This window comes from Vibrio sp. RC586 (genome assembly GCF_000176715.1).
Taxonomy (GTDB): Bacteria; Pseudomonadota; Gammaproteobacteria; order Enterobacterales; family Vibrionaceae; genus Vibrio.
On the sequence record NZ_ADBD01000003.1, the window covers coordinates 1 to 52,500 of the forward strand.

Genomic DNA, 52,500 nt, shown 5'->3' on the forward strand with positions numbered 1-52,500 from the left:
GGGGTGTTCGTAGTAAGTACCCCAACCATCGTAGATGATGTCGAATTTTTCGGCCAGATTGACCAGTTTTTCTACTTGTTCATCAATCAGTTTGGCATCCAAAGCCGATTGCATGGTCGCATCAAAGCACAGCAGCTTGTTACCATCTTCATCTTCAGTTTCTTCAGCTTCAAGCACTTCAAAACCCATTTTGAATGCTTCTACTGCGGCTTTTTCCAGCTTTTCGAATTCTTCTGCAAACAGATGGTGCTCGATCTCATACAAGGCATCTGGATCACTGCCATCTTCGAGCAGGGCTTGAATGATGTCGCGAGTCTCTTCCTTTTGGATCTCGATTAATTCTTCTACAGATAGATAATCATCTTGGTGAGACATAATGTGCTCCAGATAGTCAATAGGATCGGTAATTTGTGCGGCGCACTATCGCATGGATTGAAAGGAATTTCTAGCCACAAAACGATCTGAGAAGATCTTTCGCTTGGCTTCAGATCCATCCCTTACACCTTATTTTTAACATTTTTTTAGCAACTCACCAATTCAGCATAATCTGTGTTCAATAAGCCTGTGAAAACGGATCCCCAAATTGCCTGTTTATGGCGCGATAATGCATAGCTAAAAAATCGCCAAAATAGGAAAAAATTTCATCCTCAACTTCAATAACGCATAGATTGTGAATAAATAGTTAAAATTTAAACTTATAACGCATAAAAGCCCCCAGTTATGCTGCGCATAGCTAAGCAATTTAAGGAGGCATCCTCCCAACTCGCAAAATTAGAATAAAAAATTACAAAGAAAACAACTATCGATAAAATATATCGCAAATTTATTATAGACAGACTTTTACAACAAATGGGCGACTTGCAACTTAATAAAAAGCTGTTCATAACTATATCCAGCGGCTTGGGGTTACAGGTCAGCGGGATGCTTGCCTAGAAACGACAAGGTGAGCGTAAGCTAAACCTGCTGCCGCATGTGAAAGGAAGAGAGAGGAAGCTCAATGAACCGTTTGTACGTAGGATCTGAAGTGGGGCAACTGCGCCGTGTACTGTTAAATCGTCCCGAGCGAGCGTTGACTCATTTAACGCCTTCAAACTGCCATGAGCTTTTGTTTGATGATGTTCTAGCCGTGGAAGCGGCAGGCGTTGAGCACGATGCCTTTGCCAATACCTTGCGCACTCAAGATGTGGAAGTGTTACTACTGCATGATTTACTCGAAGAGACGCTCGCCATTCCCGAAGCCAGACAATGGCTACTGGAAACGCAAATTGGGGATTTTCGCTACGGCCCGACCTTTGCCCACGATCTACGCCATTATTTGAACGCATTGGACGATCACCACTTAGCCACCGTGTTATTGGGCGGATTGGCTTATTCTGAGCTACAAATAGAATCCGATTCCATGCTGCCGAAAATGCGTCAGCCTCTCGATTTTGTGATTGAGCCGCTGCCCAATCACCTATTCACTCGCGATACCTCCTGCTGGGTGTATGGGGGCGTGTCACTCAATCCAATGATGAAAGCCGCGCGTCAGCGTGAAACCAACCATTTGCGGGCCATTTACCGCTGGCACCCGACGTTTGCTCAGCAGCCCTTTATTCACTATTTTGGTCTGGATGATCTGCACTACGACAATGCCAACATTGAAGGTGGTGATGTGCTGGTGATTGGGAAAGGCGCGGTATTGATTGGAATGTCTGAACGCACCTCTCCCCAAGGCGTAGAAAATTTAGCGGCCGCCTTGTTCAAACATGGTGAAGCTCGCGAAGTGATTGCGGTCAGCCTGCCAAAACATCGATCCTGCATGCATTTGGATACGGTGATGACCCATATGGATGTCGATACTTTCTCCGTCTATCCCGAAGTAATGCGCAAAGATCTCGCGACTTGGCGACTGACGCCCAAAGGTGATGGCAGTGACATGCGCGTGGAGCAAGTACCCAGCTATATCCACGCGATTGAATCGGCGCTGGGGCTGGATTATCTCAAAATCATTACTACGGGCGGCAACAGCTATGAAGCGGAACGCGAACAATGGAATGATGCCAACAATGTCCTGACCGTCAAACCGGGCGTAGTAATTGGCTACGAGCGTAACATCTATACCAATGAAAAGTACGATAAAGCAGGCATTAAGGTACTGACCATTCCCGGTAATGAGTTAGGGCGTGGCCGCGGCGGCGCACGTTGTATGAGTTGTCCGATTGAGCGTGACGGTATTTAAAAGTCAGTTAGGCGTGCCAAGCACGCCTCAACGCTTCAGTTGAGTGCCAATTCCACATCCGATTCTGCCAACGTCGAGCAAGCCAACACATAGCCTTGCTCAATCTCCTCTTCACTCAGCGTTTCTTGGCTTAAACGACGGACACGACCATCCAACACACGGCATTTACATGAACCACAAATACCGCTGCGACAAGCCGCAATGATCGGCAGTTTTCCGGTTTCTAACGCTTCTAACAGCACTTTTTCACTCGGCGCATCCACCTCTACTCCAAAGGCAGGCACGCGAATTTTCACTTGCTGGCGAATAGCGGGATCGGAATATCCCTCGTTGAATGACGTCATTTCAGGAGAAAAGCTCTCTTGATGAAAATGCGCCATGTCAAAGCCAAGCGCTTGTAAATAACCACTCACATCCTGCATAAACCCTGCTGGCCCACACAGATACACGCTTCTTTCCAACAAATCCGGCACCTGTTCAATCAGGGTTTCCTGTGTTAAACGACCTTGTGCAAAGCCACTCTCACCCGCGTCTTTGAGTAACAGCTTCAACTGGAAATTCGAATGCCGCACCGCTAACTGCTGCAACTCTTGCCAGTAGATGGTTTGTTCTGGATTGCGTGCGATGTGCAGAAAATCGATCTCTCTTGCATCGTTCTGTTTATCGCTCTGTTCGGTTAACCAAGCTTTGGCCATCGCCATGACTGGCGTGATGCCACACCCCGCGCTGATCATTAATACACGGGATTTGGGCGCACAATCGGTGCTATTGAAGCGGCCTTGGGGTTTCATGGCCATCACGCTATCCCCCAACTGCAACTCATCCATCACATGTTGCGACACCAACCCCTGCGCGACTCGCTTGACCGTAAAACGTAAATACGGCTGCTGAGCCTGCGAGCAGATGGAGTAAGAGCGGTACACCGTCTGCCCATTAATGGAAAAACCTAAGTTCGCGAACTGCCCCGGCTTAAAATTGAATTGGCGCTCACGATGCGGATCCGCCAACTCAAAGCTCACACAATCTGGGGTTTCTTGCCATTTACGCACACAAACCAAGGTTTCATTGTCTTGTTCTACCCATGCAGACATGTTATTTCTCCTCATCGGCATCAGCCCCACATTGTGGGGCTGAGTGGCCACTTATGCCGCCAGAATGGTGCGCAGATCGTCTTCCGCCGTAGTAATACTGCGTAGATCAAACTGCTGTTGCAGGATCGCCATCAGATTTGGCGTGAGGAAAGCGGGCGCGGTAGGGCCGGTGTAGATGCCTTTTACCCCCAGCGCGAGCAAGGTCAGCAGGATCACGATCGCTTTTTGCTCGAACCACGAGAGCACCAGAGTCAGCGGCAGATCGTTCACTCCACACTCGAAGGTTTCCGCAAGCGCAAGCGCCAGTTGAATCGCTGAATAAGCATCATTGCACTGACCCACATCGAGCAAACGTGGAATACCGTTGATCGCGCCAAACTCATTTTTGTTGAAGCGGAACTTACCGCAAGCCAAGGTCAGAATCACGCTGTCTTCCGGCGCTTGTGCCGTAAAGTCTTGATAGTAGTTGCGCTCCGCTTTATCACCATCACAGCCGCCGACCAAGAAGAAGTGCTTGATGTTGCCTAATTTGACTTGCTCAACCACCGCAGGCGCTGCTGCCATTAAGGCATTACGTCCAAAACCAACGGTGATCAGATGCTCAATCTCATCATGCTTAAAACCTTCATGTGCCAGTGCGCATTCAATCACGGCTGAGAAATCGTCACCTTCGATATGCGCCACACCCGGCCAACCGACAATGCTACGAGTAAACAGGCGATCCGCATATTGCCCAACATTAGGGTTAAGCAAGCAGTTCGAGGTCATCACGATCGCGCCGGGGAAGTTAGCGAATTCTTTCTGCTGGTTTTGCCAAGCACTGCCGTAGTTACCTACCAAGTGCGGGTATTTTTTCAGTTCTGGGTAAGCATGCGCAGGCAGCATTTCACCATTGGTGTAGACGTTGATCCCCATGCCTTGAGTCTGTTGCAAGATTTTCTCTAAATCATGCAGATCATGGCCAGACACCAGAATACATTTGCCTTTGACGGGTTTGACGTTCACCGTCGTCGGCTCTGGATGACCAAAGGTTTCGGTTTCGCCTTTATCTAAAATTTCCATGATGCGGTAGTTCATCAGACCAATTTGCATCGCCGTATCCAATAGCGCACTCAACTCCACAGGATCGGTACCCAACCATGCCATGATTTGATGGTACTGCGCATACAGCTCAGCATCCGTTTGTCCTAACACACGCGCATGTTCCAGATAGGCCGCCGCTCCTTTCAAACCATACAAACAGAGCAGACGCAAACCAATCACATCTTCATGCAAACTCTCTTTGCCACGGTTTACCGCTGCTGCTGGCGCGAATGCCAAGATGGCGGCTTTATCCGTCGGTAGAGAAAATTGCGCCGCAGGTGACAACGTAGGAAGCTCAAAACCGGTTAATACCGCAGCCGCACGGACTTTTTGCTCTAACTGCTGTTTATAGCTTTCTGCTTGCAGCGCCAGTTCAACAATGCGTTCTGGATCAAAGTTAACGTTGGTGAGCGTGGCGAAAAAGGCTTTCGGTGCCCATTGGTCAATTTCAGGAATGGCCACACCACAAGCACGGCCTAGATTGGCCCAAAAAGAGACACCTTGCAGTGCGTAAACCAACACATCTTGTAAGTCCGACACCTCTGCGGTTTTACCGCACATCCCTTGGGCATAGGCACACCCTTTCGCGATTGGGGTTTGAATGGTTTGCTCACATTGAATACAGAACATTATGCTTCTCCAGTTTCATTGATAAGCTGTGATAGCTTAGATTTACTGAAGACATCGCATATTACGTGCCAAATTCTATTTATTTGTTTTTCAATGCATTTAACACAATAAATACAACTTTTTTTGTGTCAATTAGACCAAGCAATAAAAACAATATCACTCGATAAAGTCATATTGACACTTTCGATTATTCACGTTGAAAACCGTTTTTTATCGAGATAAAAGACGAGATAAAAAATGCCGCAGCGATGTCGGCTACGGCATACTTTTTCAGTGATGTTTATTGAAGCTGAATTACTCAGTGCCACCCACGGTCAGAGCATCCAACTTCAATGTAGGTTGGCCAACGCCAACAGGTACGCTTTGTCCCGCTTTACCACACACGCCAACACCACGATCCAGCGCCAGATCGTTACCGACCATAGAGACCTGCTGCATGGCTTCAATGCCAGAGCCAATCAGGGTGGCACCTTTGATTGGACGGGTGATTTTGCCATTTTCAATCAAGTAAGCTTCAGAGGCAGAGAACACAAACTTACCAGAGGTGATATCAACCTGACCGCCACCAAAGTTCGGGGCGTAGATACCTTTTTTCACCGAAGCGATGATCTCTTCTGGTGTGTGCTCACCCGGCAGCATGTAAGTATTGGTCATACGCGGCATCGGCAGATGAGCGTAAGATTCACGGCGTCCGTTACCCGTCGGTGCCACACCCATTAAACGGGCATTGAGTTTGTCTTGGATGTAGCCTTTCAAAATGCCTTTTTCGATCAGCACGTTGTATTGACCACTCACCCCTTCATCATCCACGTTGAGTGAGCCACGCAGATCTTTCAGCGTACCGTCATCCACAATCGTACACAGATCGGAAGTGACTTTTTTACCCACTTTACCCGCAAAAACAGACGAACCTTTACGGTTGAAGTCACCTTCCAGTCCATGACCGACCGCTTCATGCAGCAGCACGCCCGGCCAACCAGAGCCTAATACCACAGGCATAGTACCCGCTGGAGCCGCGACCGCTTCAAGATTAACGAGTGCTTGACGAATCGCTTCATCGGCGAAAGAAAACGCGATTTTCTGACCAGCTTCTTCTTGTAAAAAGTAATCATAGCCAAAGCGGCCACCACCACCGGCGCTACCACGCTCACGGCGATCGCCTTTTTGCGCTAGTACGCTAATCGAAAGGCGTACCAGAGGACGAACATCTCCGGCGTAAGTGCCATCGGTAGCCGCCACTAAAATCTGTTCATGCACACCACTGATGCTGACTGACACTTCGGTGATGAGTGGTTCTTTAGTACGAATGTACGCATCCAGTTGTTTCAGCAGTTCGGTTTTTTGCTGCTTCTCCCAACTTTCCAGTGGGTTATTCGCGCCATAAAACTGTGGATGTTGCGCACGCTTGAAAGCTTGAACGGTCAGGCTTTGACCTTGCTGAGCAATACCACGCGCCGCGATGGCACTTTGCTTTAAGCCTTCTAATTGAATTTGGTCGGAATAGGCAAAACCGGTTTTTTCACCACTGACTGCACGCACGCCCACGCCGCAATCGATATTGAATGAGCCATCTTTAATGATGCTGTCTTCCAGCACCAGAGATTCATGCCAACTGGACTGGAAATAAATATCCGCATAATCAATCTGGCGAGTCGCAATACTGGACAGGGTATCAGCAATATCTTGTTCGCTCAGTCCGGCAGGCGCTAGCAGTGCCGCTTCAATGTGGTTCATCGTCATCAGTGTGTGTTCTCTATTAATTGATGGGTAAAACGCGTGTGCTGTTCAATCGGCATCGCGCGTCTCACAGAATCGAGTGTGGTGAGATCAAACTCTACCACTTTACTTTGTACTGTTGGGCCTAAATTAGCGATCACCTCGCCCCACGGGCTAATCACCATCGAATGCCCCCAAGTTTCGCGTCCGCAAGGATGGCGTCCAGTCTGACCGACTGCAATCACCCAACATTGAGTTTCAATAGCTCGGGCGCGTAGTAGTACTTCCCAATGCGCTTGGCCAGTCACCGCGGTAAAGGCCGCTGGAACCAACAAAATCTGTGCGCCTTGGCGACGTAATTCTGCGTATAAGTGCGGGAAGCGCACATCGTAGCAAATCGACAAACCGAGTTGACCAAACGGCGTTTCCGCCACCACCACTTGTTGTCCTGGAGTAAAGGTTTCCGACTCACGATAACGCTGATGACCATCGGTGACATCCACATCGAACATGTGCAGTTTATCGTAAACCGCCACCAGCTCACCTTGTGCATTCCACAACAGGCTGCTGGTGGTTACGCCATTCGCGTGGCGGATCGGCATACTGCCGATGAGCAGGCACACACCATGCTGCTTGGCAAGATTCGACAACGCATACTGAACCGGCCCGTTATCCAAGGATTCCGCTTGCTGATGGTATTGTTCACGATTACCTAGCAGCAGTGCATTTTCCGGTGTCACAATCCATTGCGCTCCTTGCTGAGCGAGCAGCGCCACCTGCTCTTGCAAGTAAGCCAGATTGGCACTTACCTCTGACCCAGAGGTCATTTGGATCAGTCCAACTCGTTGCATTTTCTTCCCTATTCTGCCAATTTGCGCAGTTTTTCCGGCAACTTAAATTCACCTTTGCTACGCGAAAGCTCTTTCACCGTGGGCGAATCGAGCGGTCCTTTAACTTCATAGTTGACCTGAGTGAAAACTTCCACCACAGGAGCAATCACCGTTGTGATCGCCAATACATACAGCGCGGTTTGAGGCGTTACCGCAAAGGCGGTCAACACTGGGATTCCCGAAGTAATATCAGGGACGAAATTCACTTCGGCATCCACAGTACGGGTGTTGAGGTCGGCTAAACCTTTAATCGTCATATCACCGGCCACCGCATCCATTTTGATGTTGTTCGTGACGAAAACCCCTTGTGAAATTTCACCACTGCCTGTGATCGAGTTGAATGCCATCCCTTTATCAAACACATCGCTAAAATCGAGCTGCATTTTGCGAATGATCGAATCAAGGCTAAATAAACCTAGCAGCCTTGCCGCACCACTCACATCAGAAATCACCCCTTTACCAAGTTTAGTATTCACTTGGCCTTGTAACGTGTTGACCTGCATTGACCACGGAGCACCATCCCATTTGGTACTCGCTGTGAGCTCAAACGGTGCACGTTGAATACCAGAGCTGATTCCAAAACGCGCCATCAGGTCGCTGTTGTTATCCCCCTTCATATCCAAGTTCATTTCGGTGTAGCTCTGCTTATCCGTCAATGTCCATGCACCATTGACATGCAGTTGGCTACTACCACTAGTGAAGTCGATGCTTTTCCATAGCAACGTATCGCCTTGGCGCTGAAAATCGACATTCGCTTGACCAATTTTATAGCCCTGTAGCCAGAAATCTTTGATGGTCAGTGTCAGGTTAGGTATCCAGTGATGGAACTGGCGATCAAAATCAGAAATCAGCGGCAATTTCTGACGATCAATATCCACCAGCAGTGGTTTTTGGCTATCGGTCTCTAACTGCGGCAAAAAGAGGTGCAAGCGATCCAACGCGATGCTCAAATCATACGGTTCAATATAATTGGCTTGGCCTTTGATCTCTTGACTATCTAGAGTGAGTAGCCAACCTAAATCTTTGCGCCGAGCATTCATCTTCACGTCATGCCACTCGATGCCGCCGAGCATCAGATCTTTCACCACCACTTCAATTCGCTCTGGCATAGGAATCGCTGGGGTATTTAAACTGGCGAGCTTGGACTTGCTGGCTTTCACTGCTGGTTTCTCGCTGACGATATTCAACCACTCATCGAGATTAAAGGCTTGGCTGCGCAATTGCACATGATGCCCCACCACTGGGCTCATTTTAAAGCTGCCTTGCCCCAAAACGAGGTTAGTGGCCGCCAATACAGGGACTTTAGGCGTCAAATCAATTTCAGCTTGGTATTTCGCTTGCGGCAATTGCAGACGAGCCGAGACCATTTCTTGATTGCCTGATGCTTGCAGCAGCGCTTGCCCTTTCACCTTGAGCGCTTTTTTCAGTGGGAATGGGTATTGGCTTTCTAATGCTCTCAAATCCGCTTTACCATCCAATTGATAAGTAAAGCCGACATCGTTGAGCTGAATATCGATACTGGCTTGCCAAGGTGCATGGCCTTTAACACGCTTGAGCCAACGTTCGCCGACAAAAGGAATCAGTGGTTTGACTTCCCAATCGCCAATCATATCAATGCTGACCGCATAGCCTCGTTTGGCATCTTCACCTGTAAAATCAATCGAAACCGGTTGTTTGAGCAAACGAGCATCCAAGCCGGCCGCACTCACTCGATCATTATCAAATTCGATTTTTCCGGAAACGGATTTCAGGCTCATCGGCGGAGTATTAATATCCACCGCGTTATTATTCAGTTCAGCAAAACCCCAAGCACGTGGCTCTGCACCACTGTGAAACGGAATATTGAGCTGAAATTCGGAACGCACAGGGCCTTTGACTTGAATCGTGGTTAGCGCCGCACCAACCGAATCCACCAAAGGTGTTGCCATCATGTAGTTGCGGATCGCGTTACCTTGTTTGGCACTCGCCACTGCTTCAATTTCGATATGGCCTAGCTCGGCCAATTCAGGAATGCGACCGGTGATCCGCTCTGCAGTCACATCCATCAAGGTGGCTGAGTGCGAGTCCAGATACATGGCATCATTTTCAAACAGCAGGTCAAGCTGTAAATCAGTGATCGGTGGCCATGCCGTATCAAAAGCAAACTTGGCTTGTTTCAACCCCACCCAAGCTTGGAATACCCCGTTATGCATCCGATAAGGGAATTGATCTAACGCCCCATACCACACCAGCTTCGCGGTATTGACTTGCCCAGCTTGAATCGCAGTCGAAAGGTAATCGGTCAGTTCTTGTCCTAAAGCGAGAGCCGGCAAATAGCGCCATGTTTCACCCGCATTAAACAGATCCGCCTCGGTGTAAAAAGAGAGGAATGGGCTGGCATTGTCAGGAAAATCAAGACGGAATGCACCAAGCGCTTGCAGATCAGGCGTAGCAACCGTGACTTTATCCGCCCACAGTGACCAACCCTGCTCACCTTGCTGCCAAACCATATCCACCTCACCTTGGCGAATATTGAGCGGAGCTTGGAATACCTCTCCATAAGGCAGTACATCATCCACCAAAGTCGCATGGATACGTGCTTGGCGAAGAGAACCTTGAATTTGCGCTTGCAGTGCATTGACCTGTGGCAACAACGCCCACTGAGTAATCCCACCATCCACTAACGAGGCGGAGTAGCGTAACGATTCCAAGGACTTCCCCTTGATAATGCGCACATCCTCTAAGGTTCCTTTGGGTTGTAACGTGGTGAGCCAGTGATTTAGGGTTTGAGACTCGGGGATCAGCTTAGCTAACGGCAGCAAGCTCTCAATATTCAGTTGAGAAAGATTAAGCCGCCACTGTTCTGGCTGCCAATCCATTGCTACATCCATCAGCGGCCAAAGTGCATCATCACTGCGCAAACGCAGTGAGTGGGCATTCACTTGCCAGCCTTGCTTGGTCGGTTTTAACTCGACAATCCCCGACTCAAGCAGCAACTCATGAGTTTGTTCTGCATGTTGCCATACCAGCTCGGAAGGCTTGAGTTCAACATAACCATCGACTGGTTGATTGTGTTCGAGAGTCGCCCAAGCATTAAAGCTCAGTTGCCCTTTCTGAATACCGGTCTGATCTTTCAGATAACGGGTCAACCAAGGCAGTATGCGAACTTTATCGGCGCTGACGTAGAAATCACCGGAGACATCGCGCAGCGAGCCGTGATCGATAAAGTTGGCACTCACTAGCAAAGAGTTGATATTGGTTCCTGCGATACTGACCACCCCTTCAGTGAAGTGGCGCTGACCGCGGTTTTGCCAACGCAGCTTTTCGATATCGAGCTGACGCCGATCTCCGGCAAATGTTTGATAGAGAATGGCAGAATTTTTGAGGGTGAAATCATCCAATTGGCGAAGCAGCAAATCATCAAGCTGCTTCACCACTCGCCCTTGGCGAGATTGTCTTGGGTTAGGGTTTTGCTCTAGTGCCAACCAATCAATCGCTCTGAGATCCAACACCATGCCATTGATGATGAGGTCGGCAATCACAGGTTGCCGCTCCCAAAGCGATTGCAGCAGATCGAATTCAATCTCTATGCTAGCGGCATTGAGCTGAATGTCATTACTGTCCGGCCAATGGGCTTGCAGGGCTTGCAAAGACAGGGAGGGATGAGTGTTGCGCCAGTAACCTTGCACATCAGCAATCGCCAGTTGTACTGATGAGTTTTGGTTCAGCCAATCCTGAATTTCCGCCTGAAAACGGTTCATTTGTGGCAGCAAAATACGCAAGCCTGTGACTGCCAAAGCCAGCATAATCAACAGGCTGACTAGCAGCCACATAAGGATCCGCCCGAGGCGGGTTACTGTCGAAATCACCCGATGTCCTATTTACATCATGACTACATCAAACTGCTCTTGGTTATAAAGCGGCTCGGCTTGGATGCGCACTTCTTTACCAATAAACACTTCCAACTCCGCCAATGCGTGAGACTCATCACCACGCAAAGTGTCTGCCACAGCGGGAGAGGCGTAGACCACAAATTTATCTGCATCGTACGCACGATTGACGCGAGTGATTTCACGTAAGATTTCAAAACAGACAGACTCCACCGTTTTAACACTGCCGCGACCTTCACAGGTTGGACAAGTCGAACAGAGCACATGTTCAATGCTTTCTCGGGTTCTTTTACGCGTCATTTCCACCAAACCAAGCTGAGTAAAGCCATTGATATTGGTTTTCACCCGATCTTTCACCAGCGCCGCTTCTAAAGAAGTTAGCACTCGCTTACGGTGCTCATCTGAAGCCATATCGATAAAGTCGATGATAATGATGCCGCCAAGATTGCGCAGGCGCAGCTGGCGAGCAATCGCCTGAGTCGCTTCGATATTGGTGTTGAAAATGGTTTCTTCGAGATTACGGCGGCCAACAAACGCGCCCGTATTGATATCGATGGTGGTCATCGCTTCGGTTTGATCGATGATCAAATACCCACCCGACTTGAGTTCCACTTTACGCTCCAAAGATCGTTGGATTTCATTCTCCGTATCGTACATGTCGAAGATAGGTTTATCGCCGTGATACAGCTCTAACTTAGCCGTCAACTCTGGCACGTATTCGGAAGTAAACTCTTTGAGATTTTCGTACTCAAGTCGTGAGTCGATGAGAATCTTGGTCAGTTCGGTGCCAACAAAATCACGCAAAATACGCTGTGCTAAACCCAGTTCACCATACAGCATAGAGCGGTTTTTGTATTTGCCTCGGCGCTCGATCACTTTTGACCACAGGCGCTTAAGAAATGCCGCATCTTGGGTCAATTCTTTTTCGTTTGCCCCTTCGGCAGCCGTACGAATAATAAATCCGCCATGCTCATCGCAATAATGAGAAACGATTTTCTTTAGGCGCTCACGCTCAGCTTCGCTTTCTATGCGTTGTGATACGCCAACATGGCTCGCTCCTGGCATAAACACCAGATAACGAGAAGGTAGCGTAATATCGGTGGTTAAACGTGCGCCTTTGGTTCCAAGCGGGTCTTTCACCACTTGTACGACAATATCTTGCCCTTGGCGCACCAGCTCGGAGATGTCACGCACTTGGAATTGCTGCTTTTCACTTTCTGCAACACACTCCGTATGTGGAACAATGTCAGAGGCGTGCAGGAAAGCAGCCTTGTCGAGTCCGATATCCACAAACGCAGCCTGCATCCCCGGCAACACTCGACTGACTTTACCTTTGTAAATATTGCCAACAATGCCGCGTTTAGCTTCACGTTCTATATGGATTTCTTGAAGGATTCCCCCTTCAATCATCGCCACCCGAGTTTCACTCGGGGTGACGTTTAACAGCAACTCTGCACTCATGAGCGCACCTCAATGATTAAAATGATTAGAATTTGTGCAGAAGCTGGTCAGTCTCGTAGAGTGGCAATCCCACTACCGCGTGGTAGCTGCCTTCAATCCTCGTAACAAATTGTCCACCCAATCCCTGAATGCCGTAACTGCCAGCTTTATCGCAGGGCTCACCACTTTGCCAATACGCTTCTATTTCTTGTTCTGACAAAGTTTTAAACCACACCTCTGTAGTCACGACTACAGAGTGCGTAATGCCGCCTTGAGTCACGCTCACGGCGGTCATCACTTGATGTTGGTTGCCTGAAAGCTTAAGTAACATGCGTTTTGCATCCGCAAAATCGCGCGGCTTTTCCAACACCTCTTGATCTTTCACCACTATGGTATCCGAACCGATCACCACGGCATCCACATCCACCAGCGCCGCCCCCGCTAACGCTTTATCACGAGACAGACGCTCAACATATTGCACTGGCGATTCAGCCACTGCGCGCATTTCTTCAACATTCGGTACAACGACTTCAAACTGGTAGCCCATTTGTGCGAGCAATTCACTGCGTCTTGGTGAACCCGAAGCCAGAACTAATTTTGATATCGTCATTTCACATGCCAATGGCGTCGAACTCGGCGCAGTAATAAAAACATCCACGGCCAGAGTATACAGGCAATCACGCCACTCCAGAGTGACAACGGATTGAATGTCACATTCTGGATCAGGTATTCACCACAGAAAATCAGCACTTCTAGCCCCATCGACAGCAAGCCGATCACGATCGCTTGTTGCCATAGTGCCATGTTACGCAGCACCAAAAAGTTCATCGCGACCAGATAGATTACGATCGACATCATCATGCCGCGGATCCCTAGCGTAGAACCAAGCAGCAGATCCCACAACAGCCCCATCACTAAGGCGCTACCAACATTCACTCGGTGCGGCAATGCCAACACCCAGTAACAACATACCAGCAGCAACCAAGGTGGGCGGAACAGATCTAAGGTTCCCGGCCATGGAATAGTCTGCAAGATTAACGCCAACAGAAAGGAGGCAAAAATGACCATGCGGCCTTTGATATCACTGCTGATCATTGGCTTCTTCCTCTAATAACAACTGCGGATCGGCCTGCATCACTTTCTGTAAACGATCTTCGTTTGGCCAGATAAGGAGCAAATAGCGCAAGCGATCAAACTCCACCACAGGATCGGCCTTGATTGAGGCAAATTCGCGGCGGGTATCTTTATCCACTTGCGACACAATCGCCACAGGATAGCCTTCAGGGTAAACACCACCCAAGCCAGAGGTTACTAGCATGTCACCGACTTCAATATCGGTACTGGTCGGAATATGTTCCAGTTGGATTTGATCCGTCTGCCCATTTCCCGAGGCAATCACCCGAATATCATTACGCAGATTCTGCACAGGAATGGCGGTGTTGGGGTCAATCAGCAGTAGCACCCGACTATTGTGCGCAGCAACGAAAGTCACCTGCCCGACAATGCCTTTTTCATTGATGATCGGCTGACCTTCATACACACCATCGATCCGACCTTTATCAATCACCACTTGATGTCGATAAGGAGAAGTGTCCACCGCCATCACTTCCGTGACGACCTTTTTCTCGTCACGCAAAAACGAAGATCCAAGCAGCTTACGTAACCGTTGGTTTTCTTCTTTGTACTGTTCAAGCAGCAGCAAATTACTTTTCAGCGTCAAAGCTTCCTGTTTCAGCAGTTGGTTGTTTGCCCGTAGCTGCTGATGGGAACTGATGCTGTCATAAAAATCGTCAAACAGTACGCGCGGTAGATCCGCTGCGTACTGAATAGGCGCAACCAGACTATTGAGCAGAAAGCGTACATGTGAGAATGCACCTAAACGACTATCAGCCAGCATAAGGCTGGCTGATAGCATAACCGCAAAAAATAGCCGCAGCTGCAGAGAAGGTCCTCGACCAAAGATAGGTTTCATCCAATAGCCATCCTAGCGCTGAGCAAAGTGCCATGCATAGGGCACGACACGGCTTATTATTCTTCGCTAAACAGATCGCCACCGTGCATGTCGATCATTTCTAAGGCTTTACCACCACCACGAGCCACACAAGTCAGTGGATCATCGGCGATTACAACTGGAATACCGGTTTCTTCCATCAGCAGACGATCCAGATCTTTCAGCAGTGCACCACCGCCCGTCAGAACCATACCGTTTTCAGAGATGTCCGAAGCCAGTTCTGGCGGACACTGCTCTAGCGCAACCATAACTGCAGAGACGATACCCGTCAGCGGCTCTTGCAGCGCTTCAAGGATCTCATTGGAGTTCAGCGTGAAACTACGCGGCACACCTTCAGCAAGGTTACGACCACGTACTTCGATCTCTTGCACGTCATCACCAGGGTAAGCGGAGCCGATTTCGTGTTTGATCTTTTCTGCCGTTGCTTCACCAATTAAGCTACCGTAGTTACGGCGCACATAATTGATGATCGCTTCATCAAAACGGTCACCACCGATACGCACAGACGATGAGTAAACCACACCGTTGAGCGAGATCACCGCCACTTCCGTCGTACCACCACCGATATCAATCACCATTGAACCGGTTGGCTCAGAAACACGCAGACCTGCGCCGATTGCTGCCGCCATTGGCTCGTCAATCAAGTAAACTTCGCGCGCACCTGCACCCAATGCCGATTCACGGATGGCACGACGCTCAACTTGGGTTGAACCGCAAGGCACACACACCAGTACGCGTGGGCTTGGTTTTAACACGCTGTTGTCGTGTACTTGGCGAATAAAATGCTGCAGCATTTTTTCGGTCACGTAGAAGTCGGCGATCACACCATCTTTCATTGGGCGAATCGCAGAAATGTTACCTGGGGTTCTACCGAGCATCTGTTTTGCGGCATGGCCAACCGCTGCAACGGTTTTACCGCCACGGCCTTTGTCCTGACGAATAGCAACTACAGATGGTTCATCAAGAACAATGCCCTGTCCTTTGACATAAATAAGTGTATTGGCGGTACCTAAATCGATCGATAGGTCGTTAGAAAACATGCCACGAAGTTTTTTGAACATATTCTTCGTTCGTCCTGCAAGAAATGAGAAAAGGAAAATTGCACTAAATGTACCAATGCCTTGCCATCACAGCAAGGCGTTGATCCATAAACATGGACTGAAACACGCAATTTCTAACAGTTCTCTAACGGAATGAGAGAAATCTGGATCCATTGAGTGCTTAGTCATTAATTAGATTCGCGCCACCAGATCACTCGATCACTGCCGCGATACTGCCCAAATTGAACTCGACCTTGAGTGGAAGCTTTAAAATAATATTGCCAAGGCTGCCCTATTAATGTTTTTTCATCATCACGCTCAGCGAGCCACATCAAGTTATTGAGATCCAATACTGAATCAATCACCCCACGCGCCCCTGCGCCCGGTGCACTAAAACGAATGGTACTTTTTCCGTTGTTCAATTGAGCAGCCGGATGTTCAGCCAAGACTTGGGGAGGGACCGGTACCCCAGAAGTCAGCACCGTATAGTCGTTCGATGGCAGCGTAAAGTCCGAGATATCAGGTAATCTAGCGCAACTATCGTCTGTGGTGCGCACAAAACCATTACTGGTGTAATGCTCAACATAGATCGGTTGTTCCAGCGGTTGGGTTTCTGGCCCATACACATCTTGAATGACTAATTTGCCCCAATACAGTGGCATGGTTTGATCAATATTGCTAAAAACAAAACCTAGACAAGGAGAGGTGGCATCTAAGCGGTAGCAAACCCCATCCTGATCCGTTACGTTAGAGGCATTTAAGGTCAGATCAAACGCCGCCTTAAACACTTCCTTAAGCTGCACTGGTTTTTCATACCACACCCTTTCACCAGTTAAGACAATGCCACTGTTGTTTAATGCCTGTCTGCTGATGGGCGAAGTCTGCAGATTATCGAAACCAAGATTCACACCGTTTGCACTATCACTGTAAGTGCGACCATTCCATTGATTGTTATAACGCCACCAAGGGTCGATGAGATAGTTTTGCGTATCCGCATTATTGGCGGATTTAGGCTGTAAATAGAGTCCCGGACTATTGGAATACTCGAACGGCTGACCGAGATAACTAAAGGCATTACCGGTTTTACATGCCGCATCTAAGGTGACATTACTCATCGGAGATACCGAAAAGTAAGCGGGAATAAAGCGCCCAATCGATCCTGTTGACACAACCGCAATCGGTAGATTGGCGCTGGCTAAGTCAAGGCCAAGGTAATGGGTGGGGGCGACCAAAGAGAAATCAAACACCCCAACTTCACTCACTTTTTGCGCAATAGTCGTTGTACCCCCAAGTAGATGAGTGTATTCATTTACGCCTAACACACCCGACTGCCCTGCCGATGGCTGCACCAGAGTGTGTTGTAGCGCGATATTTTGTTGCTGGTAGTTATAAGCAGTTAAATTGTTTGTGAAATCATTATCTTCAATGGGCGCAGCAACAACGGCTCGAATATTCAGATCAAAGTTTTCATCGGCTCTCGCAAAAACATTACAACTGATATCTTCTGCAGAACATTGGCCATTTTGATGTGTCGGGTTATATGAATTATGAGCACTGAGTACCAATGCCCTAGGAACACGAATAAAGCTATCCTCTCCCTCCAAGAGCAGACCTTGCTCATCACCGCTGCCCGTGAAACGAGCATACAGAGCTAAACTACCCACTTCACGATAAGAGATCGGGAAACTCGCCTCACCATTTTGATTAAAGTTCAAACTTATCGAGGTCGCGTTATTTGCAGACTGACCAATTGGCGCTCCATTTACCCCCACAGTGACAGATTGGAATCCACTATTATTGGCCGTCGGATTGAGGTATTCACTCCAAAACGCCACTGTTTTTTTGACATTGCCAAAACTTGGTAAGCACTGCTGTGATGCATTATCTTTGCGTACCGCTTTAATGGTTCCCGTCACCGTCTGATTGGCATAAGAGTCTGGCACATCAACAATAAAGCCACTGTCGGCAAAGTTAACGGTGCAATTCGCCGTTGAATAGCGGTTGGGATTATTCGTATAGCTACACAGGTTGACCTGATACGGCTTACTCGTTGGCGTTGAACCAATGACATTTACCGTCACATTACCGGCAGTATTGCGTCGCAACTGAGTGGTGGCGATGCCATTAGTAAAGGTGACTTGCGAGCCACCAACCCATCCACCAGTCGCGTTTGGAAGTGAATCCGGTGACAAGGTTGCAGTGATAGGGCTTGTATAAAGTTGAGTACAATTTTCATCCGCACACGCTTTAATCGTCACATCAGAAGCATCGCAAGTGAGCCCTTGTTGAGGCAAAGTAAAACGGAAATGGTCAACTTGCGCCTCCACAGGTCTAGATTTCAACGCACACACTTTGAAGTTCTCAATTTCATGGTTATTGACCGATGCGCCTGTCGAGCCCGCGAGAGAAAGTAGAAAATCCGCAGGGGCAGCCCCTTGACTCGTATTACGTAGAACGTCATACCAATCGATCACGGTTTGCATACTACCGTTGACTGAACGATCAACGCGAACCCAAACCGCCCCGCTACTCCGAGAATCTATGGTAATGAAATAGCGATAACCAGGCCCTGCAACACTCGTATTTCGAACATCTAATTTAGGATAAATGTTTGCAGCGGTTCCCGTTAAATAACGATAACTTGCCGATTCCGAACCACGTAACGCAATGGCCTGAGAGCGAAAACCTGGCCCACCAGTACGACCTTCAATTGGGTTTGAAAAGTTGCCATATTCATCGAATCCCACGCCCAACCAACCACCGGCAAAACCTGGTTTTCTTGGGGAGGAATCCGTGCGTGGAGCGTAGCCCAATGAGCCACCAAAGCCCCCAGTTTTCGGGGTGATCGTTGCATCAGAGAAAATAACGGCAACACCATCAGCCCCTACACCGCTGAGGTTTGCCCAAGCGTAATAATCAAATTCGACGGTGACTATGTTGCCCGCTGCAGGAAATATTCTCTGGTAGGTTGCAGCTGTCGCTTGGTTATTCCGCGCCTCTGTCAGACGCATCCGGTTACTCACAATACTTGGCGTGAAATTCCCAGTACTGGTAAAAGGAACCCAATTTTGCCCAAGGGATGGGCGGTTAAAATCATCCTCAAAACAAGTTAAGCCTTGTTGCTGGTTTTGATTAATTTGAGTTTTACCTTCCATGAATAGCTCACGACTCGTAGTCCGGCCGTTGATGATGGAATCATCATTCAGTGTAAGTTTATTAGCCGTATAGATGTAGGCATTAACCTTAGTGGTGTTGTTTAGTGTTACGCTGCCGTAACTGATGATTGTCAAGTTTCCAGATCCAGAGACATTGATATCTGCACTATTCCAGTCTGAATAACCATAAACAAACAAACGAACATCGCCATCGACTTCAATCACACTCCTAGGGTTAAGCTGTAGGCTCTGTATCCAGTAATCGCCCGAAGAGAGTATGGCTTTTGCCCCCGACCCCATATCAAGAGCCCTGATTTTATATTCTGATTGGCCACTAAAGGTTAGCGTACAAGAGTCATATACTTGTATTTTACCGATATTAGTTTCGGTTAATGGTATATTTTGCCCACTAACGCACCAAGCAACCTGCATTCCATTATAACTTGATGTCTTAAAGCTATTTCCTCCATTCAAGTTCAATGAGGAAACGGTTGTGTTATCAACGCGACAAATACTGCCGTCACAGCCTCCACTTGGAGAGTAACTATTGATCGTGCAAAATTGTAAAGGCTTGCTCTGGGTTCCAGTAATCTTTGCTTCATTGTATTGTACAAATTGTGGATTCGGCGCGCTGCTACAGCTTCCGTGCCCTTGTGCAACGGCCGGAAAATAAATTGAGTTATCAATATCCTGAAATGCCAAGACATAAGCAGAGAGCAATCCCAAACCGCTCGCTAGCGTTTTGACTAACCACCTATTCACTCTTCACTCCTACTTCAATGATGCGCTGCAAGCTCCAATCTCCGACCTGACAATAGCCTGTAGCGGTTAGCTGATAAACTTCAAGCCCATTATCTAATGCCCCAAGATCGCGGCAAGTCACGGTTGCCTCACATTGCGCTAGCCCATCTCCAGTAAAATCGATAGTTTGGGGCGATGATAAGTAGCAACTGCCCGCACTCTTATTACTTTGATAAAAACGGCTCAATTCGATATTGAGTGCTGAACGTGCAGCCATTTCAGCTCGCGTCCCCAAAACCATAGACACCAATTGCTCACTATTACGTTCCTGATTGCGATTCGCGATAAGGGCCACAAACCCAACAACCACAATGATAAACACAACGAGGATCAAGGCACTGCCCTGCTGCTTACGGGGTGTTGTAGACCAAGGCATCATGATTAAACCTTACTTGCTCACCTTGTTCTGAAAACGTGAGCTCAATTTTCACTAAACCATTACGCTGCAACTGCGGTGCTAATACACTGAAATTCACCGCACTGAGCTGCTGCGCCATCAACACTCCATCGCCTAGATAAGTGGGAGATAATACGGGCCTGAACAAATCATAGTTAGCATAGCGATAAATGCGGTTGTCTTCATAACAATAGGCTACGGGCGTGGTATAGAAATAGACACGGCTAGCCGGTGACTGCAACACAAAGCGAGTACCCTGCTTCAATGACACATCAACCATGGTTTTATCTCGCGGTGGCGTAAAATCTACATTACTGAGCACCTCCGCCACTTGCCCAATAACGGGTAATACAGCAGCGCGTAACGCAAGCGGATCATTGGGGAAAACGACAAGTCGTTCGCCCGCATTCATGGCTTTCCCAATCGGTAATAAACGAAACTCACTAATGCTCGTGGTTGGGAAAGATTGGTAAATCGCGCTGTTCACAATCGGCAGAAATTCAATACAACCATTGGCAATCATGACACTATTGGGCACCGCTTCGCGCAGTTCTCGGCTTATGCGCTCAGTCACAAATCGACCTTGTTGGATTAAGGCTTCACGTGCGGTGGTATCGGCATAAATTCCCATCGCTTGCCCAGCAACATTGCCCAAAAACAAACCCACTATGCCAAGCAAAATAATGGTGATCACCATTTCAATCAGAGTGAAACCACGACTCATCAGTAGTTCCCCCGAATCGCCGTAAACGAATAAGGGTTACCTTGTGGATCATAAATCACGATCACAATACGTTTGTAGTGAGTGGCTGCGGTGGCGGGCACTGCCGAAAACTGCCCGTTGTTATCGGTTGCATAAAATACTTGTACCGAAACAGTAAAACGCGGGTATTCGCCGGAAATATCACTCCCCAGCACATCGGTAACAGAAATGGGCCGAGTCGTGATGTAGTCGTCCACATCATTAAATTCAGTGTTATTCATCTCTCCATCGTCACCAAGCTCAGACGGTGCAGTACAGTTTTTGCGATCTTGCATGGAGATGATGACACATTCAGGTAAGCCACCATTGGGGCCTGATTGCTGATCAAAATTGCGGCTTAAGATTTCATCTAACACTGCTCGCCCTAACTCGGCAGCCTTCACGGATAACACTTGTTCCGCAGTTTGCTGTGAGCGTGGATAAAGTGCTGTTGATACTCCAACCAAGGCTATACCTAGCACGACAATCACAATCACCATTTCAATTAAGGTGAAACCGCGCATGGCTCGGATGGCTTTAGCAGGCATAAATGTAGCCCTCGGTATTCACACAAACTTGGCGAGTTTCATTGCTAGAAATGCTGCTAATCTTCACCACACAACCTGAATGAGAACATTGAGCCGCACGTCCTAAACTATCGAAATCAAGAAAGGAGCTAGATCCTGAGCCAATTAAAGACAAGTTCACTCCATTCGCGGCGGCATCAACCAATGAGGGGTCAGAAGGATAACTAGGAAAAGTCGCCACACAATTACCTTGCGGCACTTGGGGAGAAACTTGCATCGCAGCTGCACTGGTGAGCAACCAGCGATTGCAATAACGCGTGCGCTGCATCGCGCGGTTTTGGGTTAAACGTAGCGAGGCCAAGACTTCACTTTGTGTAGCTACAACGGCAAATGAAGAAGGCCCTAGAAAACGGCTGGCAGCATAGGCAGAAAGTACCCCTAGTAGGATAATCACCACTACCAGTTCGATTAGGGTAAAACCTTGCGTTTTACCCTGACGTAATACAATCCTGCTTTGACGCATAGCGAATAATTCTTAACTCAAGCCGTTAGAGAACAAAGGCCAGACAAGCTGGCCTTTTTTAAATTAACAACCAGTAACAACAATAGTAGTTGTAGGTGCTGCACCCGAGTTAGCAGCCTGTTGATAATTGACATAGCAACCTGTTGTTGCAGTCCACCCAGTGGTAGTTTGTCCTTGGAATGTATATTGAATGCTATTATTACCAATCGCTGGCGAAACTTGCGACCAGTCTGTACTTAAGCCAACAACAGCCTCGCCAATACCATCTGCGGTTGCAGCTGGGTATCCAAACACAACGTCAATATTATCTACGTTACCTGTGTCAGCTGTTTCTATACCACTAATTGCAGCTCTTCCATAAACAATCCCCGCCGCACCATCAATTGCGCCTTTTAGGCCTTGCAGTGATGCCTCTCGCGCATCATTTTGCAGGTTTAAGAAACGTGGAGCTGCTGTCACGGCCAAAATACCGAGGATGACAATCACCACGACCAGTTCAATCAGGGTGAAACCGCCTTGTCTTTTCATTATTACTATCTCTCTCTAATGTGAATACGCAGAATTACTGCAAGGTTACGGTCACGCGACCAGTGTTAACTTCATAAACAAATTCATGTTGGCTGCCTTTTTCGTTCTGCACATAAGTACAGGTAGCAGCGCCCGCATCCGCTTTCGCCGAATACTTATAATTTGAGCTGTTGGCAGCCTCGGTTTCCGTGCCGACTTGTGGCGGGTTTTGCAGCAGATTTTTCATCAAATCAATACAAGACTCATCAGAAATCGTGGCGTAGTCTGTGTCATTCTTTTTAAGACCGATGGGATAACCATCGCGGAAGCCGCTGGTCGCCGAGGTCGTTAACCAAAAATCGACCCCATCATAATTCACATAGGGGTATTTGTTGGTCGTCAGAGTCGGTCTTGCTTGTGCTTCCCACTGTGCGCGGGCGGAAAGTACACCAGTAGCGAAACCACCCGCAACTCCTTCGATACTGGCTTTTTTTGCTTCATCGGTGACATCAAGAAAACGTGGCAAAGCCGCGACAGCCAGTAACCCGACCACCACAATAACGATCACCAATTCCACCAACGAGAAGCCTTGCTGCATTTTCTTCATACTTTTAACTCACTTACCTAACGTACGCCGTGCATTATACGCATAATTCCACACAATTCGGGGGAATAATGTCAGAATTTTCTCACAACAAAAAGTCGACATTGACCGCAAAGTGGCGACCTTTCAACTCAACACTGACCAAGGCTTCCTTTCCATATTGATATCGGCACTGGTAGCCATTTATTGAATTTGCACCATCAATAATCGGCAACAAATCCAACACTGTCACATCAGGGTAGAGTAACGTTAGCAATTTTTCACAATCAACATCTTGATCTTGCTTGGGAAATAACCAACCCGATGCTGACAGAGCTATCGTTTTGCCCTCAATTTGGATCTCAGATGGTTGCCCCTGTAAAAACCATTGCTGCTTATAAAGATTAGCACGATCGGTCATGCGCGTGCTGACCACTTCAAACGCGGTCGCAAACGTATTGCGTGACATTGTCTGCCACATGGAAAACAGCACACCGAGTAAGATAAACACTAACAGTGTCCATAAAATTAAGCGTGACCGTCCTAACCAATTCGCCATTATCGTCCTTTGATCGCATCCATCATGCCCCACATAGGCAGGAAAATTCCGAGCGCCAATACCAAAACCATAGCCGCAACAAACACCAACAGGATGGGTTCAATTCTCGCGGTCAGAGTTTTTAAATCGTAATCCACTTCGCGATCATAAAAATCCGAGACCTCAAGCAACAGCTCATCAATGCGTCCCGTCTCTTCCCCGACCGTGATCATTTGGATCACGAGCGGGGTAAAAATATTGACATTGATTGCCGTGACTGAGATCGAGACTCCGGATTCAATTTGGCTCTTCATCTCCAAAATTTTCTGTTCGAGATACTTGTTATCAATCGCCTCTGCGGAAAGTGCTAACGATTGGTTGAGCGGAACCCCAGCAGATAACATCAGCGAAAAAGTGCGTGAAAAACGCGACAGCTGGGCTCGATTCACTATCCCGCCCACAATCGGCATGCGCAGACGTAAATGATCCCATTTGATCCGCCCTTTACTGGTATTGAGCCATGCTCGAAAGGCAAACAGCCCCCCGACAATCAACCCAAGCAGTAATCCCCAGTAGTTCACAAAGAAATCGGAGGTCGCGATCAAAATGCGCGTAGGCAGTGGTAAATCAGCACCAAAACGGCTGAACATGCTGGTAAATTGCGGGATCACCTTTACGTTGAGGATAAACATCGCAATCACCACAAAGCTGATCACGAAGATCGGGTAGCGCATCGCGGTTTTGATCCGCTTACGTGTTTCAACTTCTTGTTCGTAGTAATTGGCAAGCTGCAGCAGCGCTTGATCCAAGCGGCCTGTGTTTTCGCCCACTTGGATCATGGATACAAATAACGGACTGAATACACCAGGATGCAACTGCATGGAAGCCGATAGGCTTCGCCCGTTAGTCAGCTCATTACATACCGCTTCAAGTGCTTCTTTCAGCTGCTTATTGTGGCAATTTTGCGTGAGTCCGCGCATCGAACGTAACAGTGGAACACCAGCTTTGGTGAGGCTAAACATCTGCCGACAAAAAATCACCAACACTTCCAGTGGTACTGCGGGTGTGAACAAAGCTTTCCAATCGACATCAAACAGACTTTTCGATGTGTCACCCAGGGTAATTGAGGTCGGTATGATGCCTTTATTAAACAGCATTTCTGCCGCGACCTCCTCTGTAGCCGCTTCCACAAACCCGGAAGCTTTACTGCCATCGGCATTGCGCCCCTGATAATTAAATGTTGCCATGTTTAACCCTACAGATAGATCGGCTCAACAACACCGGTGGCATCGCCTTCTCCAAGCGACATGACTTCATTAAGACTCACCACGCCTTGCAATGCCAATTCCATCGCCGAAGCCAGCAATGGCTTGTAGTTTGGATTACTGCGTGCAGCTTTCGAAAATGCCACTGCATCATTGGCTCGTAAACAATCCATCATAGGTTGATCGAGTTCGAGCATTTCAAAAACCCCAATCCGACCACGATAACCGGTCAAGTTGCAGTTTTGACAGCCTCGACCACGAACAAACGGAGCCTTAACTTGGTTAGGAAAGCGGGTAGCTAGCCATTGACATCGCGCTTCATCAACCTCGTCAGCCCCACTGCAATCTGGGCAAACTTTACGCACCAAGCGCTGTGCTACCACGGCACGTACCGCGCTCGCCACTAAGTAACCGGGTGCCCCCATATCAATCAAACGCAGTGCACTGTCCACGGCATCATTGGTGTGTAAGGTGCTTAACACTAAGTGGCCCGTTAACCCAGCACGCAGGCCGATTTCTACCGTCTCTTGATCGCGCATTTCCCCTACCAGAATGATGTCAGGATCTTGGCGTAAGAAGGTGCGCAGCAAAGTAGAAAAATCGAGGTTAATTTTCGAGTTAACTTGCACTTGGTTAACTCGGGAAATGCGATATTCGACAGGATCTTCCGCCGTAATGATTTTTTTACCTGAGGTATTGAGCTCACTCAAGGCGCCATACAAGGTGGTGGTTTTCCCCGAGCCAGTAGGTCCAGTAACCAAAATCATCCCATGCGGGCGCTTCAACTGATGGCGCAAACGCTGCAACAAATGAGGCGGAATGCCAGACTCTTCGAGTTTTCGCACTCCTGCCGATTGGTTTAATAGACGCATGACTACCGATTCACCATGCTGGATCGGCATGGTCGACATCCGGATATCCACGGATTGCCCCTTAACGCGGATATTAAATCGGCCATCTTGCGGTAAGCGTTTCTCGGAAATATCCAGATTCGCCATCAGTTTTAAACGCAGCACCAAGGCAGAAGCGATGTTGACTTCATGCAGTAAGGTTTCATGCAGCACCCCATCAATCCGCTGCCGTAAGCGCAGCACATTGGCATCTGGCTCGATATGTATATCCGAGGCGCCAACTTGAATCGCATCTTCAAACAGTGAATTGATCAGTTTAACTACCGTCACTTCATCACTGTCAGAATCGGTGATCTCAACATCAAAGGTATCGTTGGTTTGGTGCTCGGCATGTAACTGTTCGGCAAACGAAACAATTTCTTTGGTGCGGCGGTAATAGCGGTCAAACCCATCCACCAACTGCTTTTCAGGGGCGATGACAAACTCAAAACCGTACTCAGGCAACTGGTTCAGTAACGCTTCTTGAGCAAACAGATCCGCCGGATCGCTCATCGCAATACGCAAAGTGTCACCACTGCGCCCAATCACCAATGCCCGCAAGCGCCGAGCATGCACTTCTGGCAACAACGGAACCGCATCAATATCTACATTGGCACGGCTGAGATCAATCACAGGAAGGCCAAGTTGCTGCGCCAAAAAGTTCAGCAATTGGCTTTCAGTTAAGAAGCCAAGGGTAATTAAGCTGTCGCCTAAACGGCGACCGTTTTTTTTCTGTGCATCCAGCGCTTGTTCAAGCTGCGCCTCACTGACAATGCCTTCTTCAACTAACAGGTCTCCAAGGCGTTTTCGCAGTTTATTAATTGGCACCTTGTGTCTCCTGTAAGCGGGTCAGTAATTTCAATCGTTGTTGAATAAAGGCTTGAGATTGGTTTGATAGCCCCACTTTACTCAGCGCTTGCTGATAAGCATGTTGTGCTGCAGACCATTGCAAAGCGCGCTCCTGTTGGATAGCTAACCCAAGCCACCAACGGCCATTATTGGGATCTTGTTCAGTCAATTGCTGATAGCTTTGCAAAGCCATCTCATCTTGTTTGGTTTTCTGAGCTAAAGCCGCACGTAATGATAAATAGTCCACCGAAGGTTGAGGAGGCAGGTGAGCCAGTGGCACCAAGGCTGCGGCATCTTGCTTCTCTTTCACTAATAGTCGAGCTAAAGCTAAACGCAGCACTTCCCCATCAGGATTGCGCTCAATTCCTGCTTGCATCAAGTCAAAAGCTTTACGTCCATCCCCTTTACCGTAATAGAGTGCTGCCAGTTTTTGCCGAGTGCTTTCATCCTCTGGGGTATAACGCAGGGCTTCTCCATACGCTTTCACAGCAGCTTGAAAATCATTACTCTCCATTGCTTTTTGTGCTCGTTGCAGTGCTTTTTGTGCCAACTGCTCAGCGGTTAATTCCACTTGCTCAACAATCATGACCGGCTGCGTGGTGGGCTGTTCCGCAAACTCAGACTCTTGCACACTCGGAGTATGATTCGCCGCTAGCGCAAGGCTTGGGGCAACGTTAGTGGGTTGAGATACCGATTTTTCTAGCTGAGTGATTGGCTGCACTTTGGGTTGTGCTACCGCGAGTGTTCCATTTTTTTTCGGCTCACTTTTTTTAGATTCACTCTGACTAAACTCACTCTTCGCCGGAGCTGTATATAAAGCAATGGTTTGCTGAGTTGTTTTTTGGGTCGGTGAGGGCAACGATGCTTCGGGATCTATTGTACTGGTTGTTGGAATATCGACCGATTGCAAGGAAACTGACCATCCGCCAACCGCTAAACTGACACCAAACCCCAGTATTGCCCACAACCAAGCAGGGCGGGATTTGGCGGATTTGACATCAATGCGCTCAATGCTCGAAAGACGAGAATGACTGGGTTTGGCACTTTTGGCCAAGGCTTGATTCACCACACTCATGGCTTACTCCATCCCCACAGCACTGGGGTTTTAAATCTAGGTTTGCAGCTGTCATAGGTATCATGGATAGCGGCAAACAAGTGAGACTGGCTGACCAATGGACTCTGTTCATAGCAAGCCAGTAACAGCGCTTTATGACAAATTTGATTGATCAATCGCGGGATCCCTTGTGAGGCACGCCATACCGCTTTTTTCAACGCCGGATTAAATAATGAGTAGGGCGCTTTGGCTTTGTTTAAGCGGCTCTCGATATATACATCGGTTTCCTCGGGATTCAGTGGGCGTAAATGAGCATTAAAAGTGATGCGCTGCCGCAATTGACGCAAGTGGTGCTGCGCTAAACGAGTATCCAACTCCGGCTGACCAATCAACACGATTTGCAGCAGTTTGGTCTGTTCTGTTTCCAAGTTACCAAACAAGCGGAGTGTTTCTAGCGCTTCATCAGACAGAGCTTGTGCTTCATCCACGAGGGCGACAATGCGCTTACCTTGCTGATGCAGCTCAATCAACCGGGTTTGAATCTGCTCCACAATACGCACCGCCGAATGCACTTCCAGTTGCAATTCGGCCGCCACCGCTTGGCGTAACTCCTCCCCACTGAGCATGGGATTAGGTAGATACACCAAGGCCACATCATCACCTAAGTGAGTCAACAGCATCCGACACACCATGGTTTTTCCCGTTCCCACTTCTCCGGTTAGCTTACTGACCCCTTCCCCCATTTCGATGGCCGCACTTAACGTCTGAATCGCTTCAAAGTGCGGAGCTAACCCCAGAAACAACTCGGTATCCGGAGTGAGATGAAAAGGCAGTTGATCCAGACCAAAGTGCGATAAATACATACACTACTGATTATCAGGGAACCATTCCTGCAATAAATTGCGAGAACGTTCCAACTCTTTTTGCCAAGTATTGACACCGACTACGGTCGGTTTGAGCAAAATCACCAGCTCGGTTTTTTGGGTGAGCTTAGTCGTGTTACGGAATAGATGGCCTAATGCTGGCACATCCCCCAAAAACGGCACTTTGGAGACTTGGTCAACGGTATTGGATTTCATCAAACCACCAATGACCACCACATCCCCATCTTTAGCACGGATCACCGAATCCGATTCACGGATTGAGCTTCTCGCTAATGGCAGTTCAATCTCTTCACTTCTATACACAATTTTCTTAGTCTGCTGCTCAACCTCTATCACCGCTGGGTGTACGTGCAGCAGCACGTTGCCTTGGTCATCAATTTGCGGCGTCACATCCAATGAAATTCCGGAGAAGAAAGGCGTCAGGGTTATATCGGGAGAAGCTTGCGCGTTATCCCCAGTGCCAACAACGCTAGATAAATCCGTTACATAGAACTCATCGGTGCCTACTTTGATCACCGCTTTCTGGTTATTGGAGGCGGTCACTCGTGGGCTAGAGAGCACATTTAAGTCCCCCTGCGTTGCCATAAAGCTGATCACCGCATCGAAACTGCCACTGGAAATCACCAGATTGGATTGCCCCCCCAATAGTGTTCCGATGGCATCCAAGCCGGGCAATACGGCACTGATCGGATTGCCACTCGCATCTTTGCTAATGGTTCCAGTGCCAATTTGGTAATTGGTGCCATTTGACGTGAAAGCTTTGTTCCAGTTGATCCCTTGTTGATAACCATCACTAAGGGTGACTTCAAGAATTTTCGCCTCAAGGATCACCTGTCGATGCATACGCTGTTGTGAGATCCCCAAAAACTCGGTGACTTGACGAATCTCATCTGGATAGGCACGTAGCGTTAACACACCCGCTTGTGGGTTGGCGATCACCGCTTGTCCGCCAGTGCTTCCCAATAATTGACCAACGGCTTTCTCTAACTGAGGCCAGAAGTCGCTCTCGTTGGTGGTTTCGATCTCCGTGCCTCCACGCGTATTCGACGTAGAATTGGAATCTGAATTACCTGAGTTATTATTCGAGGAAGAACTATTACTCGAAGAGTCTCCGCCACTGGAATTGTTGGTATCAGTGTTGGTGATCGTCCCCGTCGTGATTGAGGTCAACGAACGCCCAGTACGCTTAAACTGCAGATAATCCACCGGGATCGTGACAGTACGCAAACCAGCCGGATAAACCTGAATCACTTTGCCTTCTTTGACCAGATCAAAACCGTACAAGTCACGCACCACCGTTAACACTTCATCTAAGGTCACATCGGTAAGATTGAGGGTAATACGCCCAGTCACCGCAGGATGAATAGCCGCGCTGTATTCAGTGCCTTGCACTAAGCTTGCGAAAAATGCTTTGGCTTCCACCTCTTTAGCTTGTACTCGAAAGCGCTGTAAGGTTTTCGGCTCACTGGTGGGCGTTCCATCCATATCAGGCATCAGATCCGCTTCAACTGATGGAGGAAGCTGATCAATCTGACGACTGCCAATCTCATTAATCGATTGATTAAGCGCTTGCTTGACTTCTACGGGCTCACGATGCCCCATAGAGCATCCCACTAAAGAAGTCACCACTGAAGCGAGTACGATTTTGCGCATAGGACTTTATTACCTTATTTTTTTATATCGAGCGTGAAGAGCGCCAATTGCCACTCTTTTCCTGCACGGGTGATTTTCACCTGATCGGGCTGGATCGCCGCTACGCGATAACCATTGATCACATCGCCTTGTGCCACCACTTTTTGATCCACAATCGCATAACAACTACGCCCTTGTGCACAGACGATACTTTGCAAAGTCGGTACAGGGTAAGTCGGCTTCGTTTTTTCCGTTTTCGGTGCACTTTTTTCCCAGCCTAACGGTGCGGTAGGATCTTCAGTGGCATAACTGTTGGCCGCAACCATGAGCAGCAAAAATATTGCATATCTAGCCACCGATGAACTCCTCTCGACTGCCCAACGTATAGACTTCGAGCCTCACCCGAGCCTCGGGATAGCTTTCTACCTGATACTGGAAGCTTCGCCAGTAATATTTCACAGGTAAGGCTTCCAAAGCCTGCAAGTAATCCCGAATCGCAAAATACGATCCAGTAAACTCCATACGTACAGGATGTACATAGTATTCCGACTCCACTCCCGGCTCACTTGAACGAACAACCGGTTCTGCGGGCAACGACTCTAAAGCCACCAAATTTAATGTCTGACCTTGTCTGAGCACGCTTTCCAGTAAGTTAGGCATATCGGAAGGTGCTACCATCGACGTCATCTGCTCAGCCAATTGCAGCGAAAGATCTTGGCTTTGCCGTGTTAATTGGCCCAGCTCCACATCCAGCTCCTGATCGGGATCCTTAGCGAGCCTGGCTTGTAATGCCATGATCTCACCTTGTAGCTGTTGGTTATTTGAGATGAGATTTTGAATTTGCAGTTGACGAGCATGACTCTGTTTAAGCGTTGGCTCAATTAACCCTATCACCAGTAACATCACTACCAGCACCGTGCCACACAATGCAATCAACACTTTCTCTCGTTGTGAAAGAAGAGAAAATTTACTCTCCAGTGTCTGCCAGCGAGAACTCATTTCATTTCTCCTCGCTGAGTATTCAATTCAAAGGTGATCATGTCCTGCTCATTACGGCCGATCTTCAATTGCTCAAAGCTTCTGCCCATCAAATGTAATTCTTTTTTGAACTGATTAATCCAGTTAGGGATCGCTGCGGGATCGCGAGCAACGCCTTGCACATTGAGCTGCACCGCATTCAAGGTAATACGGCTTAATGAAATATCACTGCGTGCCAATTGAGACAAGGCATTCAGCACCCCTGAATACCCCGCTTGCTGCGCAACATCAAACTGACCAATCGCCGTTTGCGCTTGCTGTTTTGCCGCAATCTCTTTCTTCAATCGCTCAATCGCTGCCAACTTTCCTGCCGAAGGTATATGCTCAGCGACCTGTCGACGTCGATTTTCCGCCTGTTCTACCAAATCTTGATTTTGAGTTTGTTGCTCTTGTAACTGATGATTGGCACGCCAGTTTTGGTATCCGGCTCCGGCATAGCCAAGCAGCAGCACGGCGCTCAATGCCAACCAAACTAGCAGCAGATTCGTTAACGTAAACTTGTCTTGTTTCGGCTTGAGATGATCTTGATAGAAGTTAATCGTTTCATGCGGAACATCACGGGCATAACGCGCCAGTTGCTCACCACATAAGACATTCGCTTCGCCGTCAAGCCCTGAGGCTCTGACACTTAAGCGCTCATTGAGCCCTTCAATGAGCGCTTGTCTATCCTCGCCATCACAGCAAACTTTCAGTTGCTGTAAAGAGCCACCTTTCAACTGCGCGGAGAGATAATCAATCGAGCGTTGCAACTCCAACGCCAAGCCATCTAACTGCAATGCACTCACTGCATTGTCAGTCACCGGGGCAGAAATTCCACGCAAAGTTCGTTGAAAACTGCACTGGCGCTCCACAAAAGCGTCCAGCTTAAAGCTGCCCCCCATGCTTCGGTGCAGCAATAGGAAATGGCTCAGTTCTCCAGCGGCCAATCCCCACACCGCTTGTTCTGGAATAATTCGACCTAACGATAACCCTGCGCTTAACACCATATTTTGTAACTCAAGTATGGCGCGCTTACTGATCACATAGGCTTGAACCTTGCCACTGCCTGGTAGTGGATGGGTATCCGCCACTACATCAGTGACTTTTTCACTGAGCATATCTTTAAGCAAGAAGGGCAATGCCGCCGACCACTCTTCACGCGGCACGCTAGGTTGTTCGATTTGGTATGTCTGATAAAGCTGAGAATGAAGAACAAGATGAAGCTGTACATCTTGAATTGCATGCTTTTGTAGAGTCTGAACCAGAACGGACTGCCAATTCTGTTGGTTCACAGGTTGAGGAGGGATAGGTTTAAGATCGTCTGCGGTAAAAAACAGGCTTTCTGGCTGCACAACCACATACAGCGGCCGTGTAGCTGCTTTAGGGGCGATCAGTTTTTCTATCCAACTCGGTTTATTCATTCTCTAACCACTACTATTTAGTTCGCCATCGATTACGTTTGCCGACCGAGGTCGAAAACAGGCGCTGAGGTCGATTAAGCTGCTTGGAAGGCACTGGGGGTAACATTTGTTGTTCATCATCAAATAAACGCCCTTGTACGCCACTTACCCCCAACAGTTGTAGGGTTTGCCACTCTTGGGCCGTTTCCACCCCAACTGCAATAACCTCTGTTTGTATCCCACCACATACACCAACCAAACTGCGTACAAACAGCTGGTTTTCATGGCGTTGGTCAATTTTCTTAATCAAACTCCGATGAAGTTTAAGATAGTTGATTTTTAAGTCTTTGATGTAGTGAGTGCTGACGATGGTTCGCCCCGCTTGCCCGACTACGATCTTACATCCTAACCCTGCCAACATACGGATGATTGGACGCATATAGTCCAAATGCTTGATCAAATGAGCTTCAGCAAACTCAAAAGATAATGCAGAGCGAAGATAAAAAGGCATCTGCATCAATTCGTTACGAATCCAGCGAGCATACCGTTTATCACTAAAGGGAACAACGTGTAAGTTTACCGACAGCGGTTCAATCCGTTCCGATTGTTTGAGAAAACTTACCACTGAACTGAATACCACGCGATCTAACATGGCTTCATAACCTACGGTTTCTAAAGCAGAACTAAAGCGCGAAGCTTTAAGAAGGCCTTGCTGGGGATCTTGGATTCGAGCAAACAACTCATAGTGAATAAACTCACGCTCACCACTTTCTGCCATCAAATAACAAGCCTGGCGATACAATAGAATGCCTTCTGGGTGTAACGCTTGCTCAAACAGAGTACGCCAACGGACACTGCCGCGATCTTCCTGCAATTGTTTAGGCTTTTGGAAGCGACTCCAAGCATTGATACCCTGCAATTGAGCACTTTTCAGTGCTGTTTCCATTTCATCAATAATGCGTCCCCGCCGCTCACCTTCCTGATACATGGTGACGCCAATATGGAACCAGTTTTCTTGTAATAATGGCTCCGGTGGAGTAATCCGCTCAATCAACTTGATGGTTTGCGTCGCGACTTGAGCAACATCTTTACTGCCTTGATGAGGGATAAATAGCGCAAAAACATCATCGTAGTAACGAGAAAGAATGGCATCGGGGTAACGTTGCACAATATTGGAGAGACATTCTCCCACTTCGACAATAAATTCATCCACGCTACGTTTCGGGCTTTCTTCGCGAGCGGAGTCAAGATCATCCACACGCAGCATCATTACCCCACCATGAGCACCACTTTCCAATAAAGCGGACTCCAGTTTGCTGTCGTACAAAACTCGATTGGCAGTCCCCGTCAGTTGATCTAAGAAAGTTTGGCTGCGAATAAAGGTGTCAAAGCGACTTCGCTCTTGCCGTGCATCTTGTAGCTCTTCAATTAAGCGATCCAAGGCTTCACTCGCGGTATAAGGCCATTCACGCGGATCGCCTTTCGCATGCTGCTCAACTCGCCCAGCGAGAATCATCCTGCCTCGCTCTTCAAGCAACTCCGAGCCTAACAGTTGTTCTTTTAACCACTTAAGACCTCGAATCAGAAAAAAAACAATCAACAACACGGCTAGCGTAGTAGACCACATCGCTTGCAATGAATAGTTGTAACTGAGGTAAGGCGGAACAGCTTTAAAATGCATGACATAACCGGGATTACGCTTTAACGGCAATGCGACTTGATAGAGACGTGCGGTTTCAATGGTATTGGCGGTATCTTTAAAACGATAAACCGTACCCGCTTCAGAGGTGAGCTGCATTTCAATAATGCCGCCGGCTTGCAGCATTTTGGGCATCCAACGCTGCATGGAGTAGGCGGCATCAGGATCTTCCATTTCTTTATCAACCACTTCAACCACACCTTGTAGGTAATGGTTAAGGTATTCTTGACCAAGGCGTTGAAAAGATAAGGTTCCACCGAGGAACAGAATAAACATGGCGCTAATCACCGTCATAGTCACAAACGCAACTAGCCGAGTGCTCAGTTTTAACGTCGGTGTGTACCTCATCTGTGCCACGTTCCTTATGTGCGCCGCGATCTATTTCTCAAAGGCGAGAAGTTTACATTAAACAATTGAGATAACTATATAAAAAAGCCGCGGGATCCGCGGCTTTTTTCGTCATTAGCAATTCTAGAATGGGATGTCGTCATCAAAATCCATCGGCGGTTCATTGTACTGCGGCTGAGCGTACTGTTGAGGTGCCGCCTGTTGCATCGGTTGATGCTGCTTAGCCGGCTGCTGAGGTTGTCCCCAACCACCTTGCTGTGGTGCATTCATGCCGCCCTGTTGAGCTGGCATACCACCTTGTTGAGTGCGGCCACCCAGCATCTGCATGATGCCGTTGTAACCTTGTACAACCACTTCCGTTGAGTAGCGATCTTGGCCATTTTGATCTTGCCACTTACGTGTTTGCAGCTGCCCTTCAATATAAACTTGAGAACCTTTACGCAGATACTCACCAGCCACTTCTGCCAGTTTTCCGTATAGAGTCACACGGTGCCATTCCGTTTTCTCTTTCTGCTCACCAGTGGTTTTGTCACGCCAAGTTTCGGAGGTTGCGATGGTGATGTTCGCCACTGCGCCGCCGCTTGGCATATAACGCACTTCAGGATCTTGGCCTAAGTTACCAATCAAAATTACTTTGTTCACGCCACGGCTTGCCATGTTTTGCTCCGTAATCAAGTCATGTCTATCAATTTCAAGTAGTCGGCAAGGATAACACCGTTTTGCCGCCCGAACCAATCGAATTCCCCCATTCTCACTACCGCGTGAACCGTTTCACTCTTCCTGCTTGCCTATTTTTAAGAGTAGTTCACCGAAATAACCCGCTGATAAACCTATCGGTTACTTCATCTATTGAGATGCTCCGCAAACTGTTTGTATCACATAGCACCTAAAATAATTTTTCGTCATATTAAGTACACTGTTTCATATCAACTGGGTATGTTATTCATCATGCACCGAACCAACTACGCACGCACTATTTACTTGCTCACCACTCAGCCTCAAACATTGGAACCTGGAATTCAATCAGCAATCACACAGCTAAACCTTCCCGTGCCGATTATTGAGCCAGAGCGATTATTGCGCGAATATCAATCCGACAAACACAAAATTTTGCTGCTTAATCATGCAGAAAATAACCAAATCCGCCAACAGCTTGGCCCGCTTAAACTGACCAATCCCTATTTTGAAACCATTCTATTTAATGTGGACAAGCGGCTCAGAACCGAAGATTTACTCACTTTTGGTAACCTTAAAGGGCTGTTTTATGCCAACGAAGATACGGGGTTTATTGCACATGGGCTTGGAGAGATCATCAATGGTCAAAACTGGTTACCACGCCATGTGAGCAACCAGCTATTACACTACTATCGTTACGCATTCCAAACTCACCAGACTCAGGCAACGGTTGACCTTACCGCTCGTGAAATTCAAATCCTGCGCTGCTTACAAACTGGCGCTTCAAACATGCAAATTGCCGAGAGTCTGTTTATCAGTGAGTTCACAGTAAAATCTCATCTATATCAAATATTTAAAAAATTGAATGTAAAAAATCGAGTGAAGGCGATTGCTTGGGTCAATCAAAATTTATTGTGAAAACACAACACATTGAACCCCATGCTTTTTGACTAATTTTCTGCGCCAAAATGTAGTAACAATGCGACTACACACACATTTTTTTTGCCGATAACACCAACGTAATGCAGTCCTCAATAAGAAGTGGTAGAGTCGGCAAAAAATTTCTCCCTCGCACACCATAGAGCAAAATTATGATTAAGAAGTGTCTATTTCCGGCAGCTGGCTACGGAACGCGATTCCTACCAGCAACGAAATCAATGCCTAAAGAGATGATGCCCGTTGTCAACAAGCCATTGATCGAATACGGCGTTGATGAGGCAATTCAAGCAGGTATTACTGGTATGTGTATTGTGACAGGTCGTGGTAAACACTCGATCATGGATCACTTTGACATGAACTACGAGCTAGAGCACCAGATCCGTGGCACCAACAAGGAAGAATTGTTGGGTGATATCCGTAAAATCATTGAAAGTGCTAACTTTACTTTCATTCGCCAACGCGAAATGAAAGGTTTGGGTCACGCTATTTTAACGGGCAAAGAGCTGGTCGGTGATGAGCCGTTTGCCGTGGTTTTAGCGGATGACTTGTGTGTCAATGAACAGCAAGGTGTCTTGGCACAAATGGTCGCACTGTACAAACAGTTCCGCTGCTCTATCGTTGCGGTACAAGAAGTCCCTGAAAATGAAACCCACAAATATGGTGTGATTGCCGGTGAGATGATCAAAGACGATCTGTTTCGCGTGGATAACATGGTGGAAAAACCAGAACCGGGTACCGCGCCAAGTAATCTTGCGATTATCGGACGCTACATCCTAACTCCGGATATTTTTGATCTGATTGAACAAACGGAACCAGGCAAAGGTGGCGAAATTCAAATCACTGACGCTCTGCTGAAACAAGCTAAAGCAGGTTGTGTACTCGCCTACAAATTCAAAGGTAAACGCTTTGACTGCGGTAGTGTAGAAGGCTATATCGAAGCGACCAACTTCTGCTACGAAAATATGTACAAGAAGAATGACCAAAAAGTTGAACTTGCCAAGCAATCAACGCACAAAGGTCAGTAATTCTTAGTTAAAACGTGATTTTCAAAGCCAATGGGTAACGCTATCCATTGGCTTTTTCATTTTCAAGATAACTGTTTTTTTATCCAGTATTCACTTGCACTTTGTTCACGCTATGTAATACTTGCTGCACTTCGTTTAGCAAAGAGCAAACCACAGATGGACAAAATCGAAGTACGCGGCGCTCGTACCCACAACCTCAAAAATATCAACCTGACCATTCCTCGTGACAAGCTGATTGTCATCACTGGCCTTTCTGGCTCAGGTAAGTCATCTCTGGCTTTTGATACGTTATATGCAGAAGGCCAACGACGTTATGTCGAGTCCCTTTCAGCTTACGCGCGTCAATTCCTTTCCCTAATGGAAAAGCCGGATGTTGACCACATTGAAGGGTTATCGCCCGCGATTTCGATTGAGCAAAAGTCCACTTCCCATAACCCACGCTCTACCGTTGGGACTATTACGGAAGTGTACGACTATTTGCGTCTGCTTTATGCCCGAGTCGGCGAGCCACGCTGTCCTGAGCACCAAGTGCCACTCAAAGCACAAACGGTAAGCCAAATGGTCGACAAGGTTCTGGAGTTGCCCGAAGGTAGCAAAATGATGCTGCTGGCCACCATAGTCAAAGAGCGTAAAGGCGAACACGTTAAGACATTGGAAAACTTAGCGGCTCAAGGATTTATTCGTGCACGGATCGATGGTGAAACCTGCGACCTTACCGATCCACCAAAACTCGAACTGCATAAGAAACACACCATTGAAGTAATTGTCGACCGTTTCAAAGTGCGCAGTGATCTGCAGCAGCGCTTGGCCGAGTCCTTTGAAACAGCCTTAGAACTTTCCGGCGGAATCGTGGTGGTAGCGCCTATGGAGGGTGAAGGCGAAGAGCAGATTTTCTCAGCCAACTTTGCTTGTCCACATTGTGGTTACAGCATGCGCGAGCTTGAACCGCGCCTGTTCTCTTTCAACAACCCAGCCGGTGCTTGCCCAACCTGTGATGGTTTAGGAGTACAACAGTATTTCGATCCAGATCGAGTGATCCAAGATGCCAACTTAAGTTTGGCGCAAGGGGCAATTCGTGGCTGGGATCAAAAGAACTTTTATTATTTCCAGATGCTGACTGCGCTGGCTGAGCACTACGACTTTGACCTGCACACGCCCTTCAATAAGCTGAGTAAAAAGATTCAGGACATCATCCTACACGGCTCTGGCCGTACCGAGATTGAATTTAAGTACATCAATGATCGCGGAGATATCCGCCTCAAAAAACATGCTTTTGAAGGCATTTTGCATAATCTGGAGCGCCGTTATCGCGATACTGAATCCAATTCTGTGCGTGAAGATCTCGCAAAATACATCTCCAACAAACCTTGTGGTAGCTGTGATGGCACACGTTTGAAAATTGAAGCACGCAATGTGTTTATCAATGATACTGCGCTGCCGACCATTGTTGAGCTGAGTATTGCCGACGCGCTGACGTTTTTCCAAGAGCTGAAACTCGAAGGTCAACGTGCACAAATTGCAGAAAAAGTGATGAAAGAGATCAATGATCGTCTGCAATTTTTGGTCAACGTGGGCCTCAACTACTTAAACTTGTCACGCAGCGCCGAAACCCTCTCCGGTGGTGAAGCACAGCGCATTCGATTAGCAAGCCAGATCGGTGCAGGGTTAGTTGGGGTGATGTATGTCCTTGATGAACCCTCGATAGGTCTCCACCAACGTGACAACGAACGTTTGCTACAAACCCTGACCCACTTACGCAATCTCGGTAATACCGTTTTAGTGGTTGAGCATGATGAAGATGCGATTCGTATGGCGGATCATGTTATCGACATTGGCCCAGGTGCAGGAGTACACGGAGGCATGGTGGTTGCCGAAGGTAATGTCGATGAAATTATTGCCAACCCGAACTCATTAACTGGCCAGTATCTCAGTGGCACGAAAAAAATTGCCGTACCAACTGAACGAACGCCACGCGATAAGAGCAAAACCGTTGAACTGAAAGGCGCGGTAGGGAATAACCTGAAGAATGTCGATTTGTCGATCCCTGTCGGTCTGTTTACCTGTGTGACGGGCGTTTCGGGTTCCGGTAAATCAACCCTGATCAATGACACCTTCTTTAAGATCGCACATACTGCACTCAATGGCGCCACGACCGCCACACCAGCACCTTATCGTGCGATCCAAGGCCTAGAGCACTTTGACAAAGTGATCGATATTAATCAGAGCCCAATCGGCCGCACTCCCCGCTCCAACCCCGCAACTTACACGGGCATCTTTACCCCGATCCGTGAATTGTTTGCCGGAACGCAAGAGTCACGCTCTCGTGGTTATCAGCCAGGTCGCTTTAGCTTCAACGTGCGTGGTGGGCGCTGTGAAGCATGTCAAGGTGATGGTGTGATCAAAGTTGAAATGCACTTCTTACCGGATGTGTATGTTCCGTGTGATGTCTGTAAAGGCAAACGCTATAACCGTGAAACGTTGGAAGTTCGTTACAAAGGTCGCACCATTGATGAAGTGCTTGAGATGACCGTAGAAGATGCACGTGAATTCTTTGACCCAGTTCCAGTGATTGCGCGTAAACTGCAAACACTGATGGATGTCGGGCTGTCTTATGTTCGTCTCGGTCAATCAGCAACAACGCTCTCCGGTGGTGAAGCGCAGCGGGTGAAGCTAGCGCGCGAGCTTTCCAAACGCGATACTGGCAAAACCTTATATATCTTGGATGAGCCAACCACGGGACTACACTTCCACGATATTCAACAACTGCTTACTGTACTGCATCGCCTACGTAATCATGGCAACACGGTCGTGGTGATAGAACATAACTTGGATGTGATCAAAACCGCGGATTGGATTGTCGACTTAGGCCCAGAAGGCGGCCAAGGTGGGGGGCTAATTATTGCAGAGGGAACTCCAGAAGATGTGGCGCAGGTCGAAGCTTCGCACACCGCACGCTTCCTCAAGCCTTTGTTGAATTAGAAAAAAAGGCTAAAGTATCGAAACCAGCGAACTCTGCGCTGGTTTCTTTTTTAAGGTGAACTGCATGGCAACTTTGCTATTAAGTGGGACCCGGTTAGAGCCACATACGCCCAGCCTTCCACTCAATAAACCGTTTCTTTTCTCATTAGCAATTTTGTACCTCGTTGCTATGCATTTCTTCATGCCCAATCCAGGCGGAGCTGGGCTCGCTCTCTCCTTTAACAATACCACGTGGATCGCCCTGAGCATTACCTTAGCGATTGGTTTATATCAGCTTGCCAACAACCAAGCTCTCCGCTATTCAAAGCTCACCATAGGATTGTGGCTTAGCTGTACCTTGTTAACTTTGCCGATTTTTTACTCAAATGCCGATGGGGTAAATGTGCTCAGTCGTTTAGTCGGCCTATGGACCGGATTTACCCTGTTTGTTGTGCTGCAACAATTTCGGTTTAGCAACAAGCATAAGCAACGTTTACTTTGGTTCATCTTGTTAGCGACTCTGATTGAGGCTGTGATTGGACTTATCCAGTATTTTTGGTTAGCGCCGGGCAATCCGTTTGGTTACGACACGACTGCCAATCGACCGTATGGTATTTTTCAACAACCCAACGTAATGGCGAGTTTCCTCGCGACCGGCTTAGTAATCTCAGGTTACTTATTGGCAAGGCAACCTGAAAAGTACGACTCTCCACTGAGCAAAATCGGCATACTTTACTTAACACCACTACTTACAGCACCTCTTTTAGTGGTACTAGCCTCGCGCACCGGATGGATTGCCAGTGTCTTGAGCATTGCTTTAGTCAGTCCTTATCTTTATCGATTCGCATCACGCCAACGCTTTAATCTCTGGCTTTTGGCTATTGCATTAGGTATTGGCGCCGGATTTGCAGCCATGTACAGCCAAGGAACATCTGGTTTTGTGGAAAACAAAACCGATTTAGAAAGCCCACGGCGCTACACTTTTCCACAAACCATCGACATGATTACCGAGAAGCCATTTACCGGATACGGCTATGGCGCGTTTGAAGCGCAATATCTGCTTTACACGGCACGTCAGCACCAATTAAACAGTAGCTATCCTCCTGGATTAGCCTCGATGGATCACCCACATAATGAGATTTTGTATTGGGGCGTTGAGGGAGGTTTACTGCCTGTGCTAGGCATATTGCTCGCCGCCTGTCTATGCGCTTTACGTATCTATGCCGCCAAGCGGGGTACTCGCTTAGCCATGTTAGCTCTGTTTGTACCAATCGCTTTACACGCTCAATTAGAGTATCCGTTTTACCACTCAGCCATTCACTGGGTCACGTTTATTCTCTTGATTTATTGGGTTGATCAGCGGGTGGCTCGCTATCGTTTGGCACATTTTTCAACACTGAGTAAGTCTTTGCTACGTATTACGAGTCTGGTCTTGCCGATTGTGACTAGCCTGTATATGGTCACCGCGCTACATACTAACTATGTGCTCACTCAGTTTGAAAAATCGCAACCGCGCGATCCTGAACTCCTCAAGCAAGTCACCAACCCCTTAGTCTGGCAAGATCGATTTGATTGGGATGTCTACAGCACCTATCTACAACTTGGATTGTATGAGCAAAAGGCAGAGCTCATTCAACCTTATGTAGATTGGTCATTGCGGGTGATTCAACACACACCACGCCCAGCCTTCTATACCAACCTGATCTTAGCCTACCAAGGATTGGGAGATGCTAGCCGCGCGCAGCAAATTCGCACTGAAGCGGAATTTCTGTTCCCCAATCAGGATTTCAGCACCGTCCAATACCAAGCGCCCGCAAAGGCAACAAGCACCGCATCCGGCGCAGAACAAGCCCCCTCAGCGGCAACACCTTAATCTCAGATCGAATCAGGGTGGCCTAAGCCACCCTGATTTCTATCTCACACCGCTTTGCATTAACGCAGTGACTCTTCCAGTGCGCGCAAACATAACGCAATGTTTTCCGAGCGCGCACCGTAGCCCATTACGCCAATCCGCCATGCTTTGCCAGCCAATGCCCCAAGCCCTGCACCAATTTCTAAATTGTATTCATTGAGCAGATGGCTGCGCACTTTCGCTTCATCAATGCCTTCCGGCACATAAATCGCGTTCAACTGCGGCAAACGATACGGCTCTGCCACCACAAACTTAAAGCCCAGTTGCTCTAAACCTTGTTTAAGCTTGTCGTGCATCACACGATGGCGCTGCCACGCTTGCTCTAACCCTTCCTGCTGTAAAATCAGCAGCGCTTCATGCAGCGCGTACAAGCTATTAACCGGAGCGGTATGGTGATAGCTGCGTTTGCCTGCGCCACTCCAATAACCTAACACCAAGCTCTGATCGAGGAACCAGCTTTGAATCGGCGTTTTACGTGATTGAATCTTCTCAATTGCACGAGGTGAAAACGTCAACGGAGCCAAACCTGGCACACAAGAGAGGCATTTTTGACTGCCAGAATACACCGCATCCAGTTGCCACTCATCCACCAGCAGGGGAACACCGCCAAGCGAAGTCACCGCATCGACAATCGTCAGCAGGCCATGCTGCTTCGCTAGAGCACCTAACGCTTGCGCATCACTTAAGGCTCCGGTTGAAGTTTCTGCTTGTACAAAAGCCAGTATTTTCGCATCCGGATGCTCATGTATCGCGGCTTGCACTTTTTCAACGCCGACTGGGCAACCCCATTCATCATCAACCACCACAACGTCTGCCCCACAACGCACAGCGTTATCGCGCATCCGCTCACCAAACACCCCATTGCGACACACAATCACTTTATCGCCAGGCTCTACAAGGTTAACAAAACAGGCTTCCATACCCGCACTGCCCGGCGCAGAAACAGCAATCGTGAATTCGTTTTCAGTTTGGAAGGCATATTTCAACAGCTGTTTCAGCTCATCCATCATACCGATAAACAGAGGATCAAGATGACCAACGGTGGGGCGGCTGAGCGCTTGCAGAACTTGTGGCGGAATATCAGAAGGCCCCGGCCCCATCAAAATCCGATGCGGGGGGATAAAGCTACGAATAGTCATAACGACTCCTTGTTGTGGCGACCAGAACCATCAGAGTAATGCAATTAAGTTGCAGCAACAATTCGACCTATGTCCAGAGTGTTAATCGTTGTCACACTAATGCATTTTTATTTGCACTTTTGGAACATTTTGTCGTTGACAAGATTTCACCAACACCGTTCAATGTGTGAGCTATCTAGCAGAAGAGGAGCACTGCCCAGGCAGATGTTTTGTGGAGCCTCAACTCCAAAACAGAACATTCAGGGGGAGTAGTGCCGAGGTGAATTAAAGTTGCGGCTTTGGTTTATCGGTTGAATGGGCTGAATCCCTTCAACTGTCATCAGCTCGAATCTGATGAAGAGCTTCTGAGGGAAATCTTTCTATAGTCACTCCTCTATTTTGCTCTATTAAAAAACACTCTCTTCACAACATTGGACGTTGGGTTACCAACAACTCGTTTTTCAGGAAGTCTGGGAGAATTGCCGTGAGCACATTTAACGTCGCCAAATTTGGTGGTACTAGTGTCGCCAACTTTGAAGCCATGAGCCGTTGTTCGGCCATTATCGAAAACAATCCACAAACACGCTTAGTCGTTAGCAGCGCCTGCTCTGGCGTGACCAATTTATTGGTCGAACTGGCCAATGGCGTTGCATCTGCTGAACGCCGCCAAGCGATTTTGCAACAACTGGCTGATATCCATTATGTCATTATCGACCAGCTCGCGGATCCAACCCGCGTCGAGAAAGAAGTCAAAGCGGTATTGGACTCCGTAGCCAGTGCAGCGGAAGCCGCCTCATTTCAATCGAGCAAGAAACTGACCGACCACTTAGTAGCGTGTGGTGAGCTGATTTCTACTTATATCTTGGCTCAACTGATGCGTGAGCGTGGTGTTGATGCGGTACGTTTCGACATTCGTGAAGTGCTACGTACGGATGACCACTACGGTCGTGCTGAACCACAATTGGCAGAAATCGCTCAGTTGGCCAAAGAAAAACTGGTTCCATTATGTGAGCAGTATGTCGTGGTGACTCAAGGCTTTATTGGCTCTGACGCCCAAGGTAATACCACCACTTTAGGTCGTGGTGGCAGTGATTATTCAGCCGCTTTGATTGCCGAAGCCGTGCAAGCTTGTGGCTTGGAAATTTGGACTGACGTACCGGGGATCTACAGTACCGATCCACGTATCGCGCCAAAAGCAGCGCCGATTCCTGAGATAAGCTTTAGCGAAGCCTCAGAAATGGCCAATTTTGGTGCCAAGATTTTGCATCCATCCACCTTGCTTCCAGCGGTACGTCATGGCATTCCGGTGTTTGTTGGCTCTTCAAAAGAACCAGAAAAAGGTGGCACTTGGATCCGTAAACAAGTCGAAAGCGCGCCGCTGTATCGCGCACTCGCATTACGTTGCAATCAAACCATGGTGACACTGCGTAGCGCGCAGATGTTCCACGCTTACGGCTTCCTCGCCAAAGTGTTTGAAATTCTCGCCAAGCATAAGATTTCGGTCGATCTGATCACCACCTCAGAAATCAGTGTGTCACTGACACTGGATAAAACCGATACCTCCGGTGGTGCGCCAGAATTGCCAGAAGCGGTGCGTACCGAATTGGAAGAGCTGTGTACCGTAGAAGTGGAATACAACCTGTGCTTGATTGCCTTGATTGGTAACAAGATGAAAGAGAGCCGCGGCTACGCAAAACAAGTGTTCGGCGTGCTGGAAGATTACAATCTACGCATGATCTGTTATGGCGCGAGCGCACACAACCTCTGCTTCTTGCTGCATGAATCTGTCTCTAAGCAAGCGGTTCAGAAGCTGCATAAAGAGCTGTTTGAGCAAGAATAAAACTCAACTCGCCAAGAGATAAAAACTAAGAGGCCACATAATGTGGCCTCTTGTTATTGTGGATTACTGTTTTATTGATTAAGCATCAAGGTTAGGCGCTAGCCATTTTTCGGCTTCTTGCAAACTCCAGCCTTTACGCTCAGCGTAGCTGTGCAGCTGATCTTGTTGGATCTGCGCGACCGCAAAATAGCGAGAATCAGGATGCGAGAAATACCAACCGGATACCGAAGCGCCCGGCCACATCGCATAGCTAGTGGTCAGTGACATGCCGATGGTCTCTTCAACATTCAGCATCTGCCACAAGGTCGCTTTCTCGGTGTGCTCTGGACAGGCAGGATAACCAGGCGCTGGTCGAATCCCCTGATAACGCTCGCGGATCAGCTCATCATTGGAAAGATTTTCATCGCTCGCGTAGCCCCAAATCTCTTTACGCATTTTTTCATGCAGATATTCCGCAAAGGCTTCCGCCAAACGATCGGCCACCGCTTGGATCATGATCGCATTGTAATCATCGCCTTGCGCTTTATAAGCATCGGCCAAAGCTCGCTCACCAATGCCACCTGTCACCGCAAACGCGCCAATCCAATCGCGCTTACCACTCTCTTTCGGAGCGACATAGTCTGACAAACAGTAGTTGGCTCCTTTCGGCTTTTCGGTCTGCTGACGCAAGTTGTACAGCACATGCGCCACTTGCGTACGCGATTCATCACTGTACACCTCAATGTCATCACCCACGCTCGCTGCTGGAAACAGTGCACACATACCGCTGGCTTTCAGCAACCCTTCTCGCTCCACTTTATCAAGCAAGGCATTGGCATCATGAAATAGACGTTTGGCTTCTTCACCGACCTCTTCATGATCCAAAATGGCAGGGTATTTGCCCATTAACGACCAGGTCATAAAGAAAGGCGTCCAGTCGATATAAGGACGTAACGTTGCTAACGGTATGTTCTCAAATACATGCACGCCTGGTTTAGCCGGAGCGGGTGGCGTATAACTCGCCCAATCGATCGCGGCTTTATTGGCTCGTGCCTGCTCTAAGGTCACTGGGCGAGATTTGGGGGTTTTACGCGCATGCTGATCGCGCGTGCGCTCGTAATCGAGATCCAACCGCTCGATAAATCCGGGACGCAGCTCATCAGACAACAGCGAAGTACACACCCCCACCGCACGCGATGCGTTATTCACGTACACCACAGGCGCATGATAATTCTGTTCGATTTTCACCGCGGTATGCGCTTTAGAGGTCGTTGCCCCACCAATCAAGAGTGGCAGCTCAAACCCTTGTCGCTCCATCTCTTTCGCCACGTGCACCATCTCATCCAAAGACGGTGTGATAAGCCCAGAGAGACCGATGATATCGACATTTTTCTCGCGCGCGACTTTGAGGATCTGCTCACAAGGCACCATCACACCAAGGTCAATAATCTCGAAGTTATTACACTGCAGCACGACGCCAACAATGTTCTTGCCGATATCGTGCACATCCCCTTTCACGGTCGCCAGCAAAATTTTGCCATTGGAGGTACTACCACTTTTTTGGGCGTTAATGAAAGGTTCGAGATAAGCCACCGCTTGTTTCATTACGCGCGCTGATTTCACGACTTGCGGCAGGAACATTTTCCCTTCACCGAACAAGTCGCCGACTACGTTCATGCCATCCATCAACGGCCCTTCAATCACTTCCAGCGGTTTACTGGCTTGCTGGCGCGCCTCTTCGGTATCTTGCACAATAAATTCGGTGATGCCTTTGACTAAAGCATGCTCTAGGCGCTTAGCCACTGGCCATGCGCGCCACTCTAACGCAGAAGCATCCTCTTCTTTACCGACACTGTTTTCGCGATACGCTTCGGCAATTTCAAGCAATCTTTCCGTACCATCGCTACGTCGATTGAGGATCACATCTTCCACTGCCTCACGCAGTTTCAGCGGCACGTTGTCATAAATCTCAAGCTGCCCAGCGTTGACAATCCCCATGTCCATGCCGTGTTTGAAGCAGTGATAAAGGAAAACAGCATGGATCGCTTCACGCACATAGTTGTTGCCGCGGAAAGAGAAGGAAACGTTCGATACACCGCCAGAAATCATCGCATGCGGCAGTTCACGCTTAATGTCCGCCACCGCATTAATGAAGTCCAGTGCGTAGTTATTATGCTCATCAATCCCTGTCGCAACGGCAAAGATGTTAGGGTCGAAAATAATATCTTCTGGCGGGAAGCCCACCTCATCGACCAGAATATGGTAAGCCCGACGACAGATCTCCAATTTGCGCTCACGGGTATCGGCTTGGCCCACTTCGTCAAACGCCATCACAATCACGGCAGCACCATAGCGACGCACCAATTTGGCTTGGGCAATAAACTTCTCTTTGCCTTCTTTTAGAGAAATAGAGTTGACGATGCCTTTACCCTGAATGCATTTCAGCCCTGCTTCAATGACTTCCCATTTCGAGGAGTCGACCATCACGGGAACTTTGGAGATTTCAGGTTCAGAGGCACATAGATTAAGGAAGCGCACCATGCAGGCTTCCGCATCCAACATGCCTTCATCCATGTTGATATCGATGATCTGCGCGCCGTTTTCTACCTGCTCACGCGCGACATCCAACGCCTCATCGTATTGCTCTTCTTTAATTAAACGCTTAAAACGCGCTGAACCGGTGACGTTTGTCCGTTCCCCAACGTTAACAAACAGTGTTTCAGGGCCAATATTCAGCGGCTCTAACCCCGAGAGATGACATTCCACTTTCAGCTCGGGTAAAGCCCTTGGTTTCACACCCTCGACGGCCTTGGCCATCGCCGCGATATGCTCAGGTGTCGTACCACAGCAACCACCGACTAAGTTAAGAAAACCCGCTTGTGCCCATTCCGCAATATGCTCCGCCATCTCTTTGGCAGAGAGATCGTATTCACCGAACGCATTTGGTAATCCCGCATTGGGGTGCGCGGAAACATAGCATTCAGAAATGCGTGAAAGCTCTTCCACATACTGGCGCAACTCATCTGGGCCTAATGCGCAGTTCAAGCCAAACGAAATCGGCCGAACATGACGCAATGCGTTGTAGAAAGCTTCCGTCGTTTGTCCAGACAACGTACGCCCAGACGCATCGGTAATCGTACCGGAAATCATCACAGGTAAGCGGATGCCCAATTCTTCAAACACACTATCAACCGCAAACGCACACGCTTTGGCATTGAGTGTATCGAAGATAGTTTCAATCAAGATCAGATCACTGCCACCCTTTATCAAAGCGCGGGTAGACTCCGAATACGCCTGCACAAGTTGATCAAATGTGACATTACGAAATCCCGGATCGTTGACATCAGGAGAGATCGAACAAGTACGATTGGTTGGCCCAAGCACGCCGGCAACATAACGAGGTCTGCTAGGATCTTTGGTTGTCCACTCATCGGCGACTTCACGCGCTAGTTTGGCAGCAGCAAAGTTAATCTCGTCACTGAGCGATTGCATGTCATAGTCAGCCATGGCAATCGTGGTGGAGTTAAACGTGTTGGTTTCGAGAATATCCGCCCCAGCTTCAAGATAAGCCGAGTGAATATCTTTAATGATTTGTGGCTGAGTAAGCACTAAGAGGTCGTTATTTCCTTTTAGATCACAGTGCCAATCCGCGAATCGTGCACCACGATAGTCTTCCTCTTGTAACTTATAACTCTGAATCATAGTACCCATACCACCATCAATCAGTAGGATACGCTGTTTCAATTGTTGCTCAAGTTGCTGTCTTACTTCTATTCCCACAATACCGCCTCATTCCTTTTGCTGTTGCCACATCCTATCACACAAAATTCAGAAATCTAGACGTCTAAAAATCGATTAAATTGACTAGACTATTCTGCGTGTGAGCTAAGCCCTGTGCTATAAAAAAGTATTTGCTATTTATTCGCCAGAGAAAGACAATTTCGTTCACAAATTGTTACATACACTGAGAAGAGAATGTCCGTCTACTACACTTTGTGCTTCCTCTCTGCAGCAGCCATGTTGATCGCGTTTTTAAATAGCAAGATCAGCAAAATGCAGACTACTATCGCTATCACAGCAGGTTCTATGATGCTGTCTCTACTGATCTTGATCGCAGGCCAAAACGACTGGTTTCATCTCACTCAAATCGCAACAGAGACTGTCACCAGCATAAACTTTGAGAATTTCCTACTCAAAGGAATCCTGGGATTCCTACTATTTGCAGGTGGTTTAGGTATCAAGCTACCCAATCTAAAAGATCAAAAATGGGAAATTGCGGTACTCGCTCTCGGCGCGACTTTATTTTCCACTTTCTTTATCGGTTTTGCACTGTACGGTTTCTGTCAGCTCATCGGAATCCAATTCGATCTCGTATATTGCTTGTTATTTGGAGCTCTCATTTCCCCTACCGACCCAATCGCGGTACTCGCAATTGTGAAAAAGCTAAAAGCACCGAAACGAATTTCAACGCAAATTGAAGGGGAATCACTGTTCAATGATGGTTTCGGTCTAGTTATTTTCGTGACTATCTTTACCATCGCTTTCGGGCATGAAACACCTACGATTGGTAGTGTAACCCTACTCTTCATTCAAGAAGCAATTGGGGGCATGGTCTATGGATTCTTACTAGGATTAGTCTTCCATTACTTAATTTCAGCAACCGATGACCACTCGATGGAGCTACTCCTCACTATCGGCATACCAACGGCTGGATATGTATTTGCCGATGTTATCCATGTATCAGGCCCATTAGCGATGGTGGTATCGGGCATCATGATTGGTAACTGGACTCGTTTTATTGGCTTCTCAAAAGAGAGTGAAGAGCATCTCGATCACTTCTGGGAATTGGTCGATGAGTTCCTCAACGGCGTCTTGTTCCTACTGATCGGCATGTCGATGTTGCTGTTTGAATTCCACCAAGAAGACTGGATTTTAATGGCATTCGCTGTACCTGCCGTTCTATGTGGCCGTTATCTGAGTGTGTTTGTCTCTTATATTGGATTTAAACGCTACCGTACCTATAACCCTTGGTCGATTCGCATTTTGACTTGGGGTGGATTGCGTGGCGGCTTAGCCTTAGCAATGGCACTTTCTATCCCTTCAGGAATCATGGTCATCCCAGAGAAGCTGATCGATGTTAAAGAGCTGATTCTCGTAATGACCTATGCTGTGGTTGTTTTTTCAATTCTAGTACAAGGCTCAACCATTACTCCGATGATTGAAAAAGCGAAAAAAACCGAGAAAGCAATGCAAGCAGAGCTCAACCCCGAAATGGAACAACCTCTGACTCAACAAGAGAATCACAACTAGAAATTACCTTTCTTTGCTAAAAAGCCGCAGTGTACTTATCACACTACGGCTTTTTTATTACCTACAGTTTATTATGTTGTTAGCGCTCAGCAATGATTCAAGCAAAATACAAAAGCATCAACATGCTTCTCATATGGAGAGTATGAAGCGGTGAACAAGTCTAACTCAGCGACTAGCATGCCTACTTACGGCTCTTAACAACCTATTAGAAACAAATTTTGTAGACAGAACACTAGAAGCCGTGCACATCTCCTTTAGCCGATGCCCAAAACCTCGGCTTTTTGCTATCTCAATTCTACATCCCCAAATTGTGATAACTCTAGGTAAACGGCACAAAACGTATTCCTCTGCACGCAAGCAACTGCTAAACGGTCATTTGAATTAAAGTGCAACAGCGTTGATAAAAGGATACTGGTGTACAAAATAGAAAAAGAAGATAAGAAAGAAGAAGATGAGAATAAGACCTCGAGGGAGGAGTAAGAGTATCGGAGTGATAGTGCTTTCTCCCCATAACAAAAAACCCAGTCCGAAGACTGGGTTTCTCAAATAAGTGGCGGAGCGGACGGGACTCGAACCCGCGACCCCCGGCGTGACAGGCCGGTATTCTAACCAACTGAACTACCGCTCCGCATTGGTTAGCGCTTGGTGCTAAATTAAAGCCTGGCGATGTTCTACTCTCACATGGGGAAACCCCACACTACCATCGACGCTGTTTCGTTTCACTTCTGAGTTCGGGATGGAGTCAGGTGGGTCCAAAACGCTATGGTCGCCAAGCAAATTCTTTCTCTCTATTTCTAGAGAATAATCTGGAAAGCTGTCTTCGTTCTCACACACATTCTTATGCGCTTAGCTTTGAGTCCACTACAAAACCCCTTGGGTGTTGTATGGTTAAGCCTCACGGGCAATTAGTACAGGTTAGCTCAACGCCTCACAACGCTTACACACCCTGCCTATCAACGTTCTAGTCTCGAACAACCCTTTAGGACAGTTAAACTGTCAGGGAAGACTCATCTCAGGGCTCGCTTCCCGCTTAGATGCTTTCAGCGGTTATCGATTCCGAACTTAGCTACCGGGCAATGCGTCTGGCGACACAACCCGAACACCAGAGGTTCGTCCACTCCGGTCCTCTCGTACTAGGAGCAGCCCCCTTCAATCTTCCAACGCCCACGGCAGATAGGGACCGAACTGTCTCACGACGTTCTAAACCCAGCTCGCGTACCACTTTAAATGGCGAACAGCCATACCCTTGGGACCGACTTCAGCCCCAGGATGTGATGAGCCGACATCGAGGTGCCAAACACCGCCGTCGATATGAACTCTTGGGCGGTATCAGCCTGTTATCCCCGGAGTACCTTTTATCCGTTGAGCGATGGCCCTTCCATACAGAACCACCGGATCACTATGACCTGCTTTCGCACCTGCTCGAACCGTCATTCTCGCAGTTAAGCGGGCTTATGCCATTGCACTAACCTCACGATGTCCAACCGTGATTAGCCCACCTTCGTGCTCCTCCGTTACTCTTTGGGAGGAGACCGCCCCAGTCAAACTACCCACCAGGCACTGTCCTCAACCCGGATAACGGGTCTAAGTTAGAACATCAAACATACAAGGGTGGTATTTCAAGGACGGCTCCAACGCAACTAGCGTCACGTCTTCATAGCCTCCCACCTATCCTACACATGTAGGTTCAATGTTCAGTGCCAAGCTGTAGTAAAGGTTCACGGGGTCTTTCCGTCTAGCCGCGGGTACACTGCATCTTCACAGCGATTTCAATTTCACTGAGTCTCGGGTGGAGACAGCGTGGCCATCATTACGCCATTCGTGCAGGTCGGAACTTACCCGACAAGGAATTTCGCTACCTTAGGACCGTTATAGTTACGGCCGCCGTTTACCGGGGCTTCGATCAAGAGCTTCGCTTGCGCTAACCCCATCAATTAACCTT

38 protein-coding genes, 1 tRNA gene, 2 rRNA genes and 1 riboswitch (1 of these 42 only partly in view) are annotated in these 52,500 nt (G+C 48.1%); of the genes, 7 read left to right on the top strand and 34 right to left on the bottom strand.

Features of this window, described 5'->3' with window-relative positions; genetic code table 11:
- Nucleotides 1-375: ribonuclease E inhibitor RraB (gene rraB, locus VOA_RS0117160; protein ID WP_000019336.1), on the bottom strand; the 375-nt coding region annotated here is incomplete at its 3' end.
- 622 nt (nucleotides 376-997) lie between these two features.
- Here rraB and arcA point away from each other — a divergent pair.
- On the top strand, nucleotides 998-2,221 hold the full coding sequence (gene arcA / locus VOA_RS17115) for an arginine deiminase (protein ID WP_001081175.1): 1,224 nt from the start codon (nucleotides 998-1,000) through the stop codon (nucleotides 2,219-2,221).
- Between the two features lie 35 nt (nucleotides 2,222-2,256).
- On the opposite strand, the gene VOA_RS17110 is transcribed toward arcA, so the two are convergent.
- The 28 genes from VOA_RS17110 to VOA_RS16975 all read right to left on the bottom strand — a co-directional run bounded on the left by VOA_RS17110 (nucleotide 2,257) and on the right by VOA_RS16975 (nucleotide 35,459).
- Nucleotides 2,257-3,312 carry a hybrid-cluster NAD(P)-dependent oxidoreductase gene (locus VOA_RS17110; protein ID WP_001277256.1) on the bottom strand — a complete coding sequence of 352 codons (1,056 nt, stop codon included), beginning with the start codon at nucleotides 3,310-3,312 and terminating at the stop codon, nucleotides 2,257-2,259.
- Between the two features lie 51 nt (nucleotides 3,313-3,363).
- Nucleotides 3,364-5,025 (bottom strand): hydroxylamine reductase, encoded by a 1,662-nt coding sequence (gene hcp, locus VOA_RS17105; RefSeq protein WP_000458655.1) that lies wholly within the window; start codon nucleotides 5,023-5,025, stop codon nucleotides 3,364-3,366.
- 294 nt (nucleotides 5,026-5,319) lie between these two features.
- Complete coding sequence (tldD, locus tag VOA_RS17100; protein WP_000178435.1) at nucleotides 5,320-6,765, bottom strand: metalloprotease TldD; 1,446 nt, start codon at nucleotides 6,763-6,765, stop codon at nucleotides 5,320-5,322.
- The gene (locus tag VOA_RS17095) at nucleotides 6,765-7,592 is read right to left on the bottom strand and encodes a carbon-nitrogen hydrolase family protein (RefSeq protein WP_001189982.1); all 828 of its coding nucleotides are present in this window, start codon (nucleotides 7,590-7,592) and stop codon (nucleotides 6,765-6,767) included. Before VOA_RS17095 ends, tldD begins: the two co-directional genes overlap by 1 nt.
- Nucleotides 7,593-7,600: 8 nt before the next feature.
- Nucleotides 7,601-11,479, bottom strand: a complete 3,879-nt coding sequence (locus tag VOA_RS17090; protein ID WP_032468124.1) for a YhdP family protein — start codon at nucleotides 11,477-11,479, stop codon at nucleotides 7,601-7,603.
- 12 nt (nucleotides 11,480-11,491) lie between these two features.
- Nucleotides 11,492-12,961, bottom strand: coding sequence for a ribonuclease G (gene rng, locus VOA_RS17085; RefSeq protein ID WP_001271876.1), 1,470 nt, complete (start codon nucleotides 12,959-12,961; stop codon nucleotides 11,492-11,494).
- A gap of 25 nt (nucleotides 12,962-12,986) precedes the next feature.
- Nucleotides 12,987-13,550, bottom strand: coding sequence for a Maf family protein (locus VOA_RS17080; RefSeq protein ID WP_000155864.1), 564 nt, complete (start codon nucleotides 13,548-13,550; stop codon nucleotides 12,987-12,989).
- Nucleotides 13,547-14,035 (bottom strand): rod shape-determining protein MreD, encoded by a 489-nt coding sequence (gene mreD, locus VOA_RS17075; protein WP_000625720.1) that lies wholly within the window; start codon nucleotides 14,033-14,035, stop codon nucleotides 13,547-13,549. The genes VOA_RS17080 and mreD overlap by 4 nt, the downstream gene beginning before the upstream one ends.
- On the bottom strand, nucleotides 14,022-14,912 hold the full coding sequence (gene mreC / locus VOA_RS17070; RefSeq protein ID WP_000802445.1) for a rod shape-determining protein MreC: 891 nt from the start codon (nucleotides 14,910-14,912) through the stop codon (nucleotides 14,022-14,024). The genes mreD and mreC overlap by 14 nt, the downstream gene beginning before the upstream one ends.
- A gap of 56 nt (nucleotides 14,913-14,968) precedes the next feature.
- Complete coding sequence (locus tag VOA_RS17065; protein ID WP_000473772.1) at nucleotides 14,969-16,012, bottom strand: rod shape-determining protein; 1,044 nt, start codon at nucleotides 16,010-16,012, stop codon at nucleotides 14,969-14,971.
- 167 nt (nucleotides 16,013-16,179) lie between these two features.
- The gene (locus tag VOA_RS17060) at nucleotides 16,180-19,908 is read right to left on the bottom strand and encodes a DUF6701 domain-containing protein (protein ID WP_009355696.1); all 3,729 of its coding nucleotides are present in this window, start codon (nucleotides 19,906-19,908) and stop codon (nucleotides 16,180-16,182) included.
- Entirely contained in the window at nucleotides 19,901-20,323 is a 423-nt protein-coding gene (locus tag VOA_RS17055) for a hypothetical protein (RefSeq protein WP_009355697.1), read from the bottom strand. Before VOA_RS17055 ends, VOA_RS17060 begins: the two co-directional genes overlap by 8 nt.
- Nucleotides 20,298-21,068, bottom strand: coding sequence for a PilW family protein (locus VOA_RS17050; protein WP_000086319.1), 771 nt, complete (start codon nucleotides 21,066-21,068; stop codon nucleotides 20,298-20,300). The genes VOA_RS17055 and VOA_RS17050 overlap by 26 nt, the downstream gene beginning before the upstream one ends.
- Complete coding sequence (locus VOA_RS17045) at nucleotides 21,068-21,634, bottom strand: type IV pilus modification PilV family protein (RefSeq protein WP_001110992.1); 567 nt, start codon at nucleotides 21,632-21,634, stop codon at nucleotides 21,068-21,070. Before VOA_RS17045 ends, VOA_RS17050 begins: the two co-directional genes overlap by 1 nt.
- Nucleotides 21,624-22,136 (bottom strand): pilus assembly FimT family protein, encoded by a 513-nt coding sequence (locus VOA_RS17040; RefSeq protein ID WP_001249934.1) that lies wholly within the window; start codon nucleotides 22,134-22,136, stop codon nucleotides 21,624-21,626. Before VOA_RS17040 ends, VOA_RS17045 begins: the two co-directional genes overlap by 11 nt.
- Before the next feature lie 63 nt (nucleotides 22,137-22,199).
- Entirely contained in the window at nucleotides 22,200-22,664 is a 465-nt protein-coding gene (locus VOA_RS17035; protein ID WP_000828598.1) for a type II secretion system protein, read from the bottom strand.
- Between the two features lie 34 nt (nucleotides 22,665-22,698).
- A complete protein-coding gene (locus VOA_RS17030) occupies nucleotides 22,699-23,250 on the bottom strand; it encodes a prepilin-type N-terminal cleavage/methylation domain-containing protein (RefSeq protein WP_000738711.1) in 552 nt (183 codons plus the stop codon).
- Nucleotides 23,251-23,332: 82 nt separating this feature from the next.
- Nucleotides 23,333-23,785, bottom strand: a complete 453-nt coding sequence (locus tag VOA_RS17025; RefSeq protein ID WP_000024694.1) for a hypothetical protein — start codon at nucleotides 23,783-23,785, stop codon at nucleotides 23,333-23,335.
- Complete coding sequence (locus VOA_RS17020; RefSeq protein ID WP_000190188.1) at nucleotides 23,785-25,011, bottom strand: type II secretion system F family protein; 1,227 nt, start codon at nucleotides 25,009-25,011, stop codon at nucleotides 23,785-23,787. Before VOA_RS17020 ends, VOA_RS17025 begins: the two co-directional genes overlap by 1 nt.
- Before the next feature lie 8 nt (nucleotides 25,012-25,019).
- The gene (locus VOA_RS17015) at nucleotides 25,020-26,747 is read right to left on the bottom strand and encodes a GspE/PulE family protein (protein ID WP_001122149.1); all 1,728 of its coding nucleotides are present in this window, start codon (nucleotides 26,745-26,747) and stop codon (nucleotides 25,020-25,022) included.
- Nucleotides 26,737-27,843 (bottom strand): tetratricopeptide repeat protein, encoded by a 1,107-nt coding sequence (locus tag VOA_RS17010; protein WP_000117855.1) that lies wholly within the window; start codon nucleotides 27,841-27,843, stop codon nucleotides 26,737-26,739. Before VOA_RS17010 ends, VOA_RS17015 begins: the two co-directional genes overlap by 11 nt.
- Nucleotides 27,840-28,685 (bottom strand): ExeA family protein, encoded by an 846-nt coding sequence (locus VOA_RS17005; protein ID WP_000281350.1) that lies wholly within the window; start codon nucleotides 28,683-28,685, stop codon nucleotides 27,840-27,842. Before VOA_RS17005 ends, VOA_RS17010 begins: the two co-directional genes overlap by 4 nt.
- Before the next feature lie 3 nt (nucleotides 28,686-28,688).
- A complete protein-coding gene (gene mshL / locus VOA_RS17000; RefSeq protein WP_001227130.1) occupies nucleotides 28,689-30,359 on the bottom strand; it encodes a pilus (MSHA type) biogenesis protein MshL in 1,671 nt (556 codons plus the stop codon).
- Nucleotides 30,360-30,373: 14 nt separating this feature from the next.
- On the bottom strand, nucleotides 30,374-30,664 hold the full coding sequence (locus VOA_RS16995) for an MSHA biogenesis protein MshK (protein ID WP_032468132.1): 291 nt from the start codon (nucleotides 30,662-30,664) through the stop codon (nucleotides 30,374-30,376).
- Nucleotides 30,665-30,686: 22 nt separating this feature from the next.
- Nucleotides 30,687-31,337 carry a type II secretion system protein GspM gene (gene gspM / locus VOA_RS16990; RefSeq protein WP_000098834.1) on the bottom strand — a complete coding sequence of 217 codons (651 nt, stop codon included), beginning with the start codon at nucleotides 31,335-31,337 and terminating at the stop codon, nucleotides 30,687-30,689.
- Nucleotides 31,334-32,776, bottom strand: coding sequence for a PilN domain-containing protein (locus VOA_RS16985; protein ID WP_001039979.1), 1,443 nt, complete (start codon nucleotides 32,774-32,776; stop codon nucleotides 31,334-31,336). Before VOA_RS16985 ends, gspM begins: the two co-directional genes overlap by 4 nt.
- A gap of 13 nt (nucleotides 32,777-32,789) precedes the next feature.
- The gene (gene csrD / locus VOA_RS16980) at nucleotides 32,790-34,802 is read right to left on the bottom strand and encodes an RNase E specificity factor CsrD (protein ID WP_032468125.1); all 2,013 of its coding nucleotides are present in this window, start codon (nucleotides 34,800-34,802) and stop codon (nucleotides 32,790-32,792) included.
- Between the two features lie 123 nt (nucleotides 34,803-34,925).
- Nucleotides 34,926-35,459 carry a single-stranded DNA-binding protein gene (locus tag VOA_RS16975; RefSeq protein ID WP_000168292.1) on the bottom strand — a complete coding sequence of 178 codons (534 nt, stop codon included), beginning with the start codon at nucleotides 35,457-35,459 and terminating at the stop codon, nucleotides 34,926-34,928.
- A 291-nt stretch (nucleotides 35,460-35,750) separates the two neighbouring features.
- Here VOA_RS16975 and VOA_RS16970 point away from each other — a divergent pair, with 291 nt between their 5' ends.
- From VOA_RS16970 to VOA_RS16955, 4 genes are all read left to right on the top strand, one after another.
- Entirely contained in the window at nucleotides 35,751-36,395 is a 645-nt protein-coding gene (locus VOA_RS16970) for a LuxR C-terminal-related transcriptional regulator (protein ID WP_000555102.1), read from the top strand.
- Nucleotides 36,396-36,568: 173 nt separating this feature from the next.
- Nucleotides 36,569-37,441, top strand: a complete 873-nt coding sequence (gene galU / locus VOA_RS16965) for a UTP--glucose-1-phosphate uridylyltransferase GalU (RefSeq protein WP_032468126.1) — start codon at nucleotides 36,569-36,571, stop codon at nucleotides 37,439-37,441.
- A 156-nt stretch (nucleotides 37,442-37,597) separates the two neighbouring features.
- Nucleotides 37,598-40,420: an excinuclease ABC subunit UvrA gene (gene uvrA / locus VOA_RS16960; RefSeq protein ID WP_000357707.1), complete on the top strand. Its 2,823-nt coding sequence runs from the start codon at nucleotides 37,598-37,600 to the stop codon at nucleotides 40,418-40,420.
- A 64-nt stretch (nucleotides 40,421-40,484) separates the two neighbouring features.
- Nucleotides 40,485-42,272 carry a PglL family O-oligosaccharyltransferase gene (locus VOA_RS16955; protein WP_009355699.1) on the top strand — a complete coding sequence of 596 codons (1,788 nt, stop codon included), beginning with the start codon at nucleotides 40,485-40,487 and terminating at the stop codon, nucleotides 42,270-42,272.
- Nucleotides 42,273-42,331: 59 nt separating this feature from the next.
- Here the strand turns inward: VOA_RS16955 and VOA_RS16950 are convergent, their stop codons facing one another.
- Nucleotides 42,332-43,450, bottom strand: a complete 1,119-nt coding sequence (locus VOA_RS16950; protein ID WP_000155557.1) for a pyridoxal-phosphate-dependent aminotransferase family protein — start codon at nucleotides 43,448-43,450, stop codon at nucleotides 42,332-42,334.
- A gap of 174 nt (nucleotides 43,451-43,624) precedes the next feature.
- A riboswitch (Lysine riboswitch) is annotated at nucleotides 43,625-43,802 on the top strand.
- Nucleotides 43,803-43,913: 111 nt separating this feature from the next.
- Between VOA_RS16950 and lysC the strand changes: the two genes are divergently transcribed.
- The gene (gene lysC / locus VOA_RS16945; RefSeq protein ID WP_000102979.1) at nucleotides 43,914-45,269 is read left to right on the top strand and encodes a lysine-sensitive aspartokinase 3; all 1,356 of its coding nucleotides are present in this window, start codon (nucleotides 43,914-43,916) and stop codon (nucleotides 45,267-45,269) included.
- Between the two features lie 78 nt (nucleotides 45,270-45,347).
- Here the strand turns inward: lysC and metH are convergent, their stop codons facing one another.
- Entirely contained in the window at nucleotides 45,348-49,028 is a 3,681-nt protein-coding gene (gene metH, locus VOA_RS16940; protein WP_000510785.1) for a methionine synthase, read from the bottom strand.
- 195 nt (nucleotides 49,029-49,223) lie between these two features.
- Here metH and VOA_RS16935 point away from each other — a divergent pair, with 195 nt between their 5' ends.
- Nucleotides 49,224-50,558, top strand: coding sequence for a cation:proton antiporter (locus VOA_RS16935; protein ID WP_000118238.1), 1,335 nt, complete (start codon nucleotides 49,224-49,226; stop codon nucleotides 50,556-50,558).
- Nucleotides 50,559-51,109: 551 nt separating this feature from the next.
- Here VOA_RS16935 and VOA_RS16930 read toward each other — a convergent pair.
- From VOA_RS16930 to VOA_RS16920, 3 genes are all read right to left on the bottom strand, one after another.
- A tRNA-Asp gene (locus tag VOA_RS16930) sits at nucleotides 51,110-51,186 on the bottom strand.
- A 30-nt stretch (nucleotides 51,187-51,216) separates the two neighbouring features.
- Nucleotides 51,217-51,332, bottom strand: a 5S ribosomal RNA gene (gene rrf, locus VOA_RS16925).
- A gap of 110 nt (nucleotides 51,333-51,442) precedes the next feature.
- Nucleotides 51,443-52,500, bottom strand: a 23S ribosomal RNA gene (locus tag VOA_RS16920); it runs 1,829 nt beyond the window's last position.

What these genes read in the sequence shown, in the direction of transcription:
- arcA (WP_001081175.1), top strand. Translation starts at nt 998, where the DNA reads ATGAACCGTTTGTACGTAGGATCTGAAGTGGGGCAACTGCGCCGTGTA.
- VOA_RS17110 (WP_001277256.1), bottom strand. Translation starts at nt 3,312, where the DNA reads ATGTCTGCATGGGTAGAACAAGACAATGAAACCTTGGTTTGTGTGCGT.
- hcp (WP_000458655.1), bottom strand. Translation starts at nt 5,025, where the DNA reads ATGTTCTGTATTCAATGTGAGCAAACCATTCAAACCCCAATCGCGAAA.
- tldD (WP_000178435.1), bottom strand. Translation starts at nt 6,765, where the DNA reads ATGACGATGAACCACATTGAAGCGGCACTGCTAGCGCCTGCCGGACTG.
- VOA_RS17095 (WP_001189982.1), bottom strand. Translation starts at nt 7,592, where the DNA reads ATGCAACGAGTTGGACTGATCCAAATGACCTCTGGGTCAGAGGTAAGT.
- rng (WP_001271876.1), bottom strand. Translation starts at nt 12,961, where the DNA reads ATGAGTGCAGAGTTGCTGTTAAACGTCACCCCGAGTGAAACTCGGGTG.
- VOA_RS17080 (WP_000155864.1), bottom strand. Translation starts at nt 13,550, where the DNA reads ATGACGATATCAAAATTAGTTCTGGCTTCGGGTTCACCAAGACGCAGT.
- mreD (WP_000625720.1), bottom strand. Translation starts at nt 14,035, where the DNA reads ATGATCAGCAGTGATATCAAAGGCCGCATGGTCATTTTTGCCTCCTTT.
- mreC (WP_000802445.1), bottom strand. Translation starts at nt 14,912, where the DNA reads ATGAAACCTATCTTTGGTCGAGGACCTTCTCTGCAGCTGCGGCTATTT.
- VOA_RS17065 (WP_000473772.1), bottom strand. Translation starts at nt 16,012, where the DNA reads ATGTTCAAAAAACTTCGTGGCATGTTTTCTAACGACCTATCGATCGAT.
- VOA_RS17055 (WP_009355697.1), bottom strand. Translation starts at nt 20,323, where the DNA reads ATGCCTTGGTCTACAACACCCCGTAAGCAGCAGGGCAGTGCCTTGATC.
- VOA_RS17050 (WP_000086319.1), bottom strand. Translation starts at nt 21,068, where the DNA reads ATGAGTCGTGGTTTCACTCTGATTGAAATGGTGATCACCATTATTTTG.
- VOA_RS17045 (WP_001110992.1), bottom strand. Translation starts at nt 21,634, where the DNA reads ATGCCTGCTAAAGCCATCCGAGCCATGCGCGGTTTCACCTTAATTGAA.
- VOA_RS17040 (WP_001249934.1), bottom strand. Translation starts at nt 22,136, where the DNA reads ATGCGTCAAAGCAGGATTGTATTACGTCAGGGTAAAACGCAAGGTTTT.
- VOA_RS17035 (WP_000828598.1), bottom strand. Translation starts at nt 22,664, where the DNA reads ATGAAAAGACAAGGCGGTTTCACCCTGATTGAACTGGTCGTGGTGATT.
- VOA_RS17030 (WP_000738711.1), bottom strand. Translation starts at nt 23,250, where the DNA reads ATGAAGAAAATGCAGCAAGGCTTCTCGTTGGTGGAATTGGTGATCGTT.
- VOA_RS17025 (WP_000024694.1), bottom strand. Translation starts at nt 23,785, where the DNA reads ATGGCGAATTGGTTAGGACGGTCACGCTTAATTTTATGGACACTGTTA.
- VOA_RS17020 (WP_000190188.1), bottom strand. Translation starts at nt 25,011, where the DNA reads ATGGCAACATTTAATTATCAGGGGCGCAATGCCGATGGCAGTAAAGCT.
- VOA_RS17010 (WP_000117855.1), bottom strand. Translation starts at nt 27,843, where the DNA reads ATGAGTGTGGTGAATCAAGCCTTGGCCAAAAGTGCCAAACCCAGTCAT.
- VOA_RS17005 (WP_000281350.1), bottom strand. Translation starts at nt 28,685, where the DNA reads ATGTATTTATCGCACTTTGGTCTGGATCAACTGCCTTTTCATCTCACT.
- mshL (WP_001227130.1), bottom strand. Translation starts at nt 30,359, where the DNA reads ATGCGCAAAATCGTACTCGCTTCAGTGGTGACTTCTTTAGTGGGATGC.
- VOA_RS16995 (WP_032468132.1), bottom strand. Translation starts at nt 30,664, where the DNA reads ATGGTTGCGGCCAACAGTTATGCCACTGAAGATCCTACCGCACCGTTA.
- gspM (WP_000098834.1), bottom strand. Translation starts at nt 31,337, where the DNA reads ATGAGTTCTCGCTGGCAGACACTGGAGAGTAAATTTTCTCTTCTTTCA.
- VOA_RS16985 (WP_001039979.1), bottom strand. Translation starts at nt 32,776, where the DNA reads ATGAATAAACCGAGTTGGATAGAAAAACTGATCGCCCCTAAAGCAGCT.
- csrD (WP_032468125.1), bottom strand. Translation starts at nt 34,802, where the DNA reads ATGAGGTACACACCGACGTTAAAACTGAGCACTCGGCTAGTTGCGTTT.
- VOA_RS16975 (WP_000168292.1), bottom strand. Translation starts at nt 35,459, where the DNA reads ATGGCAAGCCGTGGCGTGAACAAAGTAATTTTGATTGGTAACTTAGGC.
- VOA_RS16970 (WP_000555102.1), top strand. Translation starts at nt 35,751, where the DNA reads ATGCACCGAACCAACTACGCACGCACTATTTACTTGCTCACCACTCAG.
- galU (WP_032468126.1), top strand. Translation starts at nt 36,569, where the DNA reads ATGATTAAGAAGTGTCTATTTCCGGCAGCTGGCTACGGAACGCGATTC.
- uvrA (WP_000357707.1), top strand. Translation starts at nt 37,598, where the DNA reads ATGGACAAAATCGAAGTACGCGGCGCTCGTACCCACAACCTCAAAAAT.
- VOA_RS16955 (WP_009355699.1), top strand. Translation starts at nt 40,485, where the DNA reads ATGGCAACTTTGCTATTAAGTGGGACCCGGTTAGAGCCACATACGCCC.
- VOA_RS16950 (WP_000155557.1), bottom strand. Translation starts at nt 43,450, where the DNA reads ATGACTATTCGTAGCTTTATCCCCCCGCATCGGATTTTGATGGGGCCG.
- VOA_RS16935 (WP_000118238.1), top strand. Translation starts at nt 49,224, where the DNA reads ATGTCCGTCTACTACACTTTGTGCTTCCTCTCTGCAGCAGCCATGTTG.